The sequence below is a fragment of the Streptomyces bullii genome, from assembly GCF_042657145.1.
GTDB lineage: Bacteria > Actinomycetota > Actinomycetes > Streptomycetales > Streptomycetaceae > Streptomyces > Streptomyces bullii.
Genome location: NZ_JBHSNY010000004.1, coordinates 341,211 through 391,271, shown reverse-complemented (window position 1 = coordinate 391,271; position 50,061 = coordinate 341,211). Strand labels below are relative to the sequence as shown.

72 protein-coding genes and 1 pseudogene (1 of these 73 cut by a window edge) are annotated in these 50,061 nt (G+C 70.7%); 7 read left to right on the top strand and 66 right to left on the bottom strand.

Annotation, left to right across the window (positions count from 1 at the left end; genetic code table 11):
• From ACFPZJ_RS13255 to ACFPZJ_RS13235, 5 genes are all read right to left on the bottom strand, one after another.
• A protein-coding gene (locus ACFPZJ_RS13255; RefSeq protein WP_381020848.1) for a phage portal protein crosses the window boundary here: on the bottom strand, window positions 1-697 show its 5' portion. It extends 716 nt beyond the left edge of the window; 697 of the gene's 1,413 nt are visible here — the first part of the coding sequence; the start codon lies at window positions 695-697; its stop codon lies off the left edge, out of view.
• Between the two features lie 13 nt (window positions 698-710).
• Window positions 711-2,450 (bottom strand): terminase large subunit, encoded by a 1,740-nt coding sequence (locus tag ACFPZJ_RS13250; protein ID WP_381020845.1) that lies wholly within the window; start codon window positions 2,448-2,450, stop codon window positions 711-713.
• Window positions 2,422-2,928, bottom strand: a complete 507-nt coding sequence (locus tag ACFPZJ_RS13245) for a phage terminase small subunit P27 family (protein ID WP_381020842.1) — start codon at window positions 2,926-2,928, stop codon at window positions 2,422-2,424. Before ACFPZJ_RS13245 ends, ACFPZJ_RS13250 begins: the two co-directional genes overlap by 29 nt.
• 8 nt (window positions 2,929-2,936) lie before the next feature.
• Window positions 2,937-3,503 (bottom strand): HNH endonuclease, encoded by a 567-nt coding sequence (locus tag ACFPZJ_RS13240; protein WP_381021305.1) that lies wholly within the window; start codon window positions 3,501-3,503, stop codon window positions 2,937-2,939.
• Window positions 3,504-3,870: 367 nt separating this feature from the next.
• Window positions 3,871-4,056 (bottom strand): hypothetical protein, encoded by a 186-nt coding sequence (locus ACFPZJ_RS13235; protein ID WP_381020841.1) that lies wholly within the window; start codon window positions 4,054-4,056, stop codon window positions 3,871-3,873.
• A 485-nt stretch (window positions 4,057-4,541) separates the two neighbouring features.
• Between ACFPZJ_RS13235 and ACFPZJ_RS13230 the strand changes: the two genes are divergently transcribed.
• The gene (locus ACFPZJ_RS13230; protein WP_381020838.1) at window positions 4,542-4,673 is read left to right on the top strand and encodes a hypothetical protein; all 132 of its coding nucleotides are present in this window, start codon (window positions 4,542-4,544) and stop codon (window positions 4,671-4,673) included.
• Window positions 4,674-4,851: 178 nt separating this feature from the next.
• On the opposite strand, the gene ACFPZJ_RS13225 is transcribed toward ACFPZJ_RS13230, so the two are convergent.
• The 20 genes from ACFPZJ_RS13225 to ACFPZJ_RS13130 form a co-directional block, all read right to left on the bottom strand.
• Window positions 4,852-5,178: a hypothetical protein gene (locus ACFPZJ_RS13225; protein WP_381020836.1), complete on the bottom strand. Its 327-nt coding sequence runs from the start codon at window positions 5,176-5,178 to the stop codon at window positions 4,852-4,854.
• A 9-nt stretch (window positions 5,179-5,187) separates the two neighbouring features.
• Complete coding sequence (locus ACFPZJ_RS13220; protein WP_381020833.1) at window positions 5,188-5,436, bottom strand: hypothetical protein; 249 nt, start codon at window positions 5,434-5,436, stop codon at window positions 5,188-5,190.
• Window positions 5,433-5,693: a penta-EF hand family protein gene (locus ACFPZJ_RS13215; protein WP_381020830.1), complete on the bottom strand. Its 261-nt coding sequence runs from the start codon at window positions 5,691-5,693 to the stop codon at window positions 5,433-5,435. The genes ACFPZJ_RS13220 and ACFPZJ_RS13215 overlap by 4 nt, the downstream gene beginning before the upstream one ends.
• 36 nt (window positions 5,694-5,729) lie before the next feature.
• A complete protein-coding gene (locus ACFPZJ_RS13210; protein WP_381020827.1) occupies window positions 5,730-7,031 on the bottom strand; it encodes a hypothetical protein in 1,302 nt (433 codons plus the stop codon).
• On the bottom strand, window positions 7,028-8,140 hold the full coding sequence (locus ACFPZJ_RS13205; RefSeq protein ID WP_381020825.1) for a hypothetical protein: 1,113 nt from the start codon (window positions 8,138-8,140) through the stop codon (window positions 7,028-7,030). Before ACFPZJ_RS13205 ends, ACFPZJ_RS13210 begins: the two co-directional genes overlap by 4 nt.
• Before the next feature lie 12 nt (window positions 8,141-8,152).
• Window positions 8,153-8,536: a phage tail fiber protein gene (locus ACFPZJ_RS13200; RefSeq protein WP_381020823.1), complete on the bottom strand. Its 384-nt coding sequence runs from the start codon at window positions 8,534-8,536 to the stop codon at window positions 8,153-8,155.
• Between the two features lie 81 nt (window positions 8,537-8,617).
• Complete coding sequence (locus ACFPZJ_RS13195; RefSeq protein WP_381020821.1) at window positions 8,618-8,842, bottom strand: MerR family transcriptional regulator; 225 nt, start codon at window positions 8,840-8,842, stop codon at window positions 8,618-8,620.
• 127 nt (window positions 8,843-8,969) lie between these two features.
• On the bottom strand, window positions 8,970-9,533 hold the full coding sequence (locus ACFPZJ_RS13190; protein ID WP_381020819.1) for a GIY-YIG nuclease family protein: 564 nt from the start codon (window positions 9,531-9,533) through the stop codon (window positions 8,970-8,972).
• 112 nt (window positions 9,534-9,645) lie between these two features.
• Window positions 9,646-10,110 (bottom strand): hypothetical protein, encoded by a 465-nt coding sequence (locus ACFPZJ_RS13185; RefSeq protein WP_381020817.1) that lies wholly within the window; start codon window positions 10,108-10,110, stop codon window positions 9,646-9,648.
• Between the two features lie 216 nt (window positions 10,111-10,326).
• A complete protein-coding gene (locus ACFPZJ_RS13180; protein WP_381020814.1) occupies window positions 10,327-12,423 on the bottom strand; it encodes an FtsK/SpoIIIE domain-containing protein in 2,097 nt (698 codons plus the stop codon).
• Window positions 12,420-13,676 (bottom strand): ATP synthase subunit B family protein, encoded by a 1,257-nt coding sequence (locus ACFPZJ_RS13175; RefSeq protein ID WP_381020811.1) that lies wholly within the window; start codon window positions 13,674-13,676, stop codon window positions 12,420-12,422. The genes ACFPZJ_RS13180 and ACFPZJ_RS13175 overlap by 4 nt, the downstream gene beginning before the upstream one ends.
• Before the next feature lie 23 nt (window positions 13,677-13,699).
• On the bottom strand, window positions 13,700-13,900 hold the full coding sequence (locus ACFPZJ_RS13170) for a hypothetical protein (RefSeq protein WP_381020809.1): 201 nt from the start codon (window positions 13,898-13,900) through the stop codon (window positions 13,700-13,702).
• A 99-nt stretch (window positions 13,901-13,999) separates the two neighbouring features.
• Entirely contained in the window at window positions 14,000-14,170 is a 171-nt protein-coding gene (locus ACFPZJ_RS13165; RefSeq protein ID WP_381020807.1) for a hypothetical protein, read from the bottom strand.
• A 134-nt stretch (window positions 14,171-14,304) separates the two neighbouring features.
• Entirely contained in the window at window positions 14,305-14,496 is a 192-nt protein-coding gene (locus ACFPZJ_RS13160) for a hypothetical protein (RefSeq protein WP_381020806.1), read from the bottom strand.
• Window positions 14,497-14,644: 148 nt separating this feature from the next.
• Complete coding sequence (locus tag ACFPZJ_RS13155; protein ID WP_381020804.1) at window positions 14,645-14,869, bottom strand: hypothetical protein; 225 nt, start codon at window positions 14,867-14,869, stop codon at window positions 14,645-14,647.
• 171 nt (window positions 14,870-15,040) lie between these two features.
• A complete protein-coding gene (locus ACFPZJ_RS13150) occupies window positions 15,041-15,238 on the bottom strand; it encodes a hypothetical protein (protein ID WP_381020802.1) in 198 nt (65 codons plus the stop codon).
• Window positions 15,235-15,399 (bottom strand): hypothetical protein, encoded by a 165-nt coding sequence (locus ACFPZJ_RS13145; RefSeq protein ID WP_381020800.1) that lies wholly within the window; start codon window positions 15,397-15,399, stop codon window positions 15,235-15,237. The genes ACFPZJ_RS13150 and ACFPZJ_RS13145 overlap by 4 nt, the downstream gene beginning before the upstream one ends.
• Window positions 15,396-15,656: a hypothetical protein gene (locus tag ACFPZJ_RS13140; protein ID WP_381020798.1), complete on the bottom strand. Its 261-nt coding sequence runs from the start codon at window positions 15,654-15,656 to the stop codon at window positions 15,396-15,398. Before ACFPZJ_RS13140 ends, ACFPZJ_RS13145 begins: the two co-directional genes overlap by 4 nt.
• On the bottom strand, window positions 15,653-16,090 hold the full coding sequence (locus tag ACFPZJ_RS13135; RefSeq protein ID WP_381020795.1) for a DUF6907 domain-containing protein: 438 nt from the start codon (window positions 16,088-16,090) through the stop codon (window positions 15,653-15,655). Before ACFPZJ_RS13135 ends, ACFPZJ_RS13140 begins: the two co-directional genes overlap by 4 nt.
• Window positions 16,087-16,314 carry a helix-turn-helix domain-containing protein gene (locus tag ACFPZJ_RS13130; protein WP_381020793.1) on the bottom strand — a complete coding sequence of 76 codons (228 nt, stop codon included), beginning with the start codon at window positions 16,312-16,314 and terminating at the stop codon, window positions 16,087-16,089. Before ACFPZJ_RS13130 ends, ACFPZJ_RS13135 begins: the two co-directional genes overlap by 4 nt.
• A 277-nt stretch (window positions 16,315-16,591) precedes the next feature.
• Between ACFPZJ_RS13130 and ACFPZJ_RS13125 the strand changes: the two genes are divergently transcribed.
• The gene (locus tag ACFPZJ_RS13125) at window positions 16,592-17,362 is read left to right on the top strand and encodes a GntR family transcriptional regulator (protein ID WP_381020790.1); all 771 of its coding nucleotides are present in this window, start codon (window positions 16,592-16,594) and stop codon (window positions 17,360-17,362) included.
• A 398-nt stretch (window positions 17,363-17,760) separates the two neighbouring features.
• On the opposite strand, the gene ACFPZJ_RS13120 is transcribed toward ACFPZJ_RS13125, so the two are convergent.
• The 17 genes from ACFPZJ_RS13120 to ACFPZJ_RS13040 all read right to left on the bottom strand — a co-directional run bounded on the left by ACFPZJ_RS13120 (window position 17,761) and on the right by ACFPZJ_RS13040 (window position 26,069).
• Complete coding sequence (locus tag ACFPZJ_RS13120; protein WP_381020787.1) at window positions 17,761-17,937, bottom strand: hypothetical protein; 177 nt, start codon at window positions 17,935-17,937, stop codon at window positions 17,761-17,763.
• Window positions 17,938-17,966: 29 nt separating this feature from the next.
• Window positions 17,967-18,581 carry a hypothetical protein gene (locus ACFPZJ_RS13115; protein WP_381020786.1) on the bottom strand — a complete coding sequence of 205 codons (615 nt, stop codon included), beginning with the start codon at window positions 18,579-18,581 and terminating at the stop codon, window positions 17,967-17,969.
• Entirely contained in the window at window positions 18,581-19,132 is a 552-nt protein-coding gene (locus tag ACFPZJ_RS13110; protein ID WP_381020784.1) for an HNH endonuclease signature motif containing protein, read from the bottom strand. Before ACFPZJ_RS13110 ends, ACFPZJ_RS13115 begins: the two co-directional genes overlap by 1 nt.
• Before the next feature lie 33 nt (window positions 19,133-19,165).
• Window positions 19,166-19,504: a hypothetical protein gene (locus ACFPZJ_RS13105; RefSeq protein WP_381020782.1), complete on the bottom strand. Its 339-nt coding sequence runs from the start codon at window positions 19,502-19,504 to the stop codon at window positions 19,166-19,168.
• Window positions 19,501-19,629, bottom strand: a complete 129-nt coding sequence (locus ACFPZJ_RS13100) for a hypothetical protein (protein ID WP_381020780.1) — start codon at window positions 19,627-19,629, stop codon at window positions 19,501-19,503. Before ACFPZJ_RS13100 ends, ACFPZJ_RS13105 begins: the two co-directional genes overlap by 4 nt.
• Complete coding sequence (locus tag ACFPZJ_RS13095; RefSeq protein ID WP_381020777.1) at window positions 19,626-19,967, bottom strand: hypothetical protein; 342 nt, start codon at window positions 19,965-19,967, stop codon at window positions 19,626-19,628. The genes ACFPZJ_RS13100 and ACFPZJ_RS13095 overlap by 4 nt, the downstream gene beginning before the upstream one ends.
• Entirely contained in the window at window positions 19,964-20,398 is a 435-nt protein-coding gene (locus ACFPZJ_RS13090) for a hypothetical protein (protein WP_381020776.1), read from the bottom strand. Before ACFPZJ_RS13090 ends, ACFPZJ_RS13095 begins: the two co-directional genes overlap by 4 nt.
• Window positions 20,395-20,637: a helix-turn-helix domain-containing protein gene (locus tag ACFPZJ_RS13085; protein ID WP_381020774.1), complete on the bottom strand. Its 243-nt coding sequence runs from the start codon at window positions 20,635-20,637 to the stop codon at window positions 20,395-20,397. Before ACFPZJ_RS13085 ends, ACFPZJ_RS13090 begins: the two co-directional genes overlap by 4 nt.
• Window positions 20,634-20,840: a hypothetical protein gene (locus tag ACFPZJ_RS13080; protein ID WP_381020771.1), complete on the bottom strand. Its 207-nt coding sequence runs from the start codon at window positions 20,838-20,840 to the stop codon at window positions 20,634-20,636. The genes ACFPZJ_RS13085 and ACFPZJ_RS13080 overlap by 4 nt, the downstream gene beginning before the upstream one ends.
• Window positions 20,837-21,016 (bottom strand): hypothetical protein, encoded by a 180-nt coding sequence (locus tag ACFPZJ_RS13075; RefSeq protein WP_381020768.1) that lies wholly within the window; start codon window positions 21,014-21,016, stop codon window positions 20,837-20,839. The genes ACFPZJ_RS13080 and ACFPZJ_RS13075 overlap by 4 nt, the downstream gene beginning before the upstream one ends.
• The gene (locus ACFPZJ_RS13070; RefSeq protein ID WP_381020765.1) at window positions 21,013-21,912 is read right to left on the bottom strand and encodes a hypothetical protein; all 900 of its coding nucleotides are present in this window, start codon (window positions 21,910-21,912) and stop codon (window positions 21,013-21,015) included. The genes ACFPZJ_RS13075 and ACFPZJ_RS13070 overlap by 4 nt, the downstream gene beginning before the upstream one ends.
• 89 nt (window positions 21,913-22,001) lie before the next feature.
• Window positions 22,002-23,030, bottom strand: a complete 1,029-nt coding sequence (locus ACFPZJ_RS13065) for a deazapurine DNA modification protein DpdA family protein (RefSeq protein ID WP_381020763.1) — start codon at window positions 23,028-23,030, stop codon at window positions 22,002-22,004.
• Entirely contained in the window at window positions 23,027-23,545 is a 519-nt protein-coding gene (locus ACFPZJ_RS13060; protein WP_381020761.1) for a VUT family protein, read from the bottom strand. Before ACFPZJ_RS13060 ends, ACFPZJ_RS13065 begins: the two co-directional genes overlap by 4 nt.
• 86 nt (window positions 23,546-23,631) lie before the next feature.
• Window positions 23,632-23,910 (bottom strand): helix-turn-helix domain-containing protein, encoded by a 279-nt coding sequence (locus ACFPZJ_RS13055; RefSeq protein WP_381020758.1) that lies wholly within the window; start codon window positions 23,908-23,910, stop codon window positions 23,632-23,634.
• 172 nt (window positions 23,911-24,082) lie between these two features.
• The gene (locus tag ACFPZJ_RS13050; RefSeq protein ID WP_381020755.1) at window positions 24,083-24,418 is read right to left on the bottom strand and encodes a hypothetical protein; all 336 of its coding nucleotides are present in this window, start codon (window positions 24,416-24,418) and stop codon (window positions 24,083-24,085) included.
• Window positions 24,415-25,200 (bottom strand): ATP-binding protein, encoded by a 786-nt coding sequence (locus ACFPZJ_RS13045; protein ID WP_381020753.1) that lies wholly within the window; start codon window positions 25,198-25,200, stop codon window positions 24,415-24,417. The genes ACFPZJ_RS13050 and ACFPZJ_RS13045 overlap by 4 nt, the downstream gene beginning before the upstream one ends.
• A gap of 8 nt (window positions 25,201-25,208) precedes the next feature.
• Window positions 25,209-26,069, bottom strand: a complete 861-nt coding sequence (locus ACFPZJ_RS13040) for a hypothetical protein (protein ID WP_381020751.1) — start codon at window positions 26,067-26,069, stop codon at window positions 25,209-25,211.
• Between the two features lie 153 nt (window positions 26,070-26,222).
• Between ACFPZJ_RS13040 and ACFPZJ_RS13035 the strand changes: the two genes are divergently transcribed.
• A complete protein-coding gene (locus ACFPZJ_RS13035; RefSeq protein WP_381020748.1) occupies window positions 26,223-26,543 on the top strand; it encodes a type II toxin-antitoxin system prevent-host-death family antitoxin in 321 nt (106 codons plus the stop codon).
• A 104-nt stretch (window positions 26,544-26,647) separates the two neighbouring features.
• Here the strand turns inward: ACFPZJ_RS13035 and ACFPZJ_RS13030 are convergent, their stop codons facing one another.
• The 14 genes from ACFPZJ_RS13030 to ACFPZJ_RS12965 all read right to left on the bottom strand — a co-directional run bounded on the left by ACFPZJ_RS13030 (window position 26,648) and on the right by ACFPZJ_RS12965 (window position 34,601).
• Window positions 26,648-27,085 carry a hypothetical protein gene (locus tag ACFPZJ_RS13030; RefSeq protein ID WP_381020745.1) on the bottom strand — a complete coding sequence of 146 codons (438 nt, stop codon included), beginning with the start codon at window positions 27,083-27,085 and terminating at the stop codon, window positions 26,648-26,650.
• Window positions 27,082-28,038, bottom strand: coding sequence for a hypothetical protein (locus tag ACFPZJ_RS13025; protein ID WP_381020742.1), 957 nt, complete (start codon window positions 28,036-28,038; stop codon window positions 27,082-27,084). The genes ACFPZJ_RS13030 and ACFPZJ_RS13025 overlap by 4 nt, the downstream gene beginning before the upstream one ends.
• Complete coding sequence (locus tag ACFPZJ_RS13020; RefSeq protein WP_381020739.1) at window positions 28,038-28,322, bottom strand: hypothetical protein; 285 nt, start codon at window positions 28,320-28,322, stop codon at window positions 28,038-28,040. The genes ACFPZJ_RS13025 and ACFPZJ_RS13020 overlap by 1 nt, the downstream gene beginning before the upstream one ends.
• Window positions 28,322-28,687 carry a hypothetical protein gene (locus ACFPZJ_RS13015; RefSeq protein ID WP_381020736.1) on the bottom strand — a complete coding sequence of 122 codons (366 nt, stop codon included), beginning with the start codon at window positions 28,685-28,687 and terminating at the stop codon, window positions 28,322-28,324. Before ACFPZJ_RS13015 ends, ACFPZJ_RS13020 begins: the two co-directional genes overlap by 1 nt.
• Window positions 28,688-28,750: 63 nt before the next feature.
• The gene (locus tag ACFPZJ_RS13010) at window positions 28,751-29,581 is read right to left on the bottom strand and encodes a hypothetical protein (RefSeq protein ID WP_381020733.1); all 831 of its coding nucleotides are present in this window, start codon (window positions 29,579-29,581) and stop codon (window positions 28,751-28,753) included.
• Window positions 29,578-30,438: a PD-(D/E)XK nuclease-like domain-containing protein gene (locus tag ACFPZJ_RS13005; RefSeq protein ID WP_381020732.1), complete on the bottom strand. Its 861-nt coding sequence runs from the start codon at window positions 30,436-30,438 to the stop codon at window positions 29,578-29,580. Before ACFPZJ_RS13005 ends, ACFPZJ_RS13010 begins: the two co-directional genes overlap by 4 nt.
• On the bottom strand, window positions 30,435-30,845 hold the full coding sequence (locus tag ACFPZJ_RS13000; protein WP_381020729.1) for a hypothetical protein: 411 nt from the start codon (window positions 30,843-30,845) through the stop codon (window positions 30,435-30,437). Before ACFPZJ_RS13000 ends, ACFPZJ_RS13005 begins: the two co-directional genes overlap by 4 nt.
• Window positions 30,846-30,969: 124 nt before the next feature.
• A complete protein-coding gene (locus ACFPZJ_RS12995) occupies window positions 30,970-31,512 on the bottom strand; it encodes a hypothetical protein (RefSeq protein WP_381020727.1) in 543 nt (180 codons plus the stop codon).
• Window positions 31,513-31,625: 113 nt separating this feature from the next.
• Window positions 31,626-32,018, bottom strand: coding sequence for a hypothetical protein (locus ACFPZJ_RS12990; protein ID WP_381020724.1), 393 nt, complete (start codon window positions 32,016-32,018; stop codon window positions 31,626-31,628).
• 3 nt (window positions 32,019-32,021) lie between these two features.
• Window positions 32,022-32,525, bottom strand: coding sequence for a hypothetical protein (locus ACFPZJ_RS12985; protein WP_381020722.1), 504 nt, complete (start codon window positions 32,523-32,525; stop codon window positions 32,022-32,024).
• Window positions 32,522-33,262 (bottom strand): hypothetical protein, encoded by a 741-nt coding sequence (locus tag ACFPZJ_RS12980; RefSeq protein ID WP_381020721.1) that lies wholly within the window; start codon window positions 33,260-33,262, stop codon window positions 32,522-32,524. The genes ACFPZJ_RS12985 and ACFPZJ_RS12980 overlap by 4 nt, the downstream gene beginning before the upstream one ends.
• Complete coding sequence (locus ACFPZJ_RS12975) at window positions 33,259-33,888, bottom strand: hypothetical protein (RefSeq protein ID WP_381020719.1); 630 nt, start codon at window positions 33,886-33,888, stop codon at window positions 33,259-33,261. Before ACFPZJ_RS12975 ends, ACFPZJ_RS12980 begins: the two co-directional genes overlap by 4 nt.
• Window positions 33,885-34,289, bottom strand: a complete 405-nt coding sequence (locus ACFPZJ_RS12970; protein ID WP_381020717.1) for a hypothetical protein — start codon at window positions 34,287-34,289, stop codon at window positions 33,885-33,887. Before ACFPZJ_RS12970 ends, ACFPZJ_RS12975 begins: the two co-directional genes overlap by 4 nt.
• A gap of 87 nt (window positions 34,290-34,376) precedes the next feature.
• Complete coding sequence (locus ACFPZJ_RS12965; RefSeq protein WP_381020715.1) at window positions 34,377-34,601, bottom strand: helix-turn-helix transcriptional regulator; 225 nt, start codon at window positions 34,599-34,601, stop codon at window positions 34,377-34,379.
• Between the two features lie 543 nt (window positions 34,602-35,144).
• Between ACFPZJ_RS12965 and ACFPZJ_RS12960 the strand changes: the two genes are divergently transcribed.
• The 3 genes from ACFPZJ_RS12960 to ACFPZJ_RS12950 all read left to right on the top strand — a co-directional run bounded on the left by ACFPZJ_RS12960 (window position 35,145) and on the right by ACFPZJ_RS12950 (window position 37,597).
• Window positions 35,145-35,573 carry a hypothetical protein gene (locus tag ACFPZJ_RS12960; protein WP_381020712.1) on the top strand — a complete coding sequence of 143 codons (429 nt, stop codon included), beginning with the start codon at window positions 35,145-35,147 and terminating at the stop codon, window positions 35,571-35,573.
• 147 nt (window positions 35,574-35,720) lie between these two features.
• The gene (locus tag ACFPZJ_RS12955; protein ID WP_381020711.1) at window positions 35,721-36,170 is read left to right on the top strand and encodes a hypothetical protein; all 450 of its coding nucleotides are present in this window, start codon (window positions 35,721-35,723) and stop codon (window positions 36,168-36,170) included.
• 23 nt (window positions 36,171-36,193) lie between these two features.
• Complete coding sequence (locus ACFPZJ_RS12950) at window positions 36,194-37,597, top strand: tyrosine-type recombinase/integrase (RefSeq protein ID WP_381020709.1); 1,404 nt, start codon at window positions 36,194-36,196, stop codon at window positions 37,595-37,597.
• Between the two features lie 83 nt (window positions 37,598-37,680).
• Here the strand turns inward: ACFPZJ_RS12950 and ACFPZJ_RS12945 are convergent.
• From ACFPZJ_RS12945 to ACFPZJ_RS12915, 7 genes and pseudogenes are all read right to left on the bottom strand, one after another.
• A pseudogene (locus tag ACFPZJ_RS12945) lies at window positions 37,681-38,859 on the bottom strand (AAA family ATPase); the annotation flags it as partial.
• Window positions 38,856-40,322: a 3' terminal RNA ribose 2'-O-methyltransferase Hen1 gene (locus tag ACFPZJ_RS12940; protein ID WP_381020707.1), complete on the bottom strand. Its 1,467-nt coding sequence runs from the start codon at window positions 40,320-40,322 to the stop codon at window positions 38,856-38,858. The gene ACFPZJ_RS12940 and the pseudogene ACFPZJ_RS12945, both read right to left, overlap by 4 nt.
• A gap of 361 nt (window positions 40,323-40,683) precedes the next feature.
• Window positions 40,684-41,706 (bottom strand): DUF4232 domain-containing protein, encoded by a 1,023-nt coding sequence (locus tag ACFPZJ_RS12935; RefSeq protein ID WP_381020705.1) that lies wholly within the window; start codon window positions 41,704-41,706, stop codon window positions 40,684-40,686.
• A gap of 194 nt (window positions 41,707-41,900) precedes the next feature.
• The gene (locus ACFPZJ_RS12930; protein WP_381020703.1) at window positions 41,901-42,824 is read right to left on the bottom strand and encodes an LLM class F420-dependent oxidoreductase; all 924 of its coding nucleotides are present in this window, start codon (window positions 42,822-42,824) and stop codon (window positions 41,901-41,903) included.
• 498 nt (window positions 42,825-43,322) lie between these two features.
• Window positions 43,323-43,658 (bottom strand): STAS domain-containing protein, encoded by a 336-nt coding sequence (locus tag ACFPZJ_RS12925; protein ID WP_381021304.1) that lies wholly within the window; start codon window positions 43,656-43,658, stop codon window positions 43,323-43,325.
• Between the two features lie 27 nt (window positions 43,659-43,685).
• On the bottom strand, window positions 43,686-44,942 hold the full coding sequence (locus tag ACFPZJ_RS12920) for a PP2C family protein-serine/threonine phosphatase (protein ID WP_381020701.1): 1,257 nt from the start codon (window positions 44,940-44,942) through the stop codon (window positions 43,686-43,688).
• The gene (locus ACFPZJ_RS12915; RefSeq protein WP_381020699.1) at window positions 44,939-45,742 is read right to left on the bottom strand and encodes an alpha/beta fold hydrolase; all 804 of its coding nucleotides are present in this window, start codon (window positions 45,740-45,742) and stop codon (window positions 44,939-44,941) included. Before ACFPZJ_RS12915 ends, ACFPZJ_RS12920 begins: the two co-directional genes overlap by 4 nt.
• A 649-nt stretch (window positions 45,743-46,391) precedes the next feature.
• Here ACFPZJ_RS12915 and ACFPZJ_RS12910 point away from each other — a divergent pair.
• Window positions 46,392-47,279 carry an SDR family oxidoreductase gene (locus ACFPZJ_RS12910; protein WP_381020697.1) on the top strand — a complete coding sequence of 296 codons (888 nt, stop codon included), beginning with the start codon at window positions 46,392-46,394 and terminating at the stop codon, window positions 47,277-47,279.
• A 199-nt stretch (window positions 47,280-47,478) separates the two neighbouring features.
• Here the strand turns inward: ACFPZJ_RS12910 and ACFPZJ_RS12905 are convergent, their stop codons facing one another.
• From ACFPZJ_RS12905 to ACFPZJ_RS12895, 3 genes are all read right to left on the bottom strand, one after another.
• Window positions 47,479-47,949, bottom strand: a complete 471-nt coding sequence (locus ACFPZJ_RS12905; RefSeq protein WP_381020695.1) for a DUF6099 family protein — start codon at window positions 47,947-47,949, stop codon at window positions 47,479-47,481.
• A gap of 181 nt (window positions 47,950-48,130) precedes the next feature.
• Entirely contained in the window at window positions 48,131-48,490 is a 360-nt protein-coding gene (locus ACFPZJ_RS12900; RefSeq protein ID WP_381020692.1) for a nucleotide pyrophosphohydrolase, read from the bottom strand.
• Entirely contained in the window at window positions 48,483-49,673 is a 1,191-nt protein-coding gene (locus ACFPZJ_RS12895; RefSeq protein ID WP_381020690.1) for an AAA family ATPase, read from the bottom strand. The genes ACFPZJ_RS12900 and ACFPZJ_RS12895 overlap by 8 nt, the downstream gene beginning before the upstream one ends.
• Window positions 49,674-50,061: the final 388 nt, after the last annotated feature.

Here is a 50,061-nt window from a genome sequence, read left to right as displayed (position 1 = left end):
GAGCCTCGCCCAGAAGGTCAGGACGGTTCACGATCTCAACCAAGGGCACGACACCCATCGGGTTCGGCGCCGGCCACGGCTCCCCGGCGACCTCGCGCCTTTCCCAAGACGGCTTCGCCACCCCCTGCACCGGCTTCGGAGCCCTGAACTTGTACAGGCCGTCCGGCAGGTAGAGCGTGGCCATCAACTGGCCGGTCCAGTCGTCCATCCACGTCTTCAGACCGGCCGCGCGCTGCCTCCGGCTGCCCGGCCGATAGGCGACGATGGCCTGCGTGGCGTCCTCAGCCGTGATGATCGGCGTCCTGGCGTCCTCCGGGTTCGGTGCGACCAGCGCGAACGCCCGGCCGACCTTCACCGCCTCCGTGATCAGAAGGTCGGAGTCGGCGTCCATCGACGAGGCCTGCCAGATACGCCACGCCTCCTGGTCGCCGACATCCTCATCGCCGAAGCGGAAGCCGTCCACCTGTATACGCTCCGCGGTGGCGTCCACGACGAGGCCCGTGTAATTCGACCGGGACTGCTTCAGCAGCCGCTGGAACGCCGAACGGGCCTTCTCCTGGATCATCGGCAGCGGATGGTCGCCCGAGTAGTACTGGCGCATCGTGGCGGCGTACTTGCAGCGCTCCTGCAACTGCGCCCACAGCCGCTCCAGCCACCAGTCCGGCGACTCAGGCTCCAGCTTCTGCGACAGGGCCACCAGGCACCTCCCGTCAGAATCCGACCGCCACCCGAGACTTCGCCTTCGGCCTGCGCAGATAGCCGTCCAGGCCCATCACCGTCGCCGCGATCCCGTCGATGCGGGCCTGAGACTTCTTCCTGTCCGGCTTCGTCGGCCGGTAGTTGTCGTTGCCGTCCGCGATCGTCTCCACGCAGCCAGCCATCCACCGCAGGATCGGATGCCCGCCGTGCACGAAGCGCTGCTCCAGCAGCAGCCGGTCCAGCTCCTTACAGGCCGGCGACAGCCCCAGGAACGTCTGGCTGATCGGCGTCACCTTCACGCCCCGCTTCGTCTCGCGGTCCACGTTCTGCACCAGCTGGCCCGCGAACATGCGGTCGTAACCGATCCACTGCACGTCGAAGTGCTTGCAGTCCGCCAGCACCTGTTTCTCGATCGTGTCGTAGTCGATCGCGTCGCCCTCGGTCAGCCGCAGGAATCCCTCACGGGCCCACTGCGCCAGCGGCACCTGCAACTGGCGCTGCAGATCCTCCAGCCGCTCCGACGGGAGCCAGAACCGGGACACCAGCTCCACCTCGATGCCCGGCTGCTTCGACTCCACCGCCAGCACCCACGCCGACAGGTCAGACACCGCGGACAGGTCCAGCCCGCCCCACGCCCGGCGGCCCTTCAGCACGGACTCGTCGACCATGCCGGCCACACGGTCCCAGGCCCGGACATCGATCCACCGCGTGGACGCTTTCTCGCGGATGTTCAGCGACAGCCGCAGGAACGTCGGAAAGTACGAGGGCGTGGCCTGCGCCTTGTTCGCCTCGCGTCGCAGATATGCCAGCGTCGGCGACACCCCGAGGCCCGGGTTGGCGCGGCGCCACGTCTTCTCATCGAAGGGATCGTCCGTCTCGTCGGCCGCCCAGATCACCCCGTAGTGGGCTGGGTCCTGGACGACGTTCTCGGCGACCTTGCGGGTGTAGGAGTGTTTCTCGTCGTAGATCGAGCCCTCTTGCGCGTCATCCGCCGTCGTGATGAACACGATCAGCGGCTGATCACGCGCGCCCGTTCCCGTCTCGATCGCATCGATCAGGTCCCGGCTCTTGTGGACGTGGACCTCGTCGATCACCGCGCCGGAGACGTTCAGGCCGTGTGCGGTCTCCGCGATCCTCGACAACGCCCGGAACACGCCGCCCGTCCGCGGCACCCGGATCACGCTGGTGAGCACCTCAGCCCGGCCCTTCACCGCCCGACTGGTCTGCGCCATCCGCTTCGCGTCGTCGAAGACCCGCTTCGCCTGCTCCAGCGACCCGGCCGCCGCATACACCTCCGCACCGGTCTCCCGGTCCGCAAGCAACAGCGCCAGCCCGATCCCCGACGACAACGTCGACTTGCCGTTCTTCCGGGGAACCTCGATCCACACCGCGCGCACAACCCGCACCGGCCGGTCCAGCTCCGGGTCATGCCACAGCCAGCCAAACACCGGCGCGATCACCCACACGAACTGCCACGGCGCCAACTTCAGCGGCGTACCGCCCCAGCGGCCCTTCGTGTGCTTGAACGACTCGATCGCGGCCTTCGCCCGCCGCGCCGCCGCCACATCGAACCAGGCACCCGGCTGCTCCGGCATCTGAAACGCCGACACCAACGGCCGCGACAACAACGCGTCCGCGATCTCCTCGTCACCCATGCCCAGCTCGTGCAGCGCCGCCCGCGGCACCGGCAGACCCTCCGCACAGTCCTCCAACGACAGCTGCTCAGTCGAACGGATCGTCGTCGTCGCCATCGTCGCCACCCTCCGGCGGCGTCAGCCGGCCCCGCGCCGACGGCGACAGACCCAGCTCGCCGATGTACCGGGCCAACTGCTGGCGGTACTGGCCCGCGATCGTGGTCGCGCCGTTCTTCATCCAGCCGCGCTCGCCCTGAATCAACATGCCGTGCGCCGAAATCTCCCGCTCGCACTGATCGATGCGAGCGACGCAGATGCAGTAGTCCTGCACAACCTGCGTGTCGACGGCCGCCAGCCCCGCCGTGAGCTTCAGTACGGGAACGACCCTCCGCCACTCCCTCCGGGCGATCTCCCGACAGCGGGCGTTGATCTGACGCTGTCTGTCATCGCCCCGGACCGCCGGGAACGTGTCGAGCCAGTTCGGCTCCTCCAACTCCGACGGTGGAACCTTCACGCCCTCACGGATCGGCTTCTTGCTGGGGTTCCCCTCACGCACAACCTGCAGCGGCGGCTTCCTGCGGTGCGGGTCAGCCACGGTTCCTCCTAGCCGATCAGGAGCAACTGCTCTCCACCGCCGCGCGCGCCCTTCGAGACGTTGCACTCCAGGTGCGTGATCTGGACGTTTTCTGGGCTGTGGGCACCGCCCTGTGACAGCGGCACGACGTGATCGAGACTCGGGCTTCGCGGGTGCGGGTACGCGAGGGTGCGGTCCACCTTCCGTCCACACTGACCGCACTTCCAGCGGTCACGCTCCCCGATTGCATCCCGCAGTACCGGCTCACCTGTCGAAGTGGCCTTCTTCAGCGCGCGCCGACGGTGGTATCGGTCACGACGGCGATCCCCCCACGGCTCCTGATAGGTGCGACCCTCGGCCTTAGCCTGGAGCGCCCAGCGCCGCTTTCCGCACGCCTCAGAACAGCACCGCTGCGTTCGGAAGCCCGGCAAGAAGAGTTTCCCGCACGCCGTGTTGGCACAGGCCAACTGCCGGCGAGGACCGTACAGGCGGATGCCGCGCCCTATCTCGCTACAGAGACGTGAGCAGAACCGCTGCCCAGAGGACCGCCGAGGTATCAACTCGCCGCACCAGCGGCACGCTCGGAGAGGCGGCATCGGCTTCCGGTAGTGGGCCCACCAGGTACGGCACTGCGGCGAGCAGTACTTCGGCACCGGACCGGTACTGCGGACCTGCACCCGCTCGGCGCAGGACTTGCAAACGATCTCCGTCGGTCGCTTCCCCATCGCTTCTCCCAGATATGCGGAAGGCCCCGAGCCTGGGAGTGCTCAGGGCCTTCCTGCCCGCGGGGATCAGCCGCGGGTGCTTCTTGATCGTTCCGCGCAAGTGGATCTAGCCCCGGCGCTACCGAAATCTCTCCCCCGCGGTCCCGTGTGCGCGCGGGCGGGGGTGCGCCCCCACCCGGGGGCGGGCGTGCGCGCGAGGATCTCCGAAGTGATCACCCCGACGTGATCTTGGCGCCGGTCAGTCGGCGCGTCGCTGCCGAGTCCGTGCGGCCTTCTTCGCCATGCGGGACCGGTCGGTCTTCGTCTGGCCCGCGTTGGCGATCTTCGCGGCTCGTGTCTTGCCGAGTCGACCCTTGAGTGCCTCGTAGACCTTCCCTCGGCCGGCCACGATGCCTCGGATGTGTCCGCCCTTGCCCTTCGGCACGCTTGATCACCTCCGCTGCTCTGCTGCCCAGCCTCCAGGCTGATGCTTGGCCGTCTCGGAGCTGTGGCAGGGCTTGCACAGCCCTCGTCCGTACTGTGGATCGTTCGCATCGAGGCCTTCGCGCTCCAGTTGTTGCCGTGAGCGTGGCCAGTGGTCTGCCTCGGTGGCTGGTGCCCGGCGACACAGGACGCAGACAGGCTGAGCGTCGAGTACGCCGCGGCGGAAGCGCTCTTCGTGCCGTGTCGTGTAGCCCCTCTGCCGTGCGCTACCTCGTGTCCGGGTGTCTCTGCCGTGTATCGGGCAGGGCTTGGTCTGGTCACAGCCTGGCCGTGAGCAGGGAGGCTTGAGCCGTGAGGGCATCAGTACCTCCTGCCGTGCGGTAGCGTGCCCGGTCCCGGAACCAGGGGGTTCCAGGAAAAGGGGGTGTTCTGATGGCCAGTGGGTGCCGTGATTGCCAGACGTGCACGATGTCGTGGATCGCTCGGATGGGGCGTCACACGCTCTACCTGTTCACCCTGTCCTGGCTGGTGAAGCCCGTGTTCCTGAAGAACTGCCCTCAGTGCAAGCACATGATGGGACGGCACCAGAGGCGACGGGACGGCTCGTTCCAGGACTGACCCTCTCAGGCGTGCGCACGCTCTACGTGTGCCCGGATGGCGCCCAGGTCGGGCTCCATCTCGATGTGGAGCGGTGCCCCTTCGCGCACGCGCGGGAGCATATGAAGACGCAGCCCTACGGTGATCTCGTCGCCGCATTCGGGGCAGTCGACGGTCACGCTTCCTGCGGTTGCGGGCATCAGACGCGCAGCACCTGAACGGTGAGCTCGGCGTTGTCCACGTTGAAGGCGAGCGGGTTGCCGTAGTCGTTGGGACTGAACGGCCCGAAGACCTGGGTCTCGCCCGCGGGTACGGTCTCGCTGCGCACCGGGGCGGTGAGGCCGTCGACGGAGCGCGCGGTGTGGAACGTGATGGTGCGACTGCTCGCCCCGGTGTTGTTGACGATGAGGACGACTCGGCCGTCGTTGGCGACGCTGTTGCCGTTGGCTACGTCACCCGCGGTCGCGGCGGGGAGGACCGTGCCGGCGCGGGACGCCTGCGTGGCGGCGATGTTCGTGCGGGGCATGGCGGTCTCCTACATCGGGACGATGGTGATCTGCGGCTGGCTGGTCTGAAGCCGACGCTCGTACTTGGCGAGGACGGCTTCGATCTCGGCGCGGCAGGCTTCGTCCTGCCGCTGCTGCTCGTCGGCGAGGAGGCGCCGCGCTTCGGCGAGCCGTTCCTCACGGGCGGCGGTGCACGTGGTGAGGTGCTCGTCGAGGTCGACGACCACGTCCGTGCAGTGCGGGCAGTCGTAGCGGCCGGATTCACGAGGCTGCATCATTCGTCCACCGCCTCGTAGGTGGCGGCGAAGACGTCCCCCTTGCAGGGGTAGAACTCGCCTTGCACGCCCTTGATGATCCAGTCGCCGTACTGGAACTGGACCCAGGTGTCGTGGAGGCGGTCGTAGACGTGGAAGTCGCGGTCGACGTCGTTGAGCTTGACAAGTCCGTTGGTGAAGTCGATCAACTCTCGCATGGCCACGTCTTCGGTCCACTGCACGGCTTCGATCTCAACGGGCTTCTTGCGATAGCGGGCCATGGGCGCGGGCCTTTCGGGATGCGGGTTGGTTGCCGGTCAGGGCCCGATGGCGGCCCACGGTCCGGCGAATCCTGCGGCGACGTTGCTGCCGGGGGTAATCGCGGCGGGCAGGGCCGTCTGGGCGGTGCCGTTGGTCGCGAACCGATACGTTCCGCTGGTGAGGCCGGCGTTGACGGCGGTGGCGAGTCCGCCGCTGCCGGTCGCGCGGGCGACGGTCGGCGCTGTGGCCGCGTTGAAGACCATGGCCACCCACACGAAGCTGCCGGCGGCCACGCTGGTGCTCGTGATGGTGGTCGTCTTGAGCCCGGTGCTGGTGATCGAGGCGTCAACGCCCGTGGTCGCGAGCCTGGCCCCGGCCGGGTTGTAGAGGCCGACCCAGCACTGGCCAGCGGTGGGGGTGGCGCCCGCCGTGGTCACCCACCAGTAGACCTTGGTGATGGCCGTGTCGTCCGGGACATGGATCTTGGACAGGTACACGGTGCCGTTCGTCAGCAGCGAGCCGGTCGTCGCGATGACCGGGTCGTAGGTCCAGCCGGTCAGCCCGTGATTGACGGGCAGCTGCTCGCCGAACGCGCCGGTCGCGGTGTACACCGACCCGGCGGCCGGAACGGTGAAGAGGTTGCCGCCGCCGTTCCGGAGGGTGATGAGCCGCCCGGTGGTGCCGCCGTCCGTGCTCGTCAGGAAAATCCCCTGGGCTGCGGTGCCGGCCGCAGTGCCGCGCCGCAGGTCGATGCTGAGGGCGGACGCGCTGGTGTCGTCGGTGGCAGTCGTGCCGCCGTTCGTGTGCGTGACCTTGAGCGTGCCTCGGGGCAGCGTCTCGTGACCCGAGATGTAGACGGCGCTGGTCTCGCGGTTGTCGCTGATCAGGTTCAGGGCGGCGGCGACGTCGACGCCGGTGGTGGACGCCTGGTAGATCGTGACCGCGTGCTCGGTCGGCGACGTCGTCTTCAGGAACGCCGACCGAACTGCGAGGTTCGTGGTGATCCCGCCGGTGAGCGCCCCGCCGGTCTTCGGCAGGAATCTCCCGTCCGCGTAGGCCCGATCCCCGTGCGGGTCGGTCGCGGCGACGTGCGCGTCGACCTTCGCGGTGGCGTCGGCGGCTGCGGTCGAGATGGCCGCGGCCTGCGCGTCGGCTGCCGCCTGCAGCGCCCCGGCTTCGACTGCGGCGGCGGAGCCTGCCGGGTCGGCGCCGACGAGCTCCGCGTCCAGAACCACGCCACCGGTGCGGCCGTTGACGGACGACACGAGCCCGGCGGACACCTCGACGATGCGCGCCTGCTGCCCCGTGGTGACCTCGATCGCGTCGTCGAACGCTTCGCCTGTGACCTCGATCCTCACCGGGTCACCTCCAGCGACACGACCGCCCGACCCTCCAGCAGCCGCACCACATGGGGGCCGTTGACCATCTCCAGGTCCCACACGCCGTTCCGGGTGAGGGTCTCGGTGACGGCCGCCGACAGGGCGAGCCGCACCGTGTCCCCGATGATCGTCAGATGAGGGGTGAGGTCCAGCAGGAGCTCACCGTTCTCGGAGGCCGCGGCTGACCGGATCTGCGCCCGGGCGGTCCATCCGGACCAGGTGAAGCCCGGCTCGTCCTTCACCTTGAAGTTCTGTACGTAGGTGGCGCCCTGCTCGATGTGAAGGTCGAAGTGCCCTGCGGCCAACCCAGCCACCTCCGGGATCGTCGAGGACGCCGCGTCCGCGGTCAGGGTCGCCGTAGCGGACAGGGCCGCAGTGGCGCGCGCGGACAGGACGGGCGTCGCAGCAAGGCTGCTGTCAGCCGAGAGGACGGCTGTGGCGTGAGCGGCAACCAGAGCCGTCGCGCCGAGCGCGGTCTCAGCGGACAGGGCGGCCGACGCCGTGTGGACGGCGCCGTTGGACAGGGTGTTGAACAGGTCGTAGGTCGCCTCGTCCGGGGTGCCGGCGTCGCGGTGGGCGGACAGGTCGAGTGCGCACTGGTCGATGGCCGCGGCGATCCACGCGGGGCTGGCGAGCGTGCGCCGGTTCGTCCACGTCGCCCCGTCCGGGCTGGTGTCCCAGTAGACGTTGCTGCCGTCCTCACGCAGCCGCAGGAATGCGTGCGCGACCGGGTCGTAGGTGATCTCGACGGCGTCGGGGTCGAAGTAGCCGGAGTCGGACTGCATCCGCAGCAGGTTGCCGACCGCTTTGATCGTGAAGCCGATGCGCGTCCCGGAGGCGTCACCGTTGACGAGGATGCCGCAGTACGCCTCCGTCGCCGTCGACGCGGCTGGGACCGAAGCCACCTTCACGAAGAAGCTCGCCCCGGCCAGCGTCCAGGCGTAGGCGGTCTGATATCCGGCGAACCCGGTCGTGCACGGCACGTGCGCCAGGCCGCCGGATTCGGAGACGCCGCCGTAGGAGTTGCCCCAGTCGGGGGCGATCACGCCGTCGTTGAAATTGTCGACGAGGGTGGAGAGGCTCGGCATGCGGGCCTCCGATCACGCCAGCGACAGCGTCAAAGACCCGGCGGTAAGCCTCAGCTCATCCCCCGCGGCGACGGTGCGGGACGCGGACAGGGCGCCGTACCAGAGCCTGACCGGCGTGCCCGCCGAATCCCAGATCTCCACGCCGACGACGGTCGCGGCCGGCATCCCCGTCCACACGAGATCGGCCGAGTTGCTGGTGGCCCCGCCGACGGCCGCAGCCACGCTGAGGTTCTGCCGCGCGTAGGACCCGCCCGTCACCTCGGTGCCCGCGGTGGTGTCGTCGCCGTTCGCGGTCACCAGCGCCACCTTGAGCGGCGTGGTGGGGGCGGTGGGTGACAGGCCGTTGAGGAAGTCGAGGGCTCGGTTCTCCCCGGTGTTCGTGAGCGCGTCGGGCACGCGGCCTCCTTAAGGGTGGGCGCCGCGTGGCGCGAGGTGGAAGCCCCGCCGTCCGGGGAACGGGCGCGGACGACGGGACGATCAAGCGGCCTTGGGTCGGCCCGGCTTCACCTTGGCTGCGGCCTCGATGGTCGGCAGGTGGTAGAGCGGCTGGTCGCCTTCGAGCGGGACTCGCTCGATCTTGCCGCGGGTTTCCCAGACGCGGATCGTGCCGGGCTTCACTCCAGCGACTCGGGCGGCTTCCCAGATGTCGCCGAGGTCGCGCTGATACAGCTCGTACAGCTCAGGGTTGGGGAAGGTCGGCACGGCACCTCCCCGGAATGCAGAGAGCCCCGCCGGATAGCTCACGGCGGGGGTTCTGGGTGCTCTTGCGACGGGTGTTCCACCATCGACTTCGGAGATTACAGATTCAGCGATCAACTAGCAAGCGTGACTACGCTTCGTCCATCGGGAACCAGTTCCGTCCATCAGGAACCAACGATGACGTCCACACCGGCGAACCGTGGGTACTGCGCAGTCCGACAATGTGAGATTGCAGCGCGGGGCCCGGATGGAAGTACTCGCCGCTGGCCCGCAATTGCGCGAACTGGCGGTGCCTTCGCGTCTCGACCTCTTGGCCTCCCGGCTCCAGGGCGAGCACTTCGTTGGGCCGGATGGTCGTGAAGCGCTGTGCCAGGTTAGCCGTGTAACCGATCTTGATGAGGTTGCCGCAGCGGACGTAGTAGACCTTCCAGCCGTCCCTCACAGCCAGGACGCCCGCCCGCAGATGCTCGTCCCGACCTTCACGCTCCTCCTGGCCCTCCTCGTACTTGCGGCGGCCGAGCTTGGTGGCTATCTCCACTGCCTTGTCGTCGATCTCGACGCCGGAGAGCTCCATACGGCGCAGTGTGATGAGGATGTAGGAGCGGGCCGGGTCGTCGTTGGCCACCTTGTCTGAGTGAGGTATGCGGTCGCCGACGTTGCCTGAGCTGTCGACGCCGAATGCGTTGCGGGCCATATGGCCATTCTCCCTACTTCTGTGACATACGGTGATCGTCGCGGTCAAGCGAGGACCCCTGTACGGTCATGACAGAGCCCCCGGTGACGCGCGCCGGGGGCTCGCTGTGCTCCTACTGCCGGTTGTCGGTCCGGGCCCATACGCCGCGGGTGCTGGAGTGCTGGTGCCGCTGGTCCTGGTAGACGGGGCCCGCGTAGTGGTGGTGGTGCTCCTCCGGCAGCACACCCCGCGCCCGCTTGGCGAGCCGGCCGAGGGCGAGCACCAGGGCGGTGGGCGCGCCGAACACGACGGCGATCACGGCGGGGTTGGCGTAGCCAGACGCCCACAGCACCGCGGTGGTGGCTCCGCCGCTGGTGGCGACGAGCACGCTGGCGCCGAGCATGCGGGCGGTGTCGTCGACGGCCTTCGAACTCATCGGCGGACGCCCGGGCTGCGGCACGGGCGGGGCGTCGCCGTACCGCGGAAGCGGGCGGTCGTCGCGGAACGAGGTCGCGAAGTCGGTGATGATACGGCGCGCCTCGGCGGCAGCCTCATCATCGGTCATGGCGGTGCGGATCGGATCGGTCTCGGCGGGCATCGGGATCTCTCCAGTCGGATGATCGGTTTGGCGGGAGGACCCTGCCCCGGACCCTGCCCGCGGTCACGTTTCCGCAGGTGGGACCCTGCCCAGACCCTGCCCGGCGGTGCGCTGACCCTGCCCGGAGTTGGGCAGGGTCAGCTTCCATCAGGACACGGCCAAGACAGGACAAACAGGGACAGGCGACAGGGTGCAGGACAGGGCAAACTAGGACAACTACTGCAGATCTTCGAGGCGGAAACCGCGGGACTCGCGGCCGTCGACGGTGCTGACCTTCACGGCGTCGATCGTGATTCCGGCAGCGTCCAGGCTGTCCTTGAGGAGTTTGCCGACCCGCGCGCCGTACCGGCCGTCGCTCTCGTCGTCGCCGCGCTTGTACCGGCCGTCAACACCAGCGAGATAGGCGAACACCTCCGCCCGCGTGGCCTCCCCTCGGCCCGTCGACGCAATGGACTTGCGCAGGTGGTCGAGGATCGTGACCTCCGGCTCGGCCGGCAGGACGCCCGCCCGCTGGCGCAGCTCGTAGGCCCGCCGCAGGATCGCCTCGACCTCTTCGTCGGTGTAGAAGTATGACTGCGTGAGCACAGGCTCCGAGGTCTCGCCGGTCTGCAGGTAGCCCACACCTCGCTGCGACTTCAGGATGCGCTGCGCGTTGTAGCCGGCGGACGCCCGGCCCTTGCCGAGGATCGTGTCGGACGCTTCGGGCGTCATGCAGCGACCGGCCCAGCGCGTGGACAGGATGTCGCGGATGCCGGTCGGCACAGCGTTCGAGTCGGGCTTCTGCGTGGCGCAGATGACGATCACCGCGTAGGCCCGGCCCTGCTGCGTGATCAGCCGCAGGAGCCGGTCCAGCTCCTTCTGCTGCTCCGGGCTGGCCGCGGCCATGTAGGAGGCCCACTCGTCGATGAACAGGATCGTGAAACGCACCCGCTCGTCCTGCGCGGCCAGCGCCTCGGAGAACTTGCGCACCCGGTGGTCCTTGACGGTCTGCTTCAGCTCGGGAAGGACCACATCCCACACGTGCCGCAGGATGGCGAGCAGCCGCTCCGGGTCGCCGTCGGTGTCGATCATCTGGGCGATCGGCTCGAACGGCGACAGGTCGAAGCCGCCCTTGCCGTCGGCCAGGTACAGGTCGGCGGTCACGTCCATCGCTGCAGAGAGCAGCGGGTTGTTCGCCGCGGCCGACTTGCCGGACCCGGGCTCGCCACCGAAGAGGGCGGTCTTCTCGAACCACTCCACGGCCATGACGTCACCGCGCTCGGACACGGCCATCGGCACCGGCTCCCACAGGTTGACCTTCTCCGCGGTGAGCAGCGGCCCCCTCTTGGGCCTGCCCGTGAAGGGCACCTTGAGGGTGACACGCAGAGTGATCCAGTCCTCCCGCGCGCCCTTGGTCTGCGACACCTGCTGCACGCTGACACCGAAACCGTTCGCGAGCTGCGCCGTCGCGCCGAGGGCCTTGGAGGCGGGGATGCCGTCGGGCAGCTCCAGCCGGACCTCCCAGGCGGAGCCGTCCGCAGTGAGCGTGCACGGCGACAGCAGCTTGACGACATCCTCTGCGCCGATGACCTTGGCGCTGCGGTACACGCGGTTGACCATCTCGTCGGTCATGCGGTCCCCGTCGCCGATCTTCGCGTCGCGGTCGGTGTACAGCTCCCCCGCGGTGGTGCGCCGCCCGACCAACGCGAACGCGGCCAGGGTTGCGGCGGTGGCGGCGAACCCGCCGGGGGCGCCGAGCAGGTGCAGGCCGGCGCCTTCGACGCCGGCGATCGGGGTGAGGGCGGCGACACCGCGCACGGCGCGTCGCATGCGGGCGTCCCGCTGGGCCGACCGGTACTTGCTCATGGCGGACACCGAGTCGGCGAACGCGCCTTCCATCTCCCGGCGCCGCTTGTCCTTCTCTTTGCCGGGCATGAGGCGCCGGTCGTGGGCCCACTTGGCGGCCTTGTAGTCGCGCTGTGCCTGCTGCACCTCGTGCCGGGCGGCGGTGACCTGGGCGCCTTCGGTGCCCTGCACCCACAGGAAGGTGCGGCGCAGGCCGCGGCCGATCTGGGAGGCGTGCCCGTGCTCGGTGGCCTGCCGTCGCAGCCACTTGCGGAAGCTGCGGGCGGTGTTGACGGCGCCGAGCTCGGCGCGGTTCTTCCACCCGGCGCGGGTCTTGGTCCAGGCGGGAGTGAGGGGGGTGTCGCCCATCAGGTCGACGGACGTCGTCTGCTTCTCGACGGGCGCCTCGCCGGGGGTGTTCAGGTAGCTGGCGACGACCCGCTCCCACTCCGGGTCGGGGGCGCTGCTGGGGGTCGTCTCGATGCTCACTGCGAGCCCTTCTTCGCGGCGGTCTGCTTGGCGGTGATGGCGGCCTGGCGGCGGGCGGCGGGGGCGTACTTCACGTCCCCCTTGGTGCGCCTGCCGCGGCGCGCGGGCGGGTTGTAGACGCGGGGCTTCTTCGCACCGGGCACTTGCGATGCGACCTGCTGTGTTGATCCGTTCACAGGGCGCTTCTGCCGGGCGGCTTCGACCCTCGCTTCGGCGGCGTTACGCAGTCGGATAATCTCCGCGGACTCCGCCGGGTCAGCGCCCTCGACGTCTCGGTGCGCGCGCCTCCACACGGCCTCGGTGACGGTCGTCTCGCCGAGCGCCGCGGCAAGGCGCAGGGCATGCTGCCAGACCTTCGGGAACTCCTTGGCGCGCGCCTGCGCCAGCTTCTCCGCAGCCTCAGCTGCAGCACACTCCGCGGCCTCCTTCTCGGCGGCGCGGCGCTTCTCCTCCGCGGCCTTGCGGGCGGCCTCGGCTCGCTCGGCTTTCGCCTGAGCCTTGCGCTGCTTGCGAGTGAGCGCACCGTCGCGCTTGCGGATCTGGCCATGCTCGTGAAGGTCATAGACGCCGGGGCCGGCGATGGACGCGAACGCGGTGCTGATGGCGGTGGCCGGATCGAAGGCGTGCAGCCCGTGCCACAGGTTGATGGAGGCGGCGATGAACGCGAGGCACCAGGCGATGAGCCGGTAGTGCCAGTGCGGCCGGCGGTCGGTAGCGGCGGCCCGGGCGCCCTTGAGGACGACCCACGCCCCGCCTTCGAGCATGATCGGCGCGGCCATCAGCCACAGGGCGTTCGGGTTGTAGAACGCGGCAATCTGCACCGGAAGGGCGACGATCGAGCAGACGACGTAGAACCGCAGCGCGTACTGGCGCCACTGCTCCTCGGCGGCAGCAACCTCGGCGGCCTTCGCCGCTTCGGCCTGCTCCTGCGCGGCAGCCTTCTCCTCCGCCTCCCGAGCAGCGCGCTCCTGCTCCTCGCGCTCCCGATTGAGCTTGGCGATGCGGGCCTCGCGGGCTGCCTGCTCCTCACGAGCACGAGCCTCGGCCTTGTCGTTGGCGATCCTCTGCTTACGGGCCTCTTCGGCGGCCTTGATGCGCTCAGCCTCAGCCTCACCCTCGGCCTTGATGCGGGCGGCCTCGGCGTCGGCGGCGGCGCGGGTCCGGATCGCCTCCGCCTCGGCCAGCGCCCGCGGGTCGAACCGCGGCTCGGCCAGCGGCGTGCCGTTGACCTTCTCGAAAGACGTGGCGGTCACGGTCGATCAATCCCTTCAGCAGATCAGGCGGTGGAGGTGGGGGCGGGCCGGTGCTTCAGCCACACGGCAACAGCAGCCAGGGCGAGCACCGGCCCCGGGATCAGGCCGACGATCACAGCCGCACCAGCGGCGGCGAGGCCGATCGGCGTGGCAGCCGCAGGCCACAGGCCGACGACGATCAGGAACGCTGCGAGCAGCGACCACAGCAGGACACGACGGGACATGACGACCTCTTCGGGGTCGGAACGGATGGTGGGGGTCTGGTCGGCGCCCCGGGCCGGAGTCGATCCGGCAGCATCACGCCGGGACCGGGGCTGGGTGGGTCAGCGGCGCTTGGTCGGCCTGCCGAAGAGGCCCGACTTCGGGTTGGTGACGTGGCTCTCATGGACGCGCGTGCCGGTGTCCTTCAGCCGCACCGCCGGGTCGTCCGGGGTGGTGGCGTTCCCGCAGGCCTGGCAGGGCTTACCGGTCTCGTTCTTACTGAACAGGCCCATCAGGGCTCCTCTCGGATAGGTGACTGGGTGTGGTGCGCGCCCCGGGCCCGAGTCGATCGGGCGCCCTCACGGCGTGGATGCCGGGGCTTGGTGCCGGGCGCGGCAGGGGTTTCCGCGCCCGGCAGTCGGCGGGGTCAGGCGGCTGGGGTGGCTCCGGTGGCGGTGTCGAGCCAGAGCGTGAGGCCGCCGGGGTATTCGGACGGCGCCTGGTGATAGGCGCCGAGCTGCGGGTCGTCGTGCGGGCCGGGCGGGAGAGTGCAGCGCACGAGGCGGCGGCCCTCGACGTTCAACGTGGCCGTGCACTGCGGCGGGGCGGCGGCCATCACGCACACCCCCTTTGGCAGGGGCGGCAGCACGGCGCGCAGCCGCAGCGAGGCGACGGCGACTCCTGCTTCGACAGCAGCTCCCGACGGGCGGCTCCTACGACTGCCATCGCGGCTCCTACGACGACGATCGCCACCAGCAGCGCCCACATCACGCCGCGGCCGGGTAGTCGATGTGCAGGTCGACGCAGCCCGTCACCCAGTCCAGGTGGATCGGGCACGTGGTGCGCTCGGCGAGCGGCACCGCGTAGATGGTCTCCCGGCGCAGCGCCCGGTCCAGCTCGTCACCGAAAAGGTCGGCGATCGTCGTCGTGGAGCGGACACGCTGCCCCAGCTCGGTGCGGGCAAGGTCGGCATCGGAGATGAACGGAGACATGGGTGGTCAGCCCTTTCGGGTAGTGGGGATGGGGCGGGGGTGGGAAGCCGCGGCGGCGGGACGGGGGTGGACACCGCCACCGCGGCGGATCAGGGGCCTACTTGGGCCGGGACTTGCTTCGGTGGTTCGCTTCGGCGACCTTCTGGCGCAGGGCCTCGCGCTCGGCGTCGGTCACGACACCTCCCGCACGACCCGCAGGTGCCGGCCGGTGGTGACGGGCACGAACCGGTGCCCGATCCGGGTGCGAGTGACGGGGTCGATCGCCACCAGCTCCAGGTACGGCGCTTCGCCGTCCCAGCCCGGCCACGGGGTCAGAACCTCGTCGGCCTTCGCCCGCAGCTGCTCCAGCCGCTCCCGCTCGGCACTCACGACTCACCCTCACGGACGACGAGGAACCGGTCGGACGGCAGGTCCATACGGACGGTGGCCGGAGTGCCGGAGGTGGTCAGCTCCGCCGCACGCTCCTCCGCCGGACGAGAGCCGCGCGGATGCCCGGCGGGGAAGTGGTCGAGGACCTCGCGGGCGGTCACGACTCGACCCCGATCAGATCCAGGCGGCCGGCCTGGGCGAGCGTCGCCCGTGCGGCGGCCATCACGTCCTCGGCAGCCGCCAGGGAGTCCGCGTCGAGATCCGTCATGCGGCCGGCCTCGGCCAGCGCCGCCAGCTGCACCGCGTGCTCGGCGGCCGTCTCGTACTGGGCGACGGCACGGATCAGGGGGAAGTGGGACTCGACGCCGGCCAGCGCCTCGGCGGCGGCCAGCGGAAGCGGGGCGGTGGGGGCGCTCATGCCGCCACCTCCGCCGCATGCTGGTTGTGCAGACGGGCAGTGCGAGCCAGGCCGCGAAGCTGCAGGGCGAACGCGATCAGGTCGTCGGCGAACGCCTCGGCCATCTCCGGCGTGTGGTACTCCGGCATGTCGCCGGCCTCGATGCCGATGTGCGCCTGGCGTAGCCGCTGGTCGTCCGACGCCGGGTCGACCTGCAGCATCGCGTACATGAGCAGGGAGCCGTCCGGCTTCAGGAACGAGGAGATGCCCACGTCCTCGGACGCCGACGTGTGGATGATGTCCTCGAACTGCATCGGGCTCGCGAGATGGTCTTCCACGCACCACGACGGGCACTCGATCGGGGCGACACGTGCGGACTTGCGGGTGCCGATCAGGGCGGGGACGAGACGGTGACCCGGCTTGGACGCCGGGAAGGTGGCGACGTTGGTGTTCACAGCGCCACCGCCAGCTCGCTCGTCGGGATTCCGCGGTCGGCGAGGTACTGGGTGAAGGCGGAGCGGGGGACGCGGATGGTGCCGCGTCCGGAGCCGACTCGGTAGGAGGCGAGGCGGCCGGCCGCGATCTCGCGGTAGACGGTGGTCGTGTCGACGCGGAGGGCGTCGGCGATGACCTTTACCCGCAGGGGCGGGTTGTCGGATGCCTGCTGTGCCGCAGGCACGGTAAGCTCTTCGTGCATCTCGGAGACCCAATCTCTGATGCGTTGGCCCTAGCGGGCTCGGTGTTCGCAGCACCGAGATCACCCCGCTGGGGCCTTTGACGTTGTAGAGGGCACAGCAGAACCTGCGTCTTCCGCAGAACCTGCCGACACCAAAGAAGTTATGACAACTATGACTCCCGTGCAAGCCCGTGAGCGGATCGTCACGCAAACGGTTATGGAAGCGCTGGTCAGCGGCGTGGTTCACTTGTTGTGACCAATAGACGAAAGAAGGGACCCCGTGGCAGCTCAGCCGAAGCCGGCCTACCAGCAGATCGCCAGCGACATCCGCCAGCGCATCCTTGACGGCGACCTCCAGGCCGGGGACAAGCTGCCGACTGAGGCTGACCTGATGGCGGAGTACGGCGTGTCCCGCATCGTCATCCGGAACGCGGTCCAAGCACTCGTCAGCGAGGGCCTCGTAACCACGCATCGCGGCAAAGGCATGTTCGTCCGCGAGCAGCAGCCCATGCGCAAGCGGCTTTCTGTCGACCTCTACGGCAAGAGGCCGACCAGCTCACCGATGAAGCGTGCCGCGGAAGCCGAGGGGCGAAGGTCAGAATGGGAATGGCAGTCGCGTCGCACCGCAGCAACGAAGGCGATCGCTGAGAGGCTGGCAATCGGACCCGGCGATGACGTGGTGCGGACGACTTACCGGTTCTTTGCAGACGACGAACCGGTCATGCTCTCTACCTCCTACGAGCCCCACGCCCTGATTGCCGGCACGCCAGTTGAGCAGCCTGAGGGTGGTCCGGTTACGGGCGTCGTCCCCCGCATGGACGCGATCGGACAGCACATCACCCACGTCACTGAGGACGTCAACGCTCGCGCGCCACGGCCCTACGAGATCGAGCAGTTGGAGATCGCGCCGGGGGTGCCGGTCATTACGATCACGCGGACGTACTACGTCGACGAGCGGCCAGTGGAGACGTGCGACATCGTCGTGGCCGCCGACCGGTACACGCTGAGCTACACGATCCCCATTCCGCCATTCCAGCCCTCCGAAGCCTGAGTCGAGCAATCGTCCTGTGCGCCTGCTTCGCGCTCTTGCGGGACTGCCGCACTCCCCTGACCGTGGTCTGTCAGCGGGGTGTCGAGACCACGACAGGGGGACTGGATGGCGCGTAGGTGGGACGACACGGCGGGCCGGTTACTGATGGCTGCGGCGGTGCTGCTGCACCGAACGGTGGCGAGTGGTCCGGCGCGGGACCGGTGGCAGCATCGGCGCAACTCGGCACTACGGGCGGCGTACCGGCGGGGTGTGCCGGTGCCGCAACTAGCAGCTGCGCTCGGGTTGTCGGATGGCTGGGTAAGGCAGGTGCTCGCCGGGAAGAAGCCGCCGGTGATCGAAGAGGCGGCGTAGGCGGACATGCGAAAGGGCCCGACCGCATCCCGCGGTCGGGCCCTTCGTCATGCGCGCTGTTCGCCGTGAGCAACGAGCTCCGCGACCAAGAGCTCGAAGGTCTCGGGGGTCATCCGTTCACGCAGGAGTTCGACGAGCTTCCTGGCGTCATCGAACGGCATCGGATCCAAGATGGTTCCGTCCGGCAGGTGGTCGTAGATCACTTCGCTGTCGAGTTCAGGCATGCCCGCTCAACGCCGGCCCGGGCTGGTCGTCACGCCGCGCTACGCCGTTCGGCGAGTGGCAGCTGGAGCGCCTCGCTGTGCCCGTACTGCGTCGAGCAGGCGGGGCAGCGGACGCCTGCGGTGTCGAGGGTGACGCGCAGGACGTGGCCGCAGGTGCAGGCGACGCCTATCCGCCGGGGCGGCTTCTCGCCGGTGACGATGCGGCGGGCCTGGCCGACGGTCTTGGCGAGTTCGGCGGCGATCTCCTTCACCGCCGGGTGCTCGTCGCAGATCATGCCGAGGTTGAGGGCGAGGGTGGTGCATGCCCAGTCGACGACGGCCTGCACCGACTGGCACTGGGGGATCTCCCACCGTTCGCGCTCGCAGAGGTCGCGGGCCCAGCCGCCGACGACGCCTTCGATGCCGCCGCGGGCCCGGAGGTCGAGGGCGTCGCCGCCGGGGAGGCCGCGGCCGGGGGTGCCGGAGACGGCGAGCCCGTCGCCGCGCCGGGTGGGCAGCAGCGCGTCGGCGAGCTGCCGGTACAGCCCGGGGAGTTCGTCCAGGGCGTCGGCCATGTGCTGGCGGCAGCCGCGGTGGACGCGTTCGCGGGCGGGCTTGTCACACACGGCGCAGGGGGCGGACTCGGGTGCGTCGTCGAGGTACATCACGCTGCTCCGTTCTTGGTGCGGTGGTAGTACTCACGCTGCCGCTCGCGGTGGCAGGCGAGACACCGCTTGGATCCCTTGTTGCCCTTGCCGGTATTGGCCTCGTCATAGGGGTGGCCTTGCGGACACTGAGTCTTTACGGCGTCGCCACGGCGCACGTTCTCGGCGAACTCCACCGGTTCCAAGTGCTCGGGGTTGACGCATGCCCGATTCCTGCACTTGTGGTCGATAACCCGGTCCGCCGGTATGGGTCCCACGAACTGCTCGTAGGAGATGCGGTGGGCAAGTTCTTGCCGTCCCGTTTCGCCGATGTAGAGACGCCCGTAACCCTTGTTGTTGCGAATGCCCTTCCAGATCCAGCAGTCGCTGGCAGCGTCCTTCGCTACGCGGTCCATGATCTTCTCTTTGATCGTCTTCTTCGGCTTGAGGGCCAGCGGGTCGCCATACAGACGCCATCGGCGCCAGTGAGTTGAGCACCAACCTCTGGCGTCCTGATGATTCGAGCAGCCTTCGACCGTGCAGGCCGGGGCGGGTGCGTCGTCGAGGTTCACGGCGGGCTCCTTGGTGCGGGGCGGTGCGGGCGTTCAGTGGCTGATGTGGATTTCGGCTTTGGGGTGGGCGCAGCAGGCGGTCATCAGTTGACGCAGGTAGTCGAGGGCGCCTTCGTAGTTGCCCCAGCCGTTGGGTGGGTTCATGGCCCGGTAGTGGTCGGACCGGTTCTCCATGTCGGCGACGGCCCGCTTGAGGTCGTCGACGCAGTCGCCGGCGGTCTTGCCTTGGAGGTCGGCGAGCCGGTAGCCGAGGGCGTCGACCCACATGCCGGAGACGTTGGACGTGTAGTTGCCGATGTCGGCGGCGCAGTAGTCGACAGGCTCGGGGCCGCCGGTGTCGACTTGCAGGTAGAGGGCGATGTCGTAGCTCACGGGTTCTCCTGTCGGTTGCGCCTGGCCGCGGCGCGCCGCCTCCGCGTCCGCCGGTCGTGCCAGCGGAGGCACGGCGCGGCGATGGCGGCGAGGGCGAACGCGGCGGCGAGCACGGGCCAGGTCATGGGCGGTACCTCGGGTCCCAGGCGAGGTGCGGGGCGAGGATGTCGAGGGCCCGCTGGATGGGCGTGGGCCCGGGTGGCGTGTCGGGGTCGATGAGCCCCCAGTCGATGGCGAGTTCGCGCGGCAGATCGACGGGCAGTTCGGTGACCTTGATGGTGTACTGCGGCTGAGACCAGGCTGGCGCGTGATCGCATGGGGTGGGCGTGAGTCCGATCCACAGTTCGGCAGGCTGATCGGGGCCGCCGTCGAGGCTGATGCCGACGGTGCCGATGCTGGTGAGTTCGGTGATGCGGAGGCCTCCGCAGTCGGGGCACAGGTCGAGTTCGGTGCGGTCGCTCACTGCCCCTCCCCTGCGTCCTTGCGTTCCCAGTAGGCGCGGTCGTTGGCGGCGCATTCGGCGACGCTGGGGCCGTCGTTGTGGGCGGTCGGGTGGCCGAATTCGCGGAGCACCTCGCGCAGGTCGGCGATGGCCGCCCGGTAGCCGTCGCCCCATTCGGTGCGGGCGGTGATCTCTTCGCTGGCGAGGTCGGTGACGGCCTGGAGGGTGCCGGTCAGCTTGCTGATGTGGATGGCTCGGCGGATGGCCTTGTGCCGCCACCGCTCGGCTTGCTGCCGGAGGTCGGCCGCATCGAGGCTCTCAGCGCCCGCCTGCGGCCCGTTCTGCCCCTCCGGGGCCTCTCGGTGCCCACTCGGGGGCTGCGAGGCGCTCTGACGGCCTTCTGGGGCCTCCTGGGGCGCCTCGGCGGGGTTGGGGTCCGATCGGGTCGTCATGCTGCGGCCTCTCGTTGCTCGTTCGGGATGTGGATCTGGTGCACGCCGAGCTCCCCCACCGCGAGGGCGATCGCGACGGCCTGCGCCCGGTCGGAGGCGCCGAGCCGGCGGTAGGCGGCGGTGAGGATCTCGGCGACCGAATGCCGGGTGACGCCCAGCCAGTTGGCGATCGCCGCGTTCGTGTTGCCGTTGGCGGCGAGCAGCAGCACCTGCCGCTGCCGTGCGGTCAGCGTCTTCACGCCCCCTCCCTTCGCTGGGCGCACCAGGGGCAGCCGTCGACGGCCGTGTGGTGGTGTTCGTCGTGGACGGTGCCGCGGCAGGTACACCGGTCCCGGCCGAGGACGGCCACGGCAGCCTCGGCGGCGGCGGTGATGGCGGCCGGGTCGGTGATGCCGTGCGGGGCGAACGCGGCGGCGAGCGCGGTGTGCAGGGGGTCGGTCACGGCCGCCTCCCGGGCCGCGGCACCCTGCTGCGGATGTCGAGGATCCCGTCGGCGCGGGCGAGGAGCAGCAGGGCGCGGCGGAGCACCTGCCCGGGGCGTTCACCGCGGCGGGCGTAGGCGGCGAGGATCGCGGCACTGCCGTCGTCGGGCTGCCAGCGCAGCGGCGGGCGGGTCACGACGGGGCCCCGTCCTGCTGCGCCTCGACGGCCATCCGTCGCAGCTGGGTCATCACGTCGAGGGCGCCCTGCTCGCGCTCGACTTCGTGCTGCTCGTGTCGCTTGATGGCTACGCGCTCGGCCACGTCGGCGGCTTCGTTCAGGACGGCGGCCCGGTCCACCGGCGCGGCGTCCTTCCGGGTCGCTGCCTCCCGCCAGCGGGCGATCACCTCGCGCGCGGCCCCTGGCGTCAGGTAGTCGCCGCAGTCGCACGCGAGGCAGACGTCTTCGAAGTGCTGCGCCTCCGTGTGTCCGCAGATGCAGACGGCAGACCGGTCGGTGCGCAGTCGTTCCGCTTCGGTCTCCGCCCGATCGGCGCGCTGGCGCTGCTCGGTGTATCCCTCGCCGAGTCGTTCGAGGCGCTTGCGGTAGATGTCGACGTCGCGCGCAGCATTGTTGGCGCGCGCCTCGGCCAGGTCGGCGCGTGTGGACTCGCGGGTGTAGAGCCGCTCGAAGCGGGCGCGTTCCTGCTCGGCCCACTCCAGCTCGGTGCAGTCGGCGCGCTGCTTGACTGGCGCGGCGGCCCGGTCCACCGGCGCGGGCAGCACCGCCAGCACCGCATCGGCGAGCGGCTGCGCGCGGTGAAGACGGATCTCCTCGGCCGTCGCGGTGAGCGGCAACCCGCCAGGGGTGTTGTGCTGCGGGCCGCCATAGCGCGGCTTGAGGGCGTCGGCGAGCACCTCGGCGATGCGGTCGCGGAGCGCGACGGGGTCGGCGGGCTCCTCGCCAGCACCGGGGCAGCGGACGGGGTCCATGCCGGGCTGGACGATCCACTCGTGCGGGCCGTGAGCGGACTGCAGGTCGCCGAATCGGTGGAGTTGAGCGGCGTTGCAGGGGACGGCGGGCGGCTGGGTCATGGTGTCTCCGGTGGGTTCGTCTGCGGGTGGGGCGGTAGGTTGGCGGCCAGGCCCGGGCGCGTTAGTGGCGCGCCCGGGCTGCTGCGTGGTCATGCGGCGGGGGTGAGGTGCTGGGCGACGATGCGCTGGTGCCAGGCGTAGGCGAAGTCCGGGCAGTTGGCGCAGTTCTTGTGCGTGTGGCCGGGCAGCGGCGGCTTGCGGCGGGCGTCCATGGACCAGGCGGCGCTGTCGGCGGACGCCAGGTGGTGGGCGTAGGAGCTGAGACCTTTGGTCTTCACGCCGAAGCCGTGGAGGCGCAGGCCGCGGCCGGCGAACTCCTCGACGATTTCCCGGATCTCGTCGGTGGCCTGCCGTCGGCAGACGGATCCCAAGCCGACGACAGGTTCGGCTCGCAGGTCGATGCCGGCGTCCGCGTACAGCTGCGCGCAGGCGTCGTAGTGCTTGAGTTCCCAGCCCTGCAGGACGGGGATGAACGGCAGGTCGGGTGCGAGCCGCTTGAGCTCCAGGTAGTTCTCGACGGTGCGTTCCTGGTGGAAGCGCACGGCGTCGTCGAAGGGCTGCTCGTTCTCGCCGGGCTGGGAGGCGGGGGGCAGGCCGCGGGCTTCTCGGGTGCCGTGGAAGTACTTCGGGTGGGTGGGCGGCAGGTGCCAGTTCTGCCCGGTGATCACCCAGGGTTCGCACATCCAATCCTGCGGCGAGGACCAGACCAGGTTTCCGATGCCGGTGTAGAACCGGCGCACGTCGTGCACGAACTCCTCGGGCGCGGCGCGGTGGCGGCCGTGGCGCTGCAGTTCGGTGAAGCCCTGCGAGTCATGCACCCACGGCGCCAGGGCTGTCGGCAGGGTCTTGTAGTCCTTGAGGCGTCCGCGGTGGACCATGAGCGATATGCGGCTGGTCCTCAGCCAGTTGCTCATGTGGGTGGTCAGGTAGAACACCGGCATCCGGTCAGCGAGGGCGGCCAGGGCTCGGCGCTCCACCCGCATGCACTCGCAGACGCACGTCCCGCCGGTGCATTCGCCGCAGTCTTCGCACCGGTCGCAGGCGCAGTGCCCGCACAGGGCGAGGAGTCCGCTGCAGTCGCAGGCGGCGAGCATGGACCGCTCGGGTGCGATGGTCACACCGCCACCGCCTGGGCGCGGCGCCGCAGCACGGCGATGACGGCGACGGCAGCAACGGTCATCCACGCCTTGCCGAGCAGTTGGCCCGGCAGGTAGGCGAGCGAGCCGAACGCCAGCCACAGGAAGATCAGGCTGTCGGCGAGCAGGCCGGCCGCGTTTGAGGCGAGCATCGCGGTGAGCAGGCCGCGCTTACGGAGCGGCTCGTACACGGCGAAGTCGAGCGACTCGGCCACCGCGAACGCCGCGGTCGACGCCAGGGCGAGTGCGGGGTCGGCCAGCCACCACGACAGGGCGGCACCGGCGAGGATCGCCGCCAGCACGGCGCCGCGCCCGGCGGCCTCACGCAGCAGATCCCGCAGGACCAGGGCCAGGCCAATGAAGTACACGCCGGCCGGGGCCAGGTAGCCGAAGCCGACCGGCTGGGCGCCGAGGTGGGCGACGGCCAGGTTCGCGGCGGGAATGGTCGCCAGGTACGCCACACCCAGGGCGGCGGTCCGGCGGGTAATGCGGGTCAACGGAGGTCTCCTTCGGTTCGGTGCTGGCAGGCGGGCGGTGTTGGGCTGGTCGCGGCCGTGCCACACGGCCACGCACCCGGGCGGGCTCAGGCGGCTTCGTCGCGGAGTGCGGCGAGGAGCCGTTCGCGGTTGGCGCGTTGCTGGTCGGGGGACAGGGGCATCCAGCCAGCGGGCGGCTGGTAGTCCTTGACGCGGCCTGTGGGCACGGCTTCCAGGTAGAGGCGGCCCAACTGGTCGGCCGGCGGGAGGCGGAGTGCCTGCCGGGCCCGGGCCACGGTGGTGGGGTGGCAGTGAAGGCGGTGGGCGATGGAGGCGTTGGTGTGGCCCTCGCGAATGAGGGCGGCGATGTCGGCACGGACCTTCATGCGGCAGTCCTTTCGGCTTCCTGGTAGCGAGCGGCGTGGATGGCTCCGTCGGGGAGGGCTATGCCGTTGCGATGGCAGGGCACGCCGGGCGTGACTTGGCAGGTGGGGCAGCAGGCGACCGTGCGGGCCCAACTGCGGCGTGTTCCGCGACGCGTGATCAGCCTGATGCGGGTCACGCCGCCTCCTTGAGGGCTGTGGTCTCCTGGGGCTGGCGCAGCCGGCGTTCGGCTTCCGCAACGAGGGCAAGCAGTGCGGGCCGACAGGGGGCGGTGTTCATGGCGCCGGTGCAGTCGGTGGCGGGCGGGATGAAGCCGTTCCACATCTCGGGCGCGCTGCGGTTGATGGGCGGCTGCGTGAGTTTCGCGGCGAGGTCCGGGTAGCGGAGGACGAGGCCGCGGCGGTAGGCGGCGGCTCGCTGGGCTTCGGCCATGTGGTGCTTGATAAACCGCCCGATGTCGCCCTGCTGAACGAGGGTGCGGGCGTCGGCGAAGGTGAGTGGCTCGCTCATGCCGCCATCCCCTTCCGGCGGTCGTCGCCCTTGAGGGCGACGCGCTCGCACATCTCGGTGAGGCGGGAGGCGATGCGTTCGCCGAGCGCATCACGCAGCTGCGTCGGGGGGACGTTGCTGGTGAAGATGCCGGGCCGGCACTGCTCATAGCGGTGATTGATCAGCCGGTAGGTGACCTCTTCGGTCCACTCGGTGAGCTTGGCGGCGCCGAGGTCGTCGACGAACAGGACGTCGGTGTCGGCGATCGTCTCGAAGGTGGCTTCACTGTCGCGGCCGGTGCGGGGCCGGAGCGCGGCGTACAGGTCGGCGGCCGTGTAGGCGGCCCAGCCGGTCGTGCGGCCGGTCTCGGCAATGGCCCGGAGCACCGCGTAGGCGTAGTGGGTTTTGCCGGTGCCGGTGGGGCCAACGATCAGCAGGGAGCGCGTGTCGTCGGGGTTGGTGACGACGGACTGCGCCCAGGCGGAGGCGATCGCCGTGGGGCGGGCCGAGGAGTAGCGGCGGGGAACCTTGCTCTCGAAGTGCGCGATGCACTTCTGCCGCTGCTCTTCGGCGCACTTGAGGAAGTGGCGGCGGACGAACTCGACTTCTGCGGGCTGGAGGTTGTCGAGGTCGGCTTCGTGCCGGAGGTAGGCGTCGATGCGGGTGGCGCCTTCACGGCTGCCGCCGGGGGCGACCAGGAAGTCGGTGACGTCGGGGTGGACGTAGCGGCCGGGCGGTACGCCGAGGGCGGCGAGGTCGAGTCCGCGGCGCTGCTGGCTGGGCGGGATCCACTTGTCGGACATGGGGCTCCTTAGATGAGGGGTTCGTCGTAGACGTCGTGGTTCTCGGGGTTCTTGAAGGGCTGCCAGCCGCCGGAGACGGCGCGGAGCTGAGGTCGGCCGGCGGGCTCGGGGGCGTAGTCGTCGTCGTAGCGGCGTTCGCGGAGCCAGTTGACGGAGTACTTCACGTAGCGGAAGTCCTCGCCTTGCTTCTCGCGGGCGTAGGCGACGGCGGCGGCGATGATCTGTCGCGGGTCGGCGCCGTTGGCGATGGCTGCGCGCCAGGCGGTGAGGGTGGCGTCCTTGTTGCGGCTCTTGGGGTAGCTCAGCCAGAACTCGCCGAAGAGCTTCATGTCGATCGGCGCGACCGTAGAAGCTTCTTCTTCTTGAGGGGTTGAGGGGTATGAGGAGTAGGGGTCCGGGGTTCCCGGACCCTTTTCATGTGGTTCCCGGACCCTTTCGGGGTCGTTCCCGGACCCTTTCTCCTCAGAAGGGTCCGGGTTCTCCGGACCCTTTGCGTCGGATTGGGTCCGGGAACCCCGGACGCTCTGTCCGGAGTCCCCGGACCCTTTCTCGGCGATTGGGTCCGGGAATCCCGGACCCTTTGCGGGTCCCATCTCGGGGATGCGGTAGACGGCTCGGCGCCCGCGGTGGCCGGCAGACACGCCCTCAAGGGCCTTCTTCAGCCGGAGCGCCTTGAGCACTTCGTAGCGGCTGGAGCGGCCGGGCAGGCGCATGCGGCGAGCAATGGTCGGGTCGTCTTCGATGCCGGGCCAGCACTCCCTGGTCTCGTCGTTGGCGTTCTCGGCCAGGACGCTCAGGGCGTGCCGCTCGCGCCAGGTCAGCGTGTCTGGCGCGTAGTCCAGGACCTCGACGAACAGGCGGATTCCCACGGGCTCTCTTCTCTCAGGGGTGCGGCTTGGCTGATGGCAGGGCGGAGCGGCCCCCTAGGGCGGCACGATCACCCGATCGCGCTCGTAGCTATGATAGCTAAGAAAGCGAGTTCGCTGTGGTGTGCTGTGTAGCAAATCCGCTACGCTGGTCCCATGACCGCGCCCCCCACCGAGCACCGCGCCAAGATCGCCGAAGCCCGTAACGTCCTCGGTGAGGTCATCTCGCGCGCCCGCTACGCCAATGAGCCGACGATTCTGGTGAACCGCGGCAAGGAGGCGGCGGTCATCGTCAGCCACCCCTTCTACGAGCAGGCCCTGCGCGACCGCGCGCTGATCGAGGCGCTGGAGAGGCGAGCGGAGGAGCCAGCCGGCAACGCCAAGGCGGACGCACACGGCAAGGCGCACGCTATCCGCGAGGCGCTGGCCGGCGCTACGCGCGACATGAGGTACGCGCTGGGGATCGACGACGACTGACATCCGTCCCCTCCTCTCCTCCTGGCCCCGCAATCGCGGGGCCTTTGTCGTGCGGTTTGTCGGTGCTGCGTCTCAGGGCCGGTCGCGCGGCCGGCGGCCCGCGGTCATGCGGCTTTCTGGCTGCCGGTGAGCCGATAGCGGCGGTCGGCGGCGGCGTTGGCGGCCCGGCAGGCGTCGCAGGGTCGCTCGCCGTTCTTGAGGTGCCGCCGGTACATGCGGGGCTCGCCGCAGACGGGCTCGGGCCGGGGCGCTCGGCTGCGGGTCTTGGGGTGCGTGTCGCCGGGCTTCCAGCCGTTCTCCCGCCAGCCGCGGACGGTGCTTGCGCCGGTTCCGACCCGCTCGCCGATGGCTTTGTCGCTGAGGCCGCGGCTGTGGAGGATGCGCGCGGTGTGGATCTTCTCGGCGCGGGTGAGTTTCACGGGTTCGCCGTTGAGGGCGTACTCGATGGCGATGTAGTCGAGGTCGGCGGTCTCGTCGAAGGTGTCGGTAGTGGAGGCGTAGAGGCGCTCGCGCGCGCCGGCTCCGATGCGGGTTCCGTTCACGCCGCTACCTCCATGTCCTCGGGGTGCCGGAGGAGTTCCTGCTGGAGGTGGTTGCGGGTGACGCCGAGGCGGGCGGCGGCCTGCTCGACGGGGACGCCGTAGGAGAGGAGTTCGCGGGCGTCGGCGGCGATGGTGGCGCCGCGGTTGGAGGCGGCGGCCCGGGCCCGGCCGAGTTCGGCCCAGCGTTCCTTGTGGCTGAGGTGGGCGCGCTCGGCCTTCCACTGCTGGTGGGCTGTCTCGCAGGGCGGGCAGACGGGGATGTCGTTGATGCTGTGGAGCCACCAGCCGCGGTCGGTGCCGCAGTGCCCGGTCCACTCGGGGTGCGCGTTCGGGTCGTCGATGGTGTCGTCGTCCCAGGCGCCGGGCGGGGCCCAGCCTTCGCGGTGGGCTCGGTTTCGTGACCGGGTGGAGGTGCCCTCTTTCTCGGCCAGTGCCCGATAGGCCACCTCGATCTTCATGGCGAGGCTGCGTCGGATGCGCTGCTGGCCGCTGATGACGATGACGATCCTGCTGCGGGCGCTGCCTGCTGCGGTGGCGATGGTCTCGGCGGTGTGGCCGAGGGCTTGGAGGGCGCGGCAGTGGCGGACGCTGCCGGTTGCGTCGATGTACTGGCCGCCGGACGGTTCCGGCTTCACTGCCATGATCTTGGCGTGGGTGGCGTGCTTGATCTTCGGGATGCGCCCGCTGGCGATCTGCCGCATGTGGGCCGGCGAGCTGTCGACGGCAGCCGCGATGGCCACCCATCCCATGGTCTGGTTCAGCTCGCGGAGCCGGGCGCGGGCTCGTGAGGCGTCCCGGTAGGGGATCCGGCCGAGCTGCCGGTTGACGCGCTGCCGCTTCTTCCCGGCGCGGCGGGCATTCAGGCAGGGTTCGCATTTGCAGGGCTCGCGGTATCCCGGGCAGCCGTTGGCGCGTGCGTAGGTGCCGTGTGCGGGCAGGGGCTTGGTGGCCATCAGTCCTCCTTCCGGGTGTTGTGGGCGGGCCCGTAGTAGGCGAGTGCGGCGTCGAGCAGCAGGTCGTTGTCGCGGCCGGGCTGGGTGTCGATGGCGGGCGGGTCGACGCGGAGCTGGCGTTGGGCGGCGGCTTGGTCGTTGCGGGTGCGCTGGTCGCCGCTGCGGTAGGCGGCGATGGCGCGGCAGGCGCAGTGGAAGGCGCCCCACAGGCCGATCGCGACTGCCCCGGCGGCGACGGCGAGCGGGTACAGCGCGCCGTAGTTGAGGTCATTGAAGGCGTCCATCAGGCCACCGCCGCCCGGAAGCTGGCGGTGCCGGTCCACTGGCGGCACAGGGAGCGGTGGACGGTGGCGCGACGGGAGGGGACGACGCCGGCGTGCTCGATGACCCCGGCCTTCGCGGCGGCCATGAACGCGGCGCCCCAGCGGGCGGGGCTGTCGGGTTCGTCGACGAGGCCTTCGGCGATGAGGTCGGCGGCCTGGAACGGCTGGCCGCGGCGGGCCATGAGCTCTATCGCGGCGCGGCAAGCGGTCGCCCAGTCGGGCGGGGTGTTCGCGGTGGCGCGGGCGATGCCGTCCTGCTTGGCTGCCTCACCGGCGGCCGGGGACACGGTGCCCTGCGGCACGATCGGGAACTGGAGCTGTGTCATCGTGTGGTCTCCTGGTGTTCGAGGAGGCCGCCCGCGATTCGGGCGCGGGCGGCGCCTCAGCGGCTACTCGGAGGGGACGGCGGCCGGCTTGTCTGCCTTGCCGCCGGTCAGTTCGTCGGTGCTCACCCGCGGGGCCGGGAACTCTTCCTCGGCCGTGACCTCGCCGCGCTGGATCGACTTGTAGATGACGATCAGCTGGGCGACGTCGTGCTCGGTCCACTTCGTCGACGGCCGGTCCAGGCGGTTCTCGATGCGGTCCGCGGTGACGCCGATGCCCTCGAACGTCTTGATGGCGTCGGCGATGCGCTGGGCGAGGGGCTTGCCGCCGCCGTCCCGCAGCGTCTGGTTGCAGAGCTCCTTGGCCTCTTCGACGAACCAGGGCGGCAGGATCGCGAAGATGGCCTCGCGGACGCGGCGGGCGCCGTTGTTGGCGTTGTTCTCGTAGATGTCCCGCATGTCGGTGAGCTGCTTGGTGCCGCTCTTGGTGTCGCGGCGGTGCGGGACGATGAACGTCGAGCTGTTGCGGGAGTTGGTCTGGACGTCCCAGGCGAAGGCCTGCATCTCGGACTGGCCGTAGTCGTCGTCGCGGCGCATCTCCACCAGCCCGTACTGGACGTTGCCCCAGACGCGGGCGAGCTCACGGGCGAGGTGGACGGAGGCGCCGGTGACGGTGGAGCCGCCGCGGCTGTAGCGGAAGAAGGCGCGTTCGGCGAGGCCCTGCTGCTTGCAGGACTCGCGCATCTCGGCGACGGCGGCCTGGATGTTGCGGGGGCACTGCTGGGCGACTACGACCGCGGCCTGCACTTCGGCGGCGGCGCGGGACTGCTCGACCGCGGTGCCCTGCCCGATACGGGCCGGCGCGGTGGTGGAAGGGATGGGGACGGGCTGGTTCACGAGTACTCCTCTTGATCGCGCTTCTCGGCCCAGGCGGGCAGAGGCAGGTAGGTGATGCGGTCGTTGAAGCCGGGCCAGTTGCCGGTGCGCTCGCACTCGGCGTAGATCCGCAGGGCGCGCTCGTTGCGGGCGGCGCCGAGTGTGAGGGCGGGGAAGTCGAGCTCGACCAGGTGCACCAGGTAGGGCGGCGTCTTGGACTGGAAGACGAAGATGAACGCCGGTTCCTGGGCGCCGTGCAGGCCGAGCGCCTTGACGCCCTTGAGGTAGAACGCGGCCTGCGCGTGGTAGCCGTGCTCGTACACGGCCCGCTGCAGTGCGGCCGGGTCGACCGCTTTCGCCGTCTTGAGGTCGACGACGATGAGGCGGCCTTCTCCGGCGGGCTTCAGCCAGTCCGGGCGTATTCGGCAGCGGACCCCGGTCGCCTGGTCGGTCCAGTAGATGGACCGTTCGGCGATGCCGCTGCCGGGCTTGAAGAGCGGCCCGGCCACGGGGTGGGAGCGGACGGCGTCGGCCATCGCCCGCACCTGCTCCCACTCGTGGCGGAGCAGTGGCACGGCGCCCATCTCCCGGGCCTCGTCGCGGGCCTGCTTCGCCGGTTTGGTCAGGTAGCTGTCGAAGGGCAGCACCTCCAGTTCGGGGCCCTCGCCGAGGACTTCCGTGTGCACGGCGTGTCCGAGGTCGAACTCGCGCTTGGGCGCTGGAGGGTTGTCGCGGTCGTGCTTGAACTGGGCGGGGCAGCCGGGCGGCAGCAGAGCACGCAGTCCGGACGAGGAGATCGAGCTCCGGTCGGCGTGGTACTCGTCGGCCGACAGGCCGTCGACGACCTTCGGCGCCTCCACCTCGACCGCGGCGGTCATGCGACGCCGTCCAGGGGCATCGGGCGGGCGCACGGCTCGCACAGTCCGTCGTCGGTGAACGGGCCATCCTCGTCCTTGCAGCGGGTGCAGCGGATCGGGATGGCGCGGTCGAATGAGCAGGGCCCGCAGTCGGGGTGGCCACAGTCGAGCTTGCGGGCGTGCTCGGTGGCCTGCGTCCAGGCGTAGCCGCGGCGCAGGACGACGGCGTGCAGGACAGGTGAGAACTCGCTGCTGTCCCGCATGCGGAGTTCGGCGAAGGTGGCGTTCAGTTCGTTGGCCATCTCCAAGGCTTCAGCGAGGCTGTCCTTCTGGTGGATGTCGTCGAGGCCAAGGACCCAGACGGCCCACTCCTGGTCTTCGTAGCCGACCCGCTTACGGTCGGGCCCGAAGAGGCTGCTGGTGCTCATGTGGTCTCCAAATGGGTGTGCTGGGTGGGGGCCAGCTCCCCGGGCGGGGGGTGCTTCGGGGAGCTGGCCCTGGTGCCGCGGAGCGCTGGGGGTGTCGCTCGACGCGGCCGTATGGGGTTGTGGATCAGGCGGCGTCGGCGAGTTCGACGATCCGGTTGTGGGCCTCGTTGAAGTCCTCTGTGTCAAGGCCCATCCACGGCACCGTGTGGGTCATCGCGGTGAGGATCTCCAGGGCGTTGAGTTGGTCGGCCTTGTACTCGGCCGCCGCCGCCTCGATGTCGGCGTCGGTGTACGTGCCGTTGCGGGTGACGTCGCCCGGCATGTAGCTGCTGCCAGGGGACTCGCACCAGGCCCAGGAGAGCTTGGCGGTGAGGTCGCTGACGGTGTCGCCCTTGATGGTGTCCTGGATGGTTTCGGTGTCCTGGGTCCAGTCGATGCCGGACTGGACGAGGATCTCGACGCCCTTGAACGCGTCCTCGCGGCGCATGGCTTCGGCGATGGCGAGTCCGCCGTGGTGGCCAATGCGCCAGCGGGCTGCGCAGTTAATCGACTGGTCGGCGGGCATTCGGAAGACGAACAGTCCAGGTGCGGCCTGGATGGCGTCGGGAACGGTGTACCGCTGCTCGCCGTGGATGACCATCGAGTACTCGGTGACTTCACCGATCACGGGAATCTCCTTGTGGGATCGTTGGTGGTGGATCCCCGCTCGCTTCCATCGGGCGGGGGTTCTTCTTGTGCGGCCGCCCCGGGCCGGCCGGTGTCTTCCGGCGGGGCGGCGGGTCAGGCGGCGGGGATGTTCGCCGGGTTGGTGGCGTCGGGTGCGGCCTGGCGTTCCGTGATCGGGACGACCGGGTGGACGGCGCGGATGCCGTGCGGCACGGTGGGCTGGTCGTCGCCCGTCCGCAGGTCCCGCGGGGCGGGCACGCTGATCGGGTGGGCGTTGGCCCATCGGGCTTCCCACGCCTTCAGGGCGGCCTTGAGGCGGGCGATCTCGCGGGTGTCCGTCTGGTGCTGCTGCGCGGCCTGTGCTTTCTCCAGGCGGCGGTCGCGCCGCTGCAGGGCCAGTTCGTCGGCGAGCCGTGCGGACTTGGTCTGCTCGGCGCGCAGCAGCTCACGCAGCTTGGTGTTGTCGTGCTGCAGTCCGGCTTTCGTCCAGCGGTGGCGTCCGGTCACGGTCTACTCCAGGAAGCTGCGGTCGATGTAGCCGGCGGCTTCGGTGTCGGCGAAGTCGCGGGCGGTGGTGAGTTCGAAGTTGCGTTCGCGCTGGAAGGCGAGCTCGGCACTGAGCAGGGCCTCGCGTTCGCCGAGCCGCCGGATGGCGGCCCGCAGTTCGGCGTTCGACATGGGCCGGCGGACGGTGAGGGTGTTGGTCTCGGCGTGCCAGGTCTGGGGCCGGTTCCAGTCGGCGCACGGGTAGGCGCCCTGCAGCAGGGAGGCGATACGGCGGGAGCCGCCTGCCGCGAACTTGATGACCTGGCCTCGGGCGTCGAGGGCGCGGGCGAGGTAGGTGCGTTCGGTGGTGCCGGTGGCGTCGGTCCAGATGGGCGTGACGAGGATGGTGGTCGCGCCGGGGGCGATCTGGTGGAGGCGCCAGGGCAGTTGGTGCTGGTGCCTGCGGCGTCGTGAGGCGGACGCTTTGCGGGGCCGGGAGGGGAGGGCCTCCAGGACGGGTGCGGTCACGACGCTGCCTCCTCGGCGCGGTCGGTGGTGGGGGCGGCGGTGCACGCCTTGTGGTCGTCGACGGAGGCGGCGAGGGTGTCGCGGGCGGCGTCGATGAGTGCCTGTACGTCTGCGGTTCCGCCCGTGGCGGCGGCGTTCGCCAAGTCCCGCAGGTGCGTGATCCGGTTGGAGCGGTTGTTGCGCTGCCGCAGGGTGAAGCGGTGGGCGGACTTCTCAGCGGCCAGTTCCGCCTTGAGGCGGTGGACCTCGGTCTCGGCGTCGCGGAGCTGCTTCAGTGCTCCAGGGAGTGCGTCGGCGCCGTAGGTGGCCCGCCACTGCTCGACCTCGGAGAGCAGCAGGAGCATCGACTCCTTGGCGCGGGCACTGTGGAACGAGATCGACGTCTCGTACCGCAGCAGGCTGCGGATCTCCGCGAGTCGCGCGTCGTCGAGCGGCTGGGGCTGGTCGCCGACCGGCACCGGCAGCGCGGACGGGGTAGCCACAGCGGCGGCCGTCTCCTCAGCCTGCTTGGCCGCCTGCCACACGCTCTCCGACACCGGGTCGACGTGGGTGAGGCAGATGTAGGAGCCCTCGCCCTCGACCCAGACGACGGGGTCGCCGCTGGCAGACAGCTGAGCCTTCGTGCGGGTGCGGGTGACGAGTCGGCGGGCGTCAGATGCGTCCTCCGGCCGAAAGCCCGGGTAGGCGAGCACCGGGGTGCCGACCGGGTAGCGGGCGTTGAACTCGTCGGCGTTCACGCGGCCACCTGCTTCCGGGCGGCGTCGTACTGGGCAATACCCCACACGACCGCGTGGCAGCACCAGAGGTAGCGCCAGTCGTAGTCGTCGAACTTCCACTCGCTCGTGTAGCGGAAGCGCCACGCCTCGCCCCACTGCCCCTCGGGCAGGTATTCGAAGGCGGCCAGAGCCTCGCGGGCCTCCTCTTCGGTCTCCATGCTGTATGCGGCGAGGAAACCCTCGGTTTGCTCGCGCCAGGCAGTGGTGACGCCGGGATAGAACTCCTCGGCCTTCGCCAGTTCCTCCGCCACCTTGCGGTCGAAGAGGTCGTTCGAGAACTGGATGGCGGGCTCACCCCAGGCGACGAGCTTCTCGTGCCAGTAGCCGAAGTTCGGGCGGTCGCCGACCGACGAGTCGCGGAACAGCCGGAGCATGTCCTCCGTCGGGTAGACGGAGAAGACGTAGGTGCCGACCTCGCCGACGAACGTCAGCTTGTGCGGCCACGTGATCAGGTCGAATCGGTAGCCGCCGCCGTCCGGCGACGCGAACCGCAGGTGTCGGTAGAGGCCGTCGTCGTGCAGCACCGTCATCTGGTGGCCCGCCGTGTCACGGGCGAAGCGGGCAGCGATCTCGGCGTAGTCGGTCATGCCGCACCGCCCTGACGGACGACACGCATGTTGCGGGCTGCCGGAATGTCGACGGTGTAGACGAGGTGCGCGGCGTCCTTCTGGCCGTTCTCGTCCAGCCAGTCACCGACGTCCGCGATCGCCTCTACACGAGCGGTGGCGGCCTGCCGCTCCAGCTCGGCGGCGACAGTCGGCCCCATGTAGAGGGGGACGGCGCGGGCGCAGCGCGTCTCGTTGTCCTCCGGCTTCAAGTACGGCCGGTCGGCGTAAGTGAAGGCCGAAGTGGTCTCGGGCCGGGGCTGGAAGACGAAGCCCTCGTCCTCGACGAACTCCCAGTCGTGGTGAGTGCGGGCGTCGTTCGGCTCGTCGGAGTGGTCGCAGTAGTAGCCGACCGGCTTCATCTGGGACTGAGGTGAGATCATGGACACGGCGGTCCCTTTCGTTGCGTGCTCTGGATGGGGATCGTCGAGGTCGCTCCGGGCCAACGGGGCGGCCTCTTTGCTTGCCGCTCAGGCAGCGGTCAGGACTCGCTCGGCCGGCTCCCTGTCGCCGTTCATCCAGGCGTCGAGGTCGGCGATCTTGTAGATGTAGCGGCGGCGTCCGTGGGGCTTGCCCTTCGGGCCGTAGTTGTCTCGCCGCCACCGGTAGAGCGTGGTTACGCACACGCCCAGGTAGTCGGCGGCTTCGGCACTCCACAGCCATCCGCTCGGCGGAGGCTTGAGCTTCTTCTGCATGGGGCTATTCCTCACTCGTGGGGGTCTGTTCCGGAGATGTTCGTATCGTGTCTGGAGACGAAGGAGGCGCGAAAAGAGGAAAGATCGCACTGCCGACAGCCTCCGCGAGGGCTGTCGCATCGTCGACGTCCGCGTCGTCCTGCCTGCCAGTCAGGAGCTTGTCGATCACCCCTCGGCTGACCCCGGATTCCCTGGCCAGCTCGCGTACCGAGTAGGGGCACCCTCGGCCCGGGAACTGCATGTAGTGCTTGAAGACCGAGATGCTGCGAAGGGTCCAGCGGCGGTTTGGACGTCGGCTCACGATTCCCCCGTGTGGTGCGGAGCTGTTTGCCTGACATAGCTAAGCACAGTCGAGACGAGTCGTCTACAAATCGGAGACGATTGGCAGTCGAGTATCGGCAGTGTTCTTGGCCAGATAGCATGCATCTGTAGACGAACTGTCTCGGATCCCGGATGGTTGTACGGACTGAGCTGGTACTTTCCCGAAGATTTCTGACACACACAGAGACAGCCGGTGTGATAGTGACCCGAGAGGAAGAGGACATGACGGCAGCGGCCACCGCCCCTGACCAAGGCGCGGCCCAGCCCAACCCAGGCGCACTCTCCCGACTCATCCAAGAGGCCAACGACCGCGGCCTCTCCTACGCCAAGATGTCCGAGCGGGCAGTCGACCGGGAGACCGGCACCAAGCTGTCCAAGCCCTACCTTCAGCGCCTCGTCACCAATCCGCCGGCCAACGCCCCGAGCCCGAAGCAGCTCAAGGCCATCGCCAACGCGCTCCGCGTGAGCCTGCGCCGCGTCAAGGCCGCCGCCGCTGAACAGTGGCTGGAATACGAATCGACCGAACTGGCAGGCTACGGCGATGACGTGCGCATCATCGTGTCCCACTTGAAGGAGATGCCCGAGTCTGAGCTGCGGCGTTGGCGCGCGATGATCGAGGCCGACGAGCGCGCCCGCAAGGAGGAGGACTAGCGGGGTGGGCGCCCAAGTGACCGAAAAGTCCCTATGTAGACATTCCATTGAACGGATTGTCACCGTCTGCATACGGGACGTACCCTTCCACAACCGTGCGCTTGCGGCCCAACACGCCTCAGGCGCACCGCGACCACGGGAGGGTGCATGCTGCGCGTTGAATACCAAACCGTCGACGATCTCGCCCCCGGCTGCCTGGTCCAGATGGAAGAGGGGCGCGGATGGATAGCCGTCAAGCTCCGCCGCGACGCTGACATTGAAGACATCACCCGCGGCCTCAACGCCGCGCTCGAACACTTCCTGGCCGACTGCGGCTGGTTCCAGATCTGGCGCGGACGGATCATCTGCGCCGACTCCCCGGACAGCCCGCTCAGCGTCCGGTACGTCATTGACCCCAAAGTGGACTTGCGTGCCTGCGTGCAGGTCCGCGAGCGCCGCGGGGAAGTCCGCGTACACGTCTGCCCCGATGCGTCGGCAGACGACTTCGCCAGGGCCCTGAACCCCGCCACCGAGCGCTTCCTGGCCGGCGGGCAATGGTTCCAGCTGTGGCAGGGTGAGATCATCACGATGGACACCCCGGGCAGCGCCGCAGCCTGAGCCGTACCACCAGGAGTAACTGGATGCCTGGCTACATTGAGGACCGCTGGTACAAGAAGGGTCCCGACGGCAAGCGCACCATCCCCACCGATCGCTGCAACCAGGGCAAGCGCTACCGCGTGGCTGGCGTTCCCGGTGTGCGGGATCGCAGTTTTGAGAAGCTCACGGGCATCGATGGGGCTAAGGCGTGGCTGGCCAAGGCCCAGCACGAATCGACCCGCGGCGAGTTCATCGATCCGCGCGACGGCACCATGCTGCTGCGCGAGTACGTCGAAGAGCACTGGTGGCCCAACCAGAACTATCCGGACCCGATCACCAGAAGCACGATCAAGGGCAAGGTGTGGAACCACATCCTCACCCACCTGGGATCGAAGCCGCTGAACACGATCAAGACGCCACAGCTTCGGGCGTGGCTGAAGACGCTGAACTCGCAGCTCGGGCCAGGCACTGTCAACGACGTGTGGGGGGCTCTGTCCTCCATCCTGCAGGCCGCGGTCGACGACGAGCGGATCACCAAGAACTACTGCCGTTCCCAGAAGACCGTGCGTCCGCCGGCCCGGCCTGATCCGCGAGCGGAAGCCTGGTCACGGGAGCGCGTTCTTCAGGTGCGGGCCGCGATCGACGAGAGTGCACGCTTGGCTGTCGACCTCGGGGTCGGTGCCGGCCTGCGGCAGGGAGAGGTGTTCGGGCTCGCCCTTCAGGACGTTGACTTCGACGCCATGGTCATTCACGTGCAGAGGCAGGTGAAGAAGGTGGGGTCGAAGCTCGTCTTCGCGCTGCCGAAGGGGCGCAAGACCCGCACGGTGCCTGTGCCGCCGCACCTGCTGCAGAACATCAGAGACCACCTCGCCCGGTGGCCGGCCACTGCTGTGACGCTTCCGTGGGGGGATCCAGCCGACGGCGAGACGGAGAAGGAGGTGAAGGAGCGGGCGCCGCGCACTTTCGAGCTGCTGCTGACGTCGGCGCGGGGCGGTGCGTGGAGGCGGGACTACTTCAACGACACCCTGTGGAAGCCGGCCTTGGAGGCTGCGGGCCTGATCGCTCCGCCGGAGGTGCTGAGGCGTCCGATCGCTGGGAAGCCGGGCAGGTTCAGGACGGTGCGCAAGTATGCGGAGGATCGCGAGATGGGCTTCCACTCGCTGAGGCATACGTTTGCCTCTGTGCAGCTGGACGCGCGCGAGTCGGTTGTGTCAGTGTCGAAGTGGCTCGGGCATGCGGATCCGTCGATCACGCTTCGGATCTACGCGCACATGATGCCGGAGGCGGACGGCCGGGGCCGGACTGCGATGCAGAACTGGTTCCAGGGAGATGTGGAAACGATCTCCCCAGCCGCTCCCCGAGATTCGGGAGTTGCGATTCCGCAGCAGAGTCAGCCCCTCGAAGCTGGCGTCTCAGTAGAGGCGGGCGAGCCTGTCCTAGCGCCCTGACCAGCGCAGTTGCCGTTGCCGCCCCGTCTGCGTCTTCTCGTGGATGCTGCGACGCAGGGGGCGTTGGCGGCGGGTGAGCTCATGTTGAGCCAGATCGTGTTGTTCAGCCACGTGGCCTCCGGGACCGGGGTGTGGCCGTACACCACGGCCGCCCGGCCGCGGTAGTCCTCCGCCCACGGGTAGCGCACCGGCAGGCCGAACTCGTCGGTCTCGCCGGTGGTGTCGCCGTACAGGGCGTGCGAGCGGACCCGGCCGGAGGTGCGGCCGTGGTACTTCTCGGGCAGGCCGGCGTGGCAGACGACCAGCCTGCCGCCGTCGAGGACGTAGTGGCTGACCAGGCCGTCGATGAACTCCCGCACGTCCCGCTGGAACTCCTCGGTCTCGTCCGCCATCTGCTCGATGGTCTCGGCGAGTCCGTGGGTGTGCTGGACCCTGCGGCCCTTGAGGTACCGGCCGTACTTGTTCTCGTGGTTGCCGGGCACGCAGAGCGCGTTGCCGGACTTCACCATCGTCATCACGCGGCGCAGCACGCCCGGGCTGTCCGGGCCGCGGTCGACGAGGTCGCCGACGAAGACCGCGGTGCGGCCGTCCGGGTGGACGCCGTCGACGTAGCCCAGCTTGCCGAGCAGCGCCTCCAGTTCGGCGGAGCAGCCGTGGATGTCGCCGATGATGTCGAAGGGGCCGGTGAGGTGGGTCAGGTCGTTGAACCGCTTCTCGGTGACGACGGTGGCCTGGTCCACCTCCTCGACGCCCCGCAGGACGTGCACCTTGCGGAAGCCCTCGCGCTCCAGGTGCCGGAGGGAGCGGCGGAGTTCGCGCACGTGCCGCTGGACGACCCGGCGCGGCATGTCGGACCGGTCGGCGCGGGCCGCGTTGCGCTCGGCGCACACCTCCTCGGGCACGTCGAGCACGATGGCTATCGGCAGCACGTCGTACTGCCGTGCCAGCTCGATCAGCTGCCGCCGGGCGTCCTGCTGCACGCTGGTCGCGTCCACGACCGTGCGGCGGCCGGCGGCCAGGCGTTTGCCGGCGATGTAGTGCAGGACGTCGAAGGCGTCCTTCGTCGCGCTCTGGTCGTTCTCGTCGTCGGAGACCAGGCCGCGGCAGAAGTCGGACGAGATCACCTCGGTGGGCTTGAAGTGCCGCCGGGCGAAGGTGGACTTGCCGGAACCGGAGGCGCCGACGAGGACGACGAGGGACAGGTCGGTGACGGGCAGGACCCGCCCCTCGGTCCGGGTCCGGTCCTGGGTCTCGGCGCTCATGCGGTCTTCGCCTCCTTCTCGGTGCGCATCGCGAACACGGCCATCTGGGTGGGCGGTCCCACCTTGGGGTCGTCGGGGCCGACGGGGACGAACTCGACGCCGTACCCGTGCCGTTCGGCCACCGCCCGCGCCCACGTCCGGAACTCCTCGCGCGTCCACTCGAAGCGGTGGTCGCCGTGCCGGACGTGACCGGCCGGGAGGCTCTCCCAGCGCACGTTGTACTCGACGTTCGGTGTGGTCACGAGGACGGTCCGGGGCCGGGCCGAGCCGAACACGGCGTACTCCAGGGCGGGCAGCCGGGGCAGGTCGAGGTGCTCGACGACCTCGCTGAGCACGGCGGCGTCGTACCCCTTGAGCCGGTTGTCGGTGTACGCCAGCGAGCCCTGGAAGAGCTTGACGCGCGCGGCCTGCCGCTCCCCCATGCGGTCCAGCTTCAGCCGCCGGGAGGCGATGGTCAGGGCCCGCATCGACACGTCCACGCCGACGATCTCGGTGAAGGTCGGGTCCTTCAGCAGCTCCCGCACCAACTGGCCCTGTCCGCAGCCGAGGTCGAGGACGCGGGCGGCGCCGGACTGCCGGAGCGCGGCCAGGACGGCCTCCCTGCGCAGCACCGCCAGCGGGGTCGGCTTCTCCTCCTCGTCCGCCGTCTCGGCCTCGACCGCGTTGTCGATCTCCTCGACCTCGCTGTCGTCGGCCTCGGCCAGCCGGACCAGCTCCAGCCGCTCCCTCGCCTGCCGCGTCAGCGACCAGCGGCGCGCGAGGTACCGGCTGGTGATCAGGTTCTGCTCGGGGTGGCCGGGCAGCCAGCCCTCACCGGCCCGCAGCAGCTTGTCGACCTCATCGGGGGAGACCCAGTAGTGCTTGGCGTCGTCGAGGACGGGGAGCAGGACGTACAGGTGCCGCAGCGCCTGGGCGAGGGTGAGGCCGCAGGACTCCAGGACGAGACGGACGTAGCGCGAGTCACCCCACTGCGGGAACTCGGAGTCCAGCGCCACGGGTTCGGCGGTGACCGTCCACCCCAGCGGTTCGAAGAGGTCTCGTACGAGGTTCGGGCCGCCGCGCGCAGGCAGTGCGGGCACCTCGACGCGCAGGGGCCTGCTCTGCTCGGGCAGCTCGGGCCGGGCGGTGCACACGCCCCGCATCGCGCTGGAGAAAACGCCGCTGAGCGCGACAGCGAGCAGGGAGGAGGCCGCGTACGGGCGGTCGTTGACGTACTGTGCGAGCGCCGCGTCGGGTGCGCCGCCCCGGCCCTTGCCCTTGCCGCGCCGTACCAGTGCCACCGGATCCACCTCCAGCAGCAGCGCCGCCGTGCAGCGCTCGGCGTCCGCCTCGGGGTAGAGGACGTGCGCCGTGCAGTAGGACGTGGGGAACGCCTGCGCCTTGTCGGGATGCTTGTGCAGCAGGAAACCGAGGTCGGTCGCCGGGCGCTCGGGCGTGCCGGTAGTGGTGATGGTCAGGAACACGGTGGGCCGGCCTTGAAGTAGGGGATGCGGAGGAGCAGGGGAAGCAGCGTCTTTCGACAGGCACGGCGACACGTCGGCCGCGTCGCGGTCTTCCCCCTGTACGGCGCCTCGTCGGTGGCGCGTCCCGTACACCGTACAGAGCGCGGATCAGCGGCACTCGGGGTTTTTCGCACTCTCGTGGCGCAGCGCCGAGGCCCTCGCCGGCGCGCCGAGGCCCTGCCACGGGCCCACGCCGGGGAACCCGGTGGGTGCCGGCCGCCGATCGCCGCGAACGTGGAGACGGTGCGGGTCAGCAGGCTGAAGGGGACCCTCCACCACGACTGTTGCGCCTTGCAGGGGAGTTGGCGGGCGTGACCGGGCGTCACACGGGCGGTCGGTCGTCCCCGGGGGGCTCCTCCTCCTTCTTCCAGGGGCCGACGCCGAGCCGGCCCGTGGTGCCGAGGTCGAGCTCCGGCGTCACCAGCACGGGCTCGGCGCCGGGCTTGGCCCAGACCCTGGCGTAGGGGGCGTGCACCGGCTCGCCGTGCCGTACGGTGTTGCGCCACACCAAAGTGGCGTGGGCGCGCTCGCCGGGGCGCAGGCTCACCGGCCGGGGTGCGCCGTCGGCCCCGGTGCCGGAGGCCACACCCTCGCCGCCGTGGCGCACCTGCACGCCGGTGACGGGCTCGTGGTCCTCGCCGAGGAGCTCCAGCCGCGGGTAGCCGTCGACCTCGTACGGGCGTGTGCCGCAGTTCTCCAGACGGACGCTCAGGGCGCGCAGTCCCATGGCTGCGTCGGCTTCCTCGTCGGCGTACACACGCACCCCGGAGGACGGGCAGGGGCCTGCAGGGGCCGGTGACTGGTCCGTGGGGACGGTCCTGACCTCCAGGATCCGCACGCGCGACGCGCCGGGCGCGACCGCGCCCAGGGTGCGCCGCACCGTCCGGCCCGGCTGGACCGCCGACACCGTGTGCTCGGTGGTCGCCTGCGCCTCACCGGCGTCGTTCGTCCAGGAGAACGTGATGGTGTACGTGTTCGCCTCGGCCCCGCGGTTCGTGATCTGGAACCCGGCCAAAAGCCCGCTCTCGCAGCCGGGCGAGCCGGTACTGAGAGCGGTGATCCTGACCCCGTCCCGCTCCAGGTCGGCCGGGTGACCGGGAGGCGGGGAGGCCCGGCCGGGCAGGGGCGAGGCGGCGGCTTCGGAGGGCCGGCCAGCGGTCCCCGGGGCGTCGCCGTACCGGTGCCACTGGCCGGAGCAGGTGGGCAGCGGCTGCGCGGAGACGCCACCGAGGGGGCTGCCCGCCTCGCGGCCCCTCGAGTCGGGCTCCTCCGCGCCGCAGGACGTGACGAGAGCCGCGCCCGCGAGGACGGCTCCGAGGACGGGGAGGGGGGTGGCGGGGCGCATCGGCCCACCTCACCAGGGATCGGACCGACCGGGCTGTGGCGGAAGCCACTCCTCCGGTCACAGGGGCGTCACAGCACCCGGCGCGCCCGTCCGGCCCGGGGGCCAGGACGAGCAGGAGGGCGCACCGGGACCAGGACGTCCCGCGGGGCGCCCCCGGCAACAGCAGTCCTCGGGGGCGCGCGGCACCGTGGCCGTTACGACAGCTGCGACTGGACCTGGGAGGAGATCAGCTCCAGGTGGTCCAGGTCGTCCAGGTCGAGGACCTGGAGGTAGATGCGCTGGGAGCCGATCTCGGCGTACCGGCCGATCTTGTCGACGACCTCGGCGGGGGAACCGGCCAGGCCGTTCAGCTTCAGCTCGTCGACCTGGCGGCCGATCGCGGCGGCCCGGCGGGCGACCTCCTCGTCGTCCTTGCCGACGCACACGACCAGCGCGTTGGAGTAGGTGAGCTCGCCGGGGTCGCGGCCGGCCTCCCGGGCGGCGGCACGCACGCGGCCGAACTGCCGCTCGCTGTCCTCGATCGAGGCGAACGGGATGTTGAACTCGTCGGCGTAGCGCGCGGCCAGCCGCGGAGTGCGGGTGGCGCCGTGGCCGCCGACGAGCACGGGGATCCTGTCCTGCGCGGGCTTGGGCAGGGCCGGCGATTCCGTGAGGTCGTAGTACGTGCCGTGGAAGTCGAAGGTCTTGCCGACCTCCGTCGCCCACAGCCCGGTGACGATCTCCAGCTGCTCCTCGAGGCGGGCGAACTTCTCCTTCGGGAACGGAATGCCGTACGCCTTGTGCTCCTCCTCGAACCAGCCGGCGCCCAGGCCCAGCTCGACACGGCCGCCGGACATCTGGTCGACCTGGGCGACCTGGATGGCGAGCACGCCCGGCAGCCGGAACGTTCCGGCCGTCATCAGCGTGCCGAGCCGGATGCGCTTGGTCTCACGGGCCAGGCCGGCGAGGGTGATCCAGGCGTCGGTGGGGCCGGGCAGGCCGTCCACGGAGCCCATGCGGAGATAGTGGTCGGATCGGAAAAATGCGTCGAAACCGAGGTCTTCGGTGGCCTTGGCCACGGTGAGCAGAGTGTCGTAGGTGGCCCCCTGCTGGGGCTCGGTGAAGATGCGAAGATCCATGCCTCCATCCTGCACGTTCGCGGCGCGGCCGACTCCGCCGGTCCCCGCGGGCCTGTCGTGCCCCGCTCGGGTGGAGAGCCGTCACCGTGCGCCCGTGAGGTGACCGGGCGCCGGTGGGGGACCGGGTCCGTGACCGGCTCCGACGTTGTCGGTCGATCCGGCGGAGGGGACCGCCCGGCATCCGCACGGGCCCCGGTGACCGCCGGGGCCTCACCCGTACTGCCTCCTGCCGGGGGCCGGGGCGGGCTGGGTCGCATCCGGGGGCGGGTCCCGTCGGCCCGGCGGGCCGGGGCGGCGCGGCCGGGGCGGCGCGGCGCGGTCGCGGCCGGGGCCTGGCACGGCAGGCACGCCGGGGTGGCCGGGGGTAGGCGAGGTGCCCTGCGCGGCAGGCGTGCGAGCACGGCCCAGGTGGGCAAGGCGGCCCGGCGTGGCCTGGAGTGCTGGAGTGGGCGGGACGGTCGAGCGGGCGGGCGCGCGGACGGTGCGGAACGCCCGCCGTCAGGTGGGCCGGGTCAGCTCCTTGCCCGCGTCCTCCGTATCGGCGTAGACGTCGAAGACCTGGTCGAGGCCGGTCGTCCGCAGGCTGCGGGCGGTGTTCGCCGGTATCCCGGCCAGGGCGAAACGGGCCTGCGCCGCGAGTGCCCGGTGGCGCGCGGCCAGGAGAGCGGTGATGCCGCTCGAATCGCAGAACCGCATGCCGCTCAGGTCGACCAGCAGCAGCCCGCCAGGCGTCAGAACGAGAGCGCCCGCGGCCCGGCGCAGGTGCGGTGCGGTGCTGTGGTCGAGGTCACCGGCGACCCGGAGGACGGGGCCGGCGGGGCGTGCCGTCGTGATGGGGTCAGTGTCATGGGCGGCGTCCGGTCAGGAGGCGGGGTCGGCGGGACGGCCGAGGGCGAGCAGGGCGGTGTCGTCGTCGACCCCCTCACCGAGACCTTCGAGCAGGCCGGCGAAGGCGTCGATCACCGTGTGCGGGTCGGCGGGGGCGAGGTCGGCGGCGAACGACTGCAGCGCCTCGTAGCCGTACAGGCGGTTCCTCTTCCCCGTGCGTGCCTCGGTGAGGCCGTCGGTGTAGAGCAGGAGCGTTTCGCCGGGCTGGAGAGTGGTGTGGACGCTGGTGAAGGAGGCCTTGGGGAGCGCCCCTATCAGCAGTCCGCCGGGCGTCGGCAGGTAGTCGGCCCGGCCGTCGTTGCGCAGGGCCAGGGCCGGAGGATGTCCGCCGGCGGCGAGGCGTACGCCCACGGTGTCGCCCTCGGGTTCCAGGATGCCGAAGATCGCGGTGCAGTAACGGGGGTCCCCGCCGGTGTAGCGGTCCAGCAGCGCGGTGTTGAGGGTCGTCAGCGCGGTCTCGGGGTCCGGGTCGTGCAGAGCGGCGGTGCGCAGCGTGTAGCGGACCAGGGACGTCACGGCCGCGGCCTGGGGGCCCTTTCCGCAGACGTCGCCGAGGAAGAAGGCGAACCGGTCGTCGGTGAGGGGGAACAGGTCGTAGAAGTCGCCGCCGAGCTGCATGGAGTGAGCCGTGTGGTAGTAACCGGCGGCTTCCATGCCGGGCAGGGCCGGCAGGCTCGACGGGAGCAGGCTCTGCTGGAGCACGGCCAGCGCCTCGCGCAACTGTTCGCGGTCGGCCTCCGCCTGCCGGCGGGCCTCCTCGGCCTCGCGGCGGGCGCGCAGCAGTTCGGTCTCGTAGGCGCGTCGGTCGGTGGCGTCGAAGACGGTCGTGCGGATGAGCAGGGGCTGGCCGTCGTGCCCGGTCTTCACACTCGACGTCACCAGCACGGGGAGCCGCGATCCGTCCGCGGCCCGCATCTCCAGCGCGATGCCGCCGACCTGCCCCTGCATGCGCAGCAGAGGAGCGAAGTGCGTCTCGTGGTAGAGCCTGCCTCCCACGGTCAGCAGGTCGCTGAAGCGTCTGCGGCCCACGACCTCCTCGCGGGAGAGCCCGAGCCAGTCCAGCAGCGTTCGGTTGATCTTGGCTATCGTCCCGTCCATCAGCGTGGACAGATAGCCGCAGGGGGCCGACTCGTAGAGTTCCTCCGCGCTGTCCTCCAGAAGAGCGGTGAACTCCGCGTCGGTGTACGGCCTGCCCCCGCCGTTCGCGCCGGGGCCCGGGGGACACATCATGCGAGGTCGCTCACGAAGGCGGAGATGGCCTCGGCGGTGGCTTCTGGGGCGCTCAGCTGCGGGCAGTGGCCGGTGGCGGCGAGGGTGACCAGGCGGCTGCCGGGGATGGCCGCGTGCACATAGGCCCCGACCTCCCGGGGAGCGATGGCGTCGTGCTCGCACTCCAGGATCAGGGTGGGAACTGCCACGGACTTCAGGTCGCGGCGGCTGTCGGAGAGGAACGTGGTCCGTGCGAAGACACGCGCGATCGCGGGGTCCGTGGCGCAGAAGCTGTTCGTGAGTTCCTCGCCCAGTTCGGGGCGGTCCGGGTTGCCCATGATGACCGGGGCCATCGCCGCCGACCAGCCGAGGTAGTTGGCTTCCAGCGACTCCAGCAGCTCGTCGATGTCGGTCGCGCTGAAGCCGCCGCGGTAGTCGTCCTGGTCGATGTAGCACGGCGAGGGGCACACCATCACCAGCGAGCCGAGGCGCTCCGGCACCGCGCCGACGGCCAGCACACCGACCATGGCGCTGACGGAGTGACCGACGAACACGGCGTCCCGCAGGTCCAGCTCCTCGCACACCTCCACGACGTCCTGGGTGTAGCCGTCCAGGGTCGCGTAGCGGTCCTCCCGCCACGCCCCGAGGTCCGAGCGGCCCGAGCCGACGTAGTCGAAGAGCACGACGCGGTAGTGCTCCGCCAGTGCCGGAGCCACGAGGCGCCACATGTTCTGGTCACAGCCGAATCCGTGTGCGAGCACCACGGTCCGGCCGTCGGCCGGTCCCGTCACGCGGACATTGTTCCTGCGGAGGACGGTCATCGCTCCATCCTCGCACGTCCGGGCTTCGAACCGGGCTCCCGGATGTCCTGGGCAGGGGCGGGCTCCCGCGCAGGCAGGTTCACCGGCCGTGCCGCCCGTGTCACCGGCGCGGCTGTGGCGGCTCCCCGTTTCGACGGATCCGGGGCAGGGCACTCCGCGATGACGACCGGCGGGACGACGAGCGCGGGAGGCTGGGCGTGGCCATTCGTGTGGGAAGGAACCACGCCGTCCCTCGCAGCCCGGGCCGGATGGCCGGGCCGGGCTCTGATCGGCAAGCCGGGGTGGGTGATCGGGGGCATGATGCAAAGGGGCGGGGAGGGCAACCGGGCTTGCTGTGCCCACACCCCCGCCCTCTCCCGTCGCGAGCGCACCAGCACCGGCACAGGCACAGGCACAGGCACGGCAGAACGCCCGCAAAGCCAGTGATCCGGAGGGTGGCGCCGTCGTCCAGACGCGCCGGGACGAGGGACGGGCGCGAGGCCGGGGACGGCACGGCCGTGCGGCCGGGGACGGCATGGGCCTGAGGCCCGGGACGGCACCGGCGTGATCCTCGCTCTGGGTCCGGGCTCCGGGGCCCATTCCCGGGTCCCGGCCGGAAGCACAGGGCGCGCCCCGACCCCGCGGGGCGTCGGCAGGAAGGGAAGGGCGCATGAGCGACCGGCCGCTCGAGCACCGTACCGTCGTCGTGACGGGTGCGGCCCGTGGGCTGGGCGCGGCCCTGGCCCGGGACCTGTCCCGCCGCGGCGCCCGGCTGGCGCTGCTCGGTCACGAGAGGGCCGGGCTGGAGACCCTGGCGGGTTCCCTGCCGACGCCGGCCCTGGCTGTCGAGGCCGACGTCACCGACGTGGGGGCCCTGGAGCGGGCCGCGCAGACGGTCCGCTCGCGTCTGGGCCCGGTCTCGGCCGTCGTGGCGAACGCCGGCATCGCGCACGGCGGTCCGTTCCACGCGTCGGACCCGGCCGACTGGCGGCGCGTGATCGACGTGAACCTGACGGGGAACGCGCAGACGGCCCGGGCCTTCCTGCCGGACCTGGTCCGGACCGCGGGCTACTTCCTCCAGGTCGGCTCACTGGCGTCCTTCGGCGCCGCGCCCCTGATGAGCGCGTACTGCGCCTCCAAGGCGGGGGCGGAGGCCTTCGCCCACGCCTTGCGGGCCGAGGTCGCGCACCACGGAGTGGCCGTGGGCGTCGCGTACGTGAACTGGACGGACACCGACATGATCCGCGACGCGGACCGGTACGCGATGCTGCGCGTGCTGCGCTCCACCATGCCCGGACCGGGCGGTCGCGTGTGTCCAGTGGACCATGTCACCGCGCGGCTGGCGTGGGCCGTGGAGCACCGCCGTACCGCCGTGTACGTGCCCGGCTGGCTGCGGCTCGTCCAGGCGGGGCGCGCGGCGCTGCCGCCGGTCGTACTGCGGGTGTCCCGGCGCCGGCTGCCCCGGCTGGAGGAACACGAGCCGTTGCGCTCCACGGGCCCACTCGGCGCCGGGGGCCGCGCGGACGCGGCGGCCGCCGGGCCGGACGTCCGGGCGTGAGGGCTCGGTGGCGGGACGTGGTCGCCGGGCATGACGCAGACCAGGACCTTGTCGTGCGGAACCCACGGCCGCTCCCCCGCGACCCGCTGCGCACGAGCCCGCCGCGGGCGCCAGCCGGCCTCCCCTTCCGGTACCGCCGTGCCTGCCAACCTGCGCGAGATCTCCAGGACACGGTCCCGGGACCCATCCGCCGCAGGCCCTACCCGGCCTCCCGCTCCAGCACCGCCTGCTCACGGTCCGCCAGCCTGCGCAGCATCTCCAGGACACGGTCCCGGGACTCGTCGGCCGCGTCGATGGCCTCCATGCACTGCCAGTACGTGCCCTCGTCGGCCGCGGCGCAGGCGAGGCCGACGAGGGCGATGCCGACCTCGCCGAGCAGTCCGCCGAGGTACATCAGGGCCTGGCGGGCGTCGCCCAACTCGGTGAGCTGGGCTGCGCGCAGCTCACCGGGTCCCAGCCGCGGGGTGTCGAGCACTCCGCAGCCGCGGCCCGCCAGTTCGGTCAACCCCAGTGCCTCACCTCTCAGTTCGGGCGGTCCGGCGACCGCGAGGCGACTGCCGATGGCCTGGGCGAGGGCCTGTGCCTGCCAGACCTCGACCAGGATCTCCGGCCCGCCGCCGCTCGCCGCCAGGGCCCGCCTGCTCGTCACGATGAGCCGCACCGCGTCCATGCGCTGCCCCCCGTCTGTCCGACGCGCCCTGCCGCGCGTCCGCCCGAACTCCCATGCCCATCCACTACCCAGAGTGAGGGCGACTGAGACGAAAAGCCAGAGGAAGACGGAATTTTGCGGACAACAATTCAGACTCGTCCCACCTGTTGACTCCGGAGAGTGATAGCGGACGGATCACTTCCTAGGGCGCTGGGGGTTCGGGGGGCGCGGGGAACCTCCGTTCGTTCCGGTCGATCTTCGCGTCCAGCGCCCTGAGCGGGTCGATCCCCAGCACCCCGCACAGTTGCAGCAGATAGGCCAGGACGTCGGCGACCTCGTCCGTCACGCGGTGCGCGGTGTCGGGGTCGTCCATGACGCGGGCGGACTCCTCGGGCGTCAACCACTGGAAGATCTCGACGAGTTCGGAGGCCTCCACACTGAGCGCGGCGACGAGGTTCTTGGGCGTGTGGTACGGCTGCCAGTCGCGCGCGGCGGCGAACTCGGCGAGCCGGCGCTGCAGCGACGCCAGGTCCGGGGGCTGGTGCTCCTGAGGATCAGTCACGGGTCAGGTGTACCACCGTGACTCCGTCGGCTCCGGCGGCCCAGGAAGCGTCGCTCACCGCGCCGACCAGGCGGATGTGCCCGCGCTCGGACATCCGCGCCGCCAGCCGCAGCAGTTCGCTGCGCTGCCGTGCGTCCAGACAGCGGTCGAGTCCGTCGGCGAGCACGGTGAGCGTCTGGAGGGCCGCGGGGACCTCGCCGGGCGCGTCGACCTCCAGGACGCCGGGTCCGGTGAGCAGCACCAGGGCCAGCGCCAGGTAACGCAGTTCGCCGTCGCCCAGCAGGCGCAGGTCCGTGCGGATCCCGTCGCCCCGGTCGAGCAGCGCGCGGACCGCTCCCGCGCCGTCCGTGCGGGCGAGCACGTCCGCCACCGGTCCGGCGCACCCGGCGCGCACCGCCGCGACCAACTGCGCGTGCCGCCGCCCGCACTCGGCACGGGTGCGCCACAGGACGTCGGCGAGGTTGCCGCAGTCGCCGAGCAGCCGGCCGGTGCCGGCCGGTACGGGGCCGCGCATGCCGTCGGGCCGGGGATCGCAGGCGAAGACCGAGCGCAGCGCCACCACCATCTGCTCGGCGGCGGCGAGCACCCGGCGCTGCCCGGGCGTCCTGCCGGCGACGCGCAGCGGCAGCAGCGCGGTGCCGAGCCGGTCGTCCGGCAGCGGGGCGCGGGTCACCGGGGTGGAGCCCGCCGTGTGCCAGGCGGCCTGGACCGCGTGTCGCGCGGGATCGCGCAGGGCGGTCTCCAGCAGGACGAGACCGTCAGCCGTCAGCCGCTCGCCGACCACGCGCAGACGGGGCTCGGCCTGGACGGCGACGTCGAGCCGCACGGGACCGGCGGGGCCGTCGGCCGTGCAGCCGATGCGGAAGCCGCGGCGGCCCTGGGTGTCGGGCCGGGCCCGCTCCGGTACGCAGGCGGCCGGGTCGGGGAAGGCCTCGCCCAGTTCGGCGCCTCCGCCGAGCCGGGCGAGCGCCTCGTACGCCCGCAGCGCGCTGGTCTTGCCGGATCCGCTGGGTCCGGTGAGGAGGGTGAGCGGCCCGAGCGGGAGTCCGGCGCGGCGGTGCCGGGCGAAGGCGGACAGGTGCAGCGCGGTGACACGGGGCCGGTCGGGGTGCGTGTCGGGGGTGTCCGCGGAGGCCGGCGGGGCGTGCCGTACGGGGTCGGAGGACGCGGCGGGGAGGGTCATGTGTCCGGACGCTAGGACCCCGCCGTTCGGCGAACCGTTCCGCTTACCGGGCCTTCCCACGATCGGGCGACCCGCCCTGACACGACGTGCGTGATGCCCCTGGCGTGCTGCGCGTTCTCCGCCCACCGGACGTGACCTGTGCGCGCGAGCGGCCCGCGCCGAGGGCGCGCGAGGCCCGTACCCCGGCACGCCCGGAACTCGGGTCGGGCCGGCGGGCGGCGCACTGAGCGATCCGGCGCGGACGGGCGGACGCGGCACCACTCCGGCGCGGACGGGCGGACGCGGCACCACTCCGGCGCGGACGGGCGGACGCGGCACCACTCCGGCGCGGACGGGCGGACGCGGCACCACTCCGGCGCGGACGGGCGGACGCGGCACCACTCCGGCG

Excerpts from the sequence above, each read along its gene's own strand:
- ACFPZJ_RS13000 (WP_381020729.1), bottom strand. The coding sequence starts at position 30,845 with ATGAGCACCAGCAGCCTCTTCGGGCCCGACCGTAAGCGGGTCGGCTAC.
- ACFPZJ_RS12920 (WP_381020701.1), bottom strand. The coding sequence starts at position 44,942 with ATGATGTGTCCCCCGGGCCCCGGCGCGAACGGCGGGGGCAGGCCGTAC.
- ACFPZJ_RS12915 (WP_381020699.1), bottom strand. The coding sequence starts at position 45,742 with ATGACCGTCCTCCGCAGGAACAATGTCCGCGTGACGGGACCGGCCGAC.
- ACFPZJ_RS13045 (WP_381020753.1), bottom strand. The coding sequence starts at position 25,200 with ATGTCCGACAAGTGGATCCCGCCCAGCCAGCAGCGCCGCGGACTCGAC.
- ACFPZJ_RS13070 (WP_381020765.1), bottom strand. The coding sequence starts at position 21,912 with ATGACCCAGCCGCCCGCCGTCCCCTGCAACGCCGCTCAACTCCACCGA.
- ACFPZJ_RS12960 (WP_381020712.1), top strand. The coding sequence starts at position 35,145 with ATGACGGCAGCGGCCACCGCCCCTGACCAAGGCGCGGCCCAGCCCAAC.
- ACFPZJ_RS13250 (WP_381020845.1), bottom strand. The coding sequence starts at position 2,450 with ATGGCGACGACGACGATCCGTTCGACTGAGCAGCTGTCGTTGGAGGAC.
- ACFPZJ_RS13055 (WP_381020758.1), bottom strand. The coding sequence starts at position 23,910 with ATGAAGGTCCGTGCCGACATCGCCGCCCTCATTCGCGAGGGCCACACC.
- ACFPZJ_RS13170 (WP_381020809.1), bottom strand. The coding sequence starts at position 13,900 with ATGTCCCGTCGTGTCCTGCTGTGGTCGCTGCTCGCAGCGTTCCTGATC.
- ACFPZJ_RS13025 (WP_381020742.1), bottom strand. The coding sequence starts at position 28,038 with ATGGCCACCAAGCCCCTGCCCGCACACGGCACCTACGCACGCGCCAAC.
- ACFPZJ_RS13190 (WP_381020819.1), bottom strand. The coding sequence starts at position 9,533 with ATGGCCCGCAACGCATTCGGCGTCGACAGCTCAGGCAACGTCGGCGAC.
- ACFPZJ_RS13020 (WP_381020739.1), bottom strand. The coding sequence starts at position 28,322 with ATGGACGCCTTCAATGACCTCAACTACGGCGCGCTGTACCCGCTCGCC.
- ACFPZJ_RS13115 (WP_381020786.1), bottom strand. The coding sequence starts at position 18,581 with ATGTACCTCGACGACGCACCCGAGTCCGCCCCCTGCGCCGTGTGTGAC.
- ACFPZJ_RS13140 (WP_381020798.1), bottom strand. The coding sequence starts at position 15,656 with ATGAGCGCCCCCACCGCCCCGCTTCCGCTGGCCGCCGCCGAGGCGCTG.
- ACFPZJ_RS12970 (WP_381020717.1), bottom strand. The coding sequence starts at position 34,289 with ATGATCTCACCTCAGTCCCAGATGAAGCCGGTCGGCTACTACTGCGAC.
- ACFPZJ_RS13225 (WP_381020836.1), bottom strand. The coding sequence starts at position 5,178 with ATGCCCCGCACGAACATCGCCGCCACGCAGGCGTCCCGCGCCGGCACG.
- ACFPZJ_RS12930 (WP_381020703.1), bottom strand. The coding sequence starts at position 42,824 with ATGGATCTTCGCATCTTCACCGAGCCCCAGCAGGGGGCCACCTACGAC.
- ACFPZJ_RS13035 (WP_381020748.1), top strand. The coding sequence starts at position 26,223 with ATGACCGCGCCCCCCACCGAGCACCGCGCCAAGATCGCCGAAGCCCGT.
- ACFPZJ_RS12895 (WP_381020690.1), bottom strand. The coding sequence starts at position 49,673 with ATGACCCTCCCCGCCGCGTCCTCCGACCCCGTACGGCACGCCCCGCCG.
- ACFPZJ_RS13165 (WP_381020807.1), bottom strand. The coding sequence starts at position 14,170 with ATGGGCCTGTTCAGTAAGAACGAGACCGGTAAGCCCTGCCAGGCCTGC.
- ACFPZJ_RS12975 (WP_381020719.1), bottom strand. The coding sequence starts at position 33,888 with ATGACCGACTACGCCGAGATCGCTGCCCGCTTCGCCCGTGACACGGCG.
- ACFPZJ_RS13120 (WP_381020787.1), bottom strand. The coding sequence starts at position 17,937 with ATGCCTGAACTCGACAGCGAAGTGATCTACGACCACCTGCCGGACGGA.
- ACFPZJ_RS12955 (WP_381020711.1), top strand. The coding sequence starts at position 35,721 with ATGCTGCGCGTTGAATACCAAACCGTCGACGATCTCGCCCCCGGCTGC.
- ACFPZJ_RS13015 (WP_381020736.1), bottom strand. The coding sequence starts at position 28,687 with ATGACACAGCTCCAGTTCCCGATCGTGCCGCAGGGCACCGTGTCCCCG.
- ACFPZJ_RS13100 (WP_381020780.1), bottom strand. The coding sequence starts at position 19,629 with ATGACCTGGCCCGTGCTCGCCGCCGCGTTCGCCCTCGCCGCCATCGCC.
- ACFPZJ_RS13220 (WP_381020833.1), bottom strand. The coding sequence starts at position 5,436 with ATGATGCAGCCTCGTGAATCCGGCCGCTACGACTGCCCGCACTGCACG.
- ACFPZJ_RS13155 (WP_381020804.1), bottom strand. The coding sequence starts at position 14,869 with ATGTCTCCGTTCATCTCCGATGCCGACCTTGCCCGCACCGAGCTGGGG.
- ACFPZJ_RS13005 (WP_381020732.1), bottom strand. The coding sequence starts at position 30,438 with ATGACCGCCGCGGTCGAGGTGGAGGCGCCGAAGGTCGTCGACGGCCTG.
- ACFPZJ_RS12965 (WP_381020715.1), bottom strand. The coding sequence starts at position 34,601 with ATGCAGAAGAAGCTCAAGCCTCCGCCGAGCGGATGGCTGTGGAGTGCC.
- ACFPZJ_RS12950 (WP_381020709.1), top strand. The coding sequence starts at position 36,194 with ATGCCTGGCTACATTGAGGACCGCTGGTACAAGAAGGGTCCCGACGGC.
- ACFPZJ_RS12910 (WP_381020697.1), top strand. The coding sequence starts at position 46,392 with ATGAGCGACCGGCCGCTCGAGCACCGTACCGTCGTCGTGACGGGTGCG.
- ACFPZJ_RS13090 (WP_381020776.1), bottom strand. The coding sequence starts at position 20,398 with ATGACGACCCGATCGGACCCCAACCCCGCCGAGGCGCCCCAGGAGGCC.
- ACFPZJ_RS13230 (WP_381020838.1), top strand. The coding sequence starts at position 4,542 with ATGGGGCGTCACACGCTCTACCTGTTCACCCTGTCCTGGCTGGTGAAG.
- ACFPZJ_RS13215 (WP_381020830.1), bottom strand. The coding sequence starts at position 5,693 with ATGGCCCGCTATCGCAAGAAGCCCGTTGAGATCGAAGCCGTGCAGTGG.
- ACFPZJ_RS12935 (WP_381020705.1), bottom strand. The coding sequence starts at position 41,706 with ATGCGCCCCGCCACCCCCCTCCCCGTCCTCGGAGCCGTCCTCGCGGGC.
- ACFPZJ_RS13185 (WP_381020817.1), bottom strand. The coding sequence starts at position 10,110 with ATGCCCGCCGAGACCGATCCGATCCGCACCGCCATGACCGATGATGAG.
- ACFPZJ_RS12905 (WP_381020695.1), bottom strand. The coding sequence starts at position 47,949 with ATGGACGCGGTGCGGCTCATCGTGACGAGCAGGCGGGCCCTGGCGGCG.
- ACFPZJ_RS13050 (WP_381020755.1), bottom strand. The coding sequence starts at position 24,418 with ATGAGCGAGCCACTCACCTTCGCCGACGCCCGCACCCTCGTTCAGCAG.
- ACFPZJ_RS13240 (WP_381021305.1), bottom strand. The coding sequence starts at position 3,503 with ATGCCGCCTCTCCGAGCGTGCCGCTGGTGCGGCGAGTTGATACCTCGG.
- ACFPZJ_RS13205 (WP_381020825.1), bottom strand. The coding sequence starts at position 8,140 with ATGCCGAGCCTCTCCACCCTCGTCGACAATTTCAACGACGGCGTGATC.